General features: G+C 69.6%; 32 protein-coding genes (1 of these 32 cut by a window edge). 6 read left to right on the forward strand and 26 right to left on the reverse strand.

Translation table 11 applies throughout. From position 1 onward, the window contains the following. The 10 genes from sbnA to ACFU8W_RS33175 form a co-directional block, all read right to left on the reverse strand. A protein-coding gene (gene sbnA, locus ACFU8W_RS33130; RefSeq protein WP_376663099.1) for a 2,3-diaminopropionate biosynthesis protein SbnA crosses the window boundary here: on the reverse strand, positions 1-607 show its 5' portion. Its footprint begins 410 nt before the window's first position; only the first 607 of its 1017 coding nucleotides appear in the window; it begins with the start codon at positions 605-607; its stop codon lies beyond the left edge, outside the window. 65 nt (positions 608-672) lie between these two features. Then, positions 673-2103 carry a condensation domain-containing protein gene (locus ACFU8W_RS33135; protein ID WP_384045108.1) on the reverse strand — a complete coding sequence of 477 codons (1431 nt, stop codon included), beginning with the start codon at positions 2101-2103 and terminating at the stop codon, positions 673-675. A 140-nt stretch (positions 2104-2243) separates the two neighbouring features. Further along, positions 2244-4388 carry an MMPL family transporter gene (locus ACFU8W_RS33140; RefSeq protein ID WP_384045111.1) on the reverse strand — a complete coding sequence of 715 codons (2145 nt, stop codon included), beginning with the start codon at positions 4386-4388 and terminating at the stop codon, positions 2244-2246. A 71-nt stretch (positions 4389-4459) separates the two neighbouring features. Continuing rightward, positions 4460-5683 carry an FAD-dependent monooxygenase gene (locus ACFU8W_RS33145; protein ID WP_384045114.1) on the reverse strand — a complete coding sequence of 408 codons (1224 nt, stop codon included), beginning with the start codon at positions 5681-5683 and terminating at the stop codon, positions 4460-4462. Positions 5684-5700: 17 nt separating this feature from the next. After that, on the reverse strand, positions 5701-6018 hold the full coding sequence (locus tag ACFU8W_RS33150; RefSeq protein WP_384045117.1) for an acyl carrier protein: 318 nt from the start codon (positions 6016-6018) through the stop codon (positions 5701-5703). Further along, entirely contained in the window at positions 6015-7757 is a 1743-nt protein-coding gene (locus tag ACFU8W_RS33155) for a fatty acyl-AMP ligase (protein WP_384045120.1), read from the reverse strand. Before ACFU8W_RS33155 ends, ACFU8W_RS33150 begins: the two co-directional genes overlap by 4 nt. Before the next feature lie 138 nt (positions 7758-7895). Continuing rightward, positions 7896-8540, reverse strand: coding sequence for a response regulator transcription factor (locus ACFU8W_RS33160; protein WP_327243882.1), 645 nt, complete (start codon positions 8538-8540; stop codon positions 7896-7898). Beyond that, positions 8504-9793 (reverse strand): sensor histidine kinase, encoded by a 1290-nt coding sequence (locus ACFU8W_RS33165; RefSeq protein ID WP_384045123.1) that lies wholly within the window; start codon positions 9791-9793, stop codon positions 8504-8506. The genes ACFU8W_RS33160 and ACFU8W_RS33165 overlap by 37 nt, the downstream gene beginning before the upstream one ends. A gap of 172 nt (positions 9794-9965) precedes the next feature. Continuing rightward, positions 9966-10970 (reverse strand): methyltransferase, encoded by a 1005-nt coding sequence (locus ACFU8W_RS33170; RefSeq protein ID WP_384045126.1) that lies wholly within the window; start codon positions 10968-10970, stop codon positions 9966-9968. After that, the gene (locus ACFU8W_RS33175) at positions 10970-12343 is read right to left on the reverse strand and encodes a hypothetical protein (RefSeq protein ID WP_384045128.1); all 1374 of its coding nucleotides are present in this window, start codon (positions 12341-12343) and stop codon (positions 10970-10972) included. The genes ACFU8W_RS33170 and ACFU8W_RS33175 overlap by 1 nt, the downstream gene beginning before the upstream one ends. Before the next feature lie 164 nt (positions 12344-12507). Between ACFU8W_RS33175 and ACFU8W_RS33180 the strand changes: the two genes are divergently transcribed. Both ACFU8W_RS33180 and ACFU8W_RS33185 read left to right on the forward strand, forming a co-directional pair. After that, a complete protein-coding gene (locus ACFU8W_RS33180) occupies positions 12508-13272 on the forward strand; it encodes a thioesterase II family protein (protein ID WP_384045131.1) in 765 nt (254 codons plus the stop codon). A gap of 75 nt (positions 13273-13347) precedes the next feature. After that, complete coding sequence (locus tag ACFU8W_RS33185) at positions 13348-13542, forward strand: hypothetical protein (protein ID WP_345514213.1); 195 nt, start codon at positions 13348-13350, stop codon at positions 13540-13542. A gap of 155 nt (positions 13543-13697) precedes the next feature. Here ACFU8W_RS33185 and ACFU8W_RS33190 read toward each other — a convergent pair whose 3' ends face one another. The 6 genes from ACFU8W_RS33190 to ACFU8W_RS33215 all read right to left on the reverse strand — a co-directional run bounded on the left by ACFU8W_RS33190 (position 13698) and on the right by ACFU8W_RS33215 (position 25665). Next, positions 13698-16667, reverse strand: a complete 2970-nt coding sequence (locus ACFU8W_RS33190) for a BTAD domain-containing putative transcriptional regulator (protein WP_384045190.1) — start codon at positions 16665-16667, stop codon at positions 13698-13700. A 375-nt stretch (positions 16668-17042) separates the two neighbouring features. Continuing rightward, positions 17043-18227 carry a cytochrome P450 gene (locus ACFU8W_RS33195; RefSeq protein WP_384045134.1) on the reverse strand — a complete coding sequence of 395 codons (1185 nt, stop codon included), beginning with the start codon at positions 18225-18227 and terminating at the stop codon, positions 17043-17045. 31 nt (positions 18228-18258) lie between these two features. Beyond that, on the reverse strand, positions 18259-19632 hold the full coding sequence (locus tag ACFU8W_RS33200; RefSeq protein WP_384045137.1) for an NAD(P)/FAD-dependent oxidoreductase: 1374 nt from the start codon (positions 19630-19632) through the stop codon (positions 18259-18261). Continuing rightward, on the reverse strand, positions 19622-19831 hold the full coding sequence (locus ACFU8W_RS33205) for a ferredoxin (protein ID WP_345514218.1): 210 nt from the start codon (positions 19829-19831) through the stop codon (positions 19622-19624). Before ACFU8W_RS33205 ends, ACFU8W_RS33200 begins: the two co-directional genes overlap by 11 nt. A gap of 541 nt (positions 19832-20372) precedes the next feature. Continuing rightward, the gene (locus ACFU8W_RS33210; RefSeq protein ID WP_384045141.1) at positions 20373-21554 is read right to left on the reverse strand and encodes a HupE/UreJ family protein; all 1182 of its coding nucleotides are present in this window, start codon (positions 21552-21554) and stop codon (positions 20373-20375) included. Between the two features lie 133 nt (positions 21555-21687). Further along, positions 21688-25665, reverse strand: coding sequence for a metallophosphoesterase (locus ACFU8W_RS33215; RefSeq protein WP_384045144.1), 3978 nt, complete (start codon positions 25663-25665; stop codon positions 21688-21690). Between the two features lie 389 nt (positions 25666-26054). Between ACFU8W_RS33215 and mptB the strand changes: the two genes are divergently transcribed. Together mptB and ACFU8W_RS33225 are read left to right on the forward strand one after the other, a co-directional pair. After that, positions 26055-27521 carry a polyprenol phosphomannose-dependent alpha 1,6 mannosyltransferase MptB gene (gene mptB / locus ACFU8W_RS33220; RefSeq protein ID WP_384045147.1) on the forward strand — a complete coding sequence of 489 codons (1467 nt, stop codon included), beginning with the start codon at positions 26055-26057 and terminating at the stop codon, positions 27519-27521. Positions 27522-27617: 96 nt separating this feature from the next. Then, positions 27618-28883 (forward strand): glycosyltransferase 87 family protein, encoded by a 1266-nt coding sequence (locus ACFU8W_RS33225; RefSeq protein WP_384045150.1) that lies wholly within the window; start codon positions 27618-27620, stop codon positions 28881-28883. A 224-nt stretch (positions 28884-29107) separates the two neighbouring features. On the opposite strand, the gene ACFU8W_RS33230 is transcribed toward ACFU8W_RS33225, so the two are convergent. The 4 genes from ACFU8W_RS33230 to ACFU8W_RS33245 all read right to left on the reverse strand — a co-directional run bounded on the left by ACFU8W_RS33230 (position 29108) and on the right by ACFU8W_RS33245 (position 32585). Next, on the reverse strand, positions 29108-29503 hold the full coding sequence (locus ACFU8W_RS33230) for a hypothetical protein (protein ID WP_384045154.1): 396 nt from the start codon (positions 29501-29503) through the stop codon (positions 29108-29110). An 84-nt stretch (positions 29504-29587) separates the two neighbouring features. Continuing rightward, positions 29588-30916, reverse strand: coding sequence for an enolase C-terminal domain-like protein (locus ACFU8W_RS33235; RefSeq protein ID WP_384045157.1), 1329 nt, complete (start codon positions 30914-30916; stop codon positions 29588-29590). Positions 30917-30967: 51 nt separating this feature from the next. After that, on the reverse strand, positions 30968-32305 hold the full coding sequence (locus tag ACFU8W_RS33240) for a gluconate:H+ symporter (protein ID WP_384045160.1): 1338 nt from the start codon (positions 32303-32305) through the stop codon (positions 30968-30970). Positions 32306-32420: 115 nt separating this feature from the next. Then, positions 32421-32585, reverse strand: coding sequence for a hypothetical protein (locus ACFU8W_RS33245; RefSeq protein ID WP_384045164.1), 165 nt, complete (start codon positions 32583-32585; stop codon positions 32421-32423). 106 nt (positions 32586-32691) lie between these two features. On the opposite strand from ACFU8W_RS33245, the gene ACFU8W_RS33250 reads away from it, so the two are divergent. Further along, the gene (locus tag ACFU8W_RS33250; protein WP_384045167.1) at positions 32692-33480 is read left to right on the forward strand and encodes an IclR family transcriptional regulator; all 789 of its coding nucleotides are present in this window, start codon (positions 32692-32694) and stop codon (positions 33478-33480) included. Between the two features lie 294 nt (positions 33481-33774). Here ACFU8W_RS33250 and ACFU8W_RS33255 read toward each other — a convergent pair whose 3' ends face one another. From ACFU8W_RS33255 to ACFU8W_RS33280, 6 genes are all read right to left on the reverse strand, one after another. Next, entirely contained in the window at positions 33775-35040 is a 1266-nt protein-coding gene (locus ACFU8W_RS33255; RefSeq protein WP_384045170.1) for an IS701 family transposase, read from the reverse strand. A gap of 390 nt (positions 35041-35430) precedes the next feature. Beyond that, the gene (locus ACFU8W_RS33260; protein ID WP_384045194.1) at positions 35431-36489 is read right to left on the reverse strand and encodes a VWA domain-containing protein; all 1059 of its coding nucleotides are present in this window, start codon (positions 36487-36489) and stop codon (positions 35431-35433) included. Between the two features lie 119 nt (positions 36490-36608). After that, positions 36609-38345 (reverse strand): CocE/NonD family hydrolase, encoded by a 1737-nt coding sequence (locus tag ACFU8W_RS33265; protein ID WP_384045173.1) that lies wholly within the window; start codon positions 38343-38345, stop codon positions 36609-36611. Continuing rightward, positions 38342-39337, reverse strand: coding sequence for an MBL fold metallo-hydrolase (locus ACFU8W_RS33270; RefSeq protein WP_384045176.1), 996 nt, complete (start codon positions 39335-39337; stop codon positions 38342-38344). Before ACFU8W_RS33270 ends, ACFU8W_RS33265 begins: the two co-directional genes overlap by 4 nt. 36 nt (positions 39338-39373) lie before the next feature. Then, positions 39374-40297: an alpha/beta hydrolase gene (locus ACFU8W_RS33275; RefSeq protein ID WP_384045179.1), complete on the reverse strand. Its 924-nt coding sequence runs from the start codon at positions 40295-40297 to the stop codon at positions 39374-39376. A gap of 4 nt (positions 40298-40301) precedes the next feature. Next, positions 40302-41426: an FAD-dependent monooxygenase gene (locus tag ACFU8W_RS33280; protein ID WP_384045182.1), complete on the reverse strand. Its 1125-nt coding sequence runs from the start codon at positions 41424-41426 to the stop codon at positions 40302-40304. Between the two features lie 235 nt (positions 41427-41661). Here ACFU8W_RS33280 and ACFU8W_RS33285 point away from each other — a divergent pair. Beyond that, on the forward strand, positions 41662-42456 hold a 795-nt coding region (locus tag ACFU8W_RS33285), incomplete at its 3' end, for an IS110 family transposase (protein ID WP_384045184.1).

Here is a 42456-nt window from a genome sequence, read left to right on the forward strand (position 1 = left end):
CGAGGCCGTGCTCACGGATGTACTCCCCGCAGCCTCGCAGCGTCCCGGTGGTGCTCGCCGCGCAGAACAGGTAGTCGACCCGGCCGTCGAGCGCCTGCGCGATCTCGCGCATCGTCGAGCGGTGGGCACGGGGGTTGAGCGGGTTGGCGTACTGGTTGGGCCAGAAGGAGTGCGGCAGCGCGGCCACCAGTTCCCGTACCCGGCGCAGCCGCATCGGCAGGAACTCGCCGGTGACCGGGTCGGCCTCGGTGACCACCTCGACCTCGGCGTGCAGCGCCTTCAGCACGGCGAGGTTCTGGTCGGTGGTCTTGGCGTCCACGACACAGACGAAGCGGAGGCCGAAGTAGCCGCAGACCTGGGCCAGCCCGATGGCCAGATTCCCGGAGCTGGACTCGACCACGACCGAACGGCCGGGCTGGAGCCCGCCGTTGCGGATCTCCTCCAGGAGCATGCTGATCGCCGAGCGGTCCTTGATGCTGCCGCCCGGGTTGAACCGCTCCATTTTGGCGAATACCCTGCCGCCGAATCCGGGGACGAGCCTTTCCAGTTCCACCAGCGGCGTATTACCTATCGTCGAGAGTATTCCCTTGAGACGTTCTTCTGCCACGATTTACCCTTCGCCACCGCGGATCGTCCGGCATACAAATGATGAAGGCGTGCTCTATAGCCGCTCTATACAGTCCCTGACCCCATGGCCAGCAGCTCCGCGAGATCGGAACGGTCCACCAGCGCGATGGCTTCTATTTCCGCTCCGGGATCGTCCGTGGCCCGGTCGAGCAGCCGCGCGTAACGCTGGGCGAACCGCTCGACGGTGCCGGCGTCGAAGAGGTCGGTGTCATAGCTGAAGACCGCGTCGAGCGTGTCTCCGCTCTGCTCGATCCGCAGCATGAGGTCGAACTGCCCCTCCTGCTGCGGGACTCCGATCCGGGCGACGGTCAGCCCTTCGTACGGCCGGGCGTCCCCTTCGCCGTCGGCGCGTACGGGGCCGAGCCGCGGCTCCGTACGGTCCGTGGCGATCAGGGTGACGGCGGTACGGAACGGCGGGGTGCGCCGGCCCGGCGCGGCGGCCAGCAGGGCGCCCGGATGTCCGGCGTGTGCAAGGCCCTGGACGAGCTGCCGCTGGGCGGCCAGGACCGCGTCGCTCATGCGGTCGCCGGGCCGGAAACTCCCGCGTACCGGCACGGTGTTGACGAAGTAGCCCACCGCGGCCTCGGTCCTTCGGCCCGCTCCGAGGGCGCCGCGGGTGGACATCGGGCAGCCGACCAGGGCGTCCGGCTGTCCCGAGTGGCGGTACAGCGTGGCCTGGAAGACGCCGAGGAGAAAGGCGAACGGTGTGACGTCGAGTGAGCGTGCGGCCTTCGTCAGCCGCTCGACCGTGCTCGTGGGCAACGGGAGTTCATGGGTGGCCCCGCGGAACCCCTGGGTGGCGGGGCGCGGCCGGTCGGTCGGCAGCTCGGCGGGGAGCGCGCCGACGCGCACCTGGCGCCAGTACGTCGCTCCCCGGGCGCCCCGGGCCGAGGAGAGGAGCCGTCGTTCGGCCGCCACCTGCTCGGCATGGATGTCCGGGCCGGCGCCCGCCGATACGGGGTCCGGAGCGGAGCCGTCGGCGAACTCCCGGTGCAGGGTGAGGAGCTCGCGCAGGATCAGGTGGTGCGAGGCGTAGTCGCTGACGATGTGGTGGGTGGCGATGACCAGCACCGCGTCCTGCGCGTCCCGCCGCAGCAGCGTGACGCGGAACGGCGGCTCCGCGTCGATCCGGAAGGCCTCCTGGGCGCACTCCCGGACCAGCGCGTGCAGGTGCGCGTCCGTGGCGTCCGGCAGCTCCCGGACGGTGAGGGCGTCCTGGTCCGGGCTGTCGAGCACGGTGCGGTACGGCTCCCCGTCCGCACCCTCACCGTCCCCTTCCGCGAATACCGAACGCAGCAGGGGATGCCTGGCCGCGACGGTGCGAACGGCCGCGGAGAGCGCGTCGCTGTCCAGCGGCCCCCGCAGCCGTACCGGCAGCACGATGGTGTAGGCGGCGCTCTCGGGCGCCAGCCGGTGGGCCAGCCACAGCGCCTGCTGGCTCGCCGAGAGGGGCAGGGTCCGATCGGTCGGTGGCATGCTGCGGCTCCCGGTGGGTAGGGCGGCCGCCGCGCCGGTCGGACCGGAGAACGCGAAGGGCCGGAAGGCTGAGCGGAACTGTCCGCCGGAGTCGTCCGGCTGAACAGGCCCCCACCTTCCGGCCCTTGGCTATATCCGGGCTATACGCCACCGCCTCGGCTGCCCGCGGGTACCGCGGCCGGCGTGGGCTGTTCGCCCGCCGCGGGCGGTGCGGTGTCCGTCCCGACGGGGCGGCCCGGCCACCAGAAGGTACGGCCGACGTCCAGGGCCAGGGCCGGGACGAGGACCGACCGCACGAGGAAGGTGTCGATCAGGACACCGATGGCCACGACGATGCCGATCTCGATGAACGCCACCTGCGGGGCCGTGGTGAGAGCGGCGAACGTCGCCGCCAGCACCGCGCCGGCGCTGGTGATGACGCCGCCGGTGGAGGTGAGTCCGCTCAGTACGCCGGCGCGGTGGCCCCGGTGACCGACCTCCTCGCGGATCCGGTGGATGAGGAAGATGTTGTAGTCGACGCCGAGTGCCACCAGGAACAGGAAGCCGATCAGCATGACCTGGATGTCCACCGCCGGGAATCCCAGGACGTGCTGGAACAGCTGCCAGCTGATACCGAGCGCGGCGAAGTAGGACAGCACCACGGTCGCCATCAGCAGCAGGGGCGCGACCAGGGCCCGGAGCAGGACGACCAGGATGAGGAAGACCACGGCGAGCACCAGCGGGATCACCACCTTGCGGTCGTGGGCCTGCGCCTCGGTCTTCTCCTGTGCCATCGCGGTGGGGCCGCCGACCTGGGCGTCGGCGCCGGGGACGGCGTGCACGGCGGTGCGGATGCGGTCGACCGTACGGGCCGCCGCCGCACTGTCCGGGCTGTCCTTCAGTACGGCCCGGGTGCTGGCGAGAGTGCCGTCCGTGGACTTCTCCGGTGGGGCGACCTCGGCAATCCCGTCGATGCCCTTCAGCACGGCGGCGACCGCTGGTGCGGCCCCGGCCTTGCTGATCACCTCGGCGGGCCTGCTCTGGCCGGCCGGGTAGTGGTCGGCGAGGAGTTCCTGGCCGGCGATCGAGCCGGGCTTGCCGACGATGAGGTGCTCGTCGTCGAGACCGGTCTTCAGGCCGAGCGAGCCGAGGGCCAGCACGGTGAGGACCAGGGCGGAGCCGATCCACACCAGGCGCGGACGGCGGGAGATCCTGCCGCCGACACGGTCCCACAGGCGGTGGTTGGCGTTCTTCACGGCCACTCCGGCGCGCGGCACATTGGGCCAGAAGACCCAACGTCCGAGGATCACCAGAACGGCCGGGAAGAGCGTGGTCATCGCGGCGAGACCGCAGATGATGGCGATGGCCCCGGCCGGGCCGAGCGTGTAGTTGAAGCCGACGTCCGCCTGCGTCAGGCAGAGCAGCCCGATGCTGACGGTCGCCGCGGACGCGGCGATCGCGGGGACGGCCCTGCGGACCGCCGTCTGCATGGCCTCGTGCCGGTCCTCGTGGACCCGCAGTTCCTCGCGGTAGCGGGCCAGCAGCAACATCGCGTAGTCGGTGCCGACACCGAACAGCAGGGCTGTCACGACGATCTCGTTGCCGCCGCCGACCGTGAGCCCGAAGCCCTTGGCGAGGAGGTAGGAGACGGCCTGCGTGGTGAGGAACGCGACGCCGACGGTGAGCAGGGGCAGCAACCACAGGATGGCGCTGCGGTACGTGATCAGGAGCAGGGCGGCGACGACGAGGACCGTGATGAGGGTCAGCGCGCGGCCGGTCGACTCCCGGGCGTCGGCGGCGTCCAGCGAGTTGCCCGCCGGACCGGTGAGTTTGGCTTCGAGGCCGTCGGGCCGGTCGGCGGTGGCCCGGTCCCGCACCTTCTCCGCGTTGTCCGCGAGTGCGGTGCTGTCCTCCTTGTCGAGGGGCACGAACGCGGTCAGCGCCTTGCCGTCGTCGGACGGCCTGGCCGGCCCGACCTCGCCGGCCGCGAAGCTCGCGAACTCCTTGATGTCGGAGGCGACCTTGGCCTTGTCCTCGGCGGTCAGCCCGCTGTCCCGTACGTAGACGACGATGCCGAGGGAGATCTTGCCGTCGGCGAACCGGTCGGCGAGCCCGGCGACATCGGTGGACTCGGCCCCTCGGGGCAGCTCGATGGTCAGCTCGTCCTTCTCGATCTCCGAGAGCTGTCCGGCGAGGGGCACGGACGCGACGACGATGATCAGCCAGGTGATCAGCGTCAGCCACTTGCCCTTCCTTCCTCCCGGTAATTTCAGGAGCCGGTCGGCCCAGCGGTGCGGTCGTGACATGGGGACTCCTCGTCCAGGGTGTGGGATGTGCGGGGCACGGGCGCGTGGTGCGTAGTGCGTAGGGGAGCGGTTCAGGCGGCGGGCTGTTCGGCGAGCGCCGCCTCCGCGTCGTGGCGTTGGATCCAGGAGGTGTCGGCGACGAGCGCCTTCATCTCCTGGCCGGACTGTTTGCGGGCCTGCAGACCGGCCGGGCCGCCGCCCAGGCGCTGCGAGCCGCTGTCGCGGCTGCCCAGCTGGACCTGCGCGGTGTGGGCCAGGCGGACCGTCTCGTACCGCCGCAGTGCCGCGGCGATGTCCTGCGGACTCGGGGTCTCCCCCGCATCGGCGACGCAGGCCGCCAGGACGACGGCGTCCTCGATGGCCTGGCTGGCGCCCTGGCCGTGATGCGGAAGCATCGGGTGGGCCGCGTCGCCGAGGAGCGTGGTGCGCGCGGTGCTCCAGCGGGTCAGCGGCTCGCGGTCGCACAGCGTCCAGTGGCCGGCCTCGTCCGCGGCGTCGACCAGCTCCTGCACGGTCGGGTCCCAGCCCTGGAACGCCTTGGCGACCAGGTCCAGCTCGGCCGGCCGGCTCCAGGACTCGCGCCGCTGCACCTCGTCGCTCTCGGGGATCACAGCGACGAAGGACAGCTGCTGCCCCGCGCTCACCGGGGCGGTGAGCATGCGACCGCCGGGACCGGCCCACACGTACATGTCCTGGGCGTCGAGCCGGGGCATCCGGTCCATGGGGACGAGCCCGCGCACCGCGCAGGTCCCGGTCGGCACCAGAAGGTCCTGTCCGCCCGAAACCGCTGCACGCATGAGGGAGTTGACGCCGTCGGCGCCGATCGCGAGATCCGCCCGTGCGGTGGATCCGTCGGCGAAGTGGAGTTCCACGCCGTCGAGGTCCTCGGCGTAGCCGGTGCACCGGCTGTCCAGGCGCAGGGTGTCCGCCGGGAGCCGGGCGGCGAGCAGGGCGTGCAGATCGGCGCGGTGCACGGTGTAGTGCGGGCCGCCGAACTCGGTCTCCCAGGCGTCCCCCATCGTGCGTCGGGTGAGGACCTCTCCGTCGCTCCATCGCCGGACCTCGAGCGCCTCGGGGCGTACGGCCACCTGGTGAAGGGCGTCCGCGAGGCCGAAGCGGTGGAGGATCCGGCTGCCGTTGGGGGCCAGGTGGAGTCCGACACCCACCTCACGGAGTTCGGGGGCCTGTTCGTGGACAGTCACCCGGAATCCCCGGCGGGTCAGGGCCAGCGCGGCGGTCAGTCCGCCGATACCGGCGCCGACGATCGCGATCCTGGGGGCGATGTACCGTGTCATCGAATCTCTCTGCTCTCTCAGGTACGACCGTTGGTGTCCGCGGTGGCCAGCTGGGCCCGGACGTGGCTGACAAGGGCGTCGACCGTGGGGTGCTCCCACACCAGGGCCGCGTCGAGCTCCAGACCGAAGCGGTCCTCCAGATCGCCGCAGAGGGCGACGGCGTAGACGGAGTCGAGGCCCATCGAGATCAGTGAGGCGTCGGGCGGGATGACCGCCGATGGCCTTTCGAGGTAGTCGGCGACGAGTTCGATGAGCCAGTCACGCGTCGCTTCGGCGTCGAAGTCCGCAGCGTTCACGTCGACTTCGAAGTCCACCGGGTTCGGGTCGATCGTCATGCCTGCCTCTCGGTGGCGTACAGCGGGGTGAGTTGGTCGGACAGGTACAGCTCCCGCATCAGTGAGCGCTGGATCTTTCCGCTGGTGGTGCGGCGGACCTGGCCGGGCCTGACCAGCACGACGTGCGGGGCCTTCACGCCGAGGCTGCGGCCCATGGTGTCCTTGACGTGCGCCGCGAGGCCGCTGAGCCGGCCGGGGTCGGTCTGCCCGGCCCGTATCTCCTGGACGACGACGATCTCCTCGCCCTGACCCGCCGGGCCCGGGATGGAGAAGGCGCTGCCGGTCCTGCCCTCGAAGGCCGGGTCGAGTGCGCCGACCTCGCGTTCGATGTCGTGCGGGTAGAGGTTGCGGCCCCGGATGATGAGCATTTCCTTGATCCGGCCGGTGATGAAGAGTTCCCCGTCGAGGAGCGCGCCGAGGTCCCCGGTGCGCAGGAATCCGCCGTCGTCGTCGGTGGTGGTGGCGCGGAAGAGGCGTTCGGTGGCCTCGGGGCGCTGCCAGTAGCCCTGGGTGATGGAGGGGCCCCGCACCCACACCTCGCCGATGTAACCGTCGGTGAGCTCGTCCAGCGAGCCGGGGTCCACGATCCGTACGTCCATGCCGGCGACCTGCCCGGACCCGGCCAGGGTCACGGAGTCCTCCTCCTCCCCGACCGGCACCATGCGGTGCTTCTCCAGGGCGGCCGGGTCGACCTGGCGCAGCACGGGTGCGCGGCCGGTCGGGGTTCCTGAGACCAGGAGGGTGGTCTCCGCCAGTCCGTAGGCGGGAGCGAAGGACTCGTAGCGGAATCCGGCGGGGGCGAAGCGTCGGGCGAAGCGCTCCATGGTGGCGGCGTCGACGGGCTCGGCGCCGTTGGCCGCGCACACCCAGCGGGAGAGGTCGAGTCCGGCGATCTGCTCGTCGGTCAGCCGCCGGACGCACAGGTCGTAGGCGAAGTTGGGGGCACAGCTGATCTGGACGTCGTACCGGTCGATCAACTGGAGCCACATGGAGGGCCGCTTGAGGAAGGAGGTGGCGGTCATCAGGACCGTGGTGGTGCCGAGGTAGAGCGGGGAGAGCACGGTCAGGATCAGACCCATGTCGTGGAACATCGGGACCCAGCCGCAGAAGCGCATGTCCGCGTCCCAGCCGAGCGCCTCGGTGAGTTCCCCGATGTTGTGCGCGATGTTGGCGTGGCTGACGATCACTCCGCGCGGATCACTTGTCGATCCGGAGGTGTATTGCAGGAATGCCACGTCGTCGGGACCGACGCCCGGATCGGTCCAGTTCTCGGCCGGCGCGAGGTCGCCCTCGTCCGTCACGGCGTATTCCAGTGCGGGAGTTCCGGGCAGGTCCAGCCAGGCCTGGACGTCGGGCAGGCTGACGCTGTCGGTCAGCACGACGGATGCCGCGCAGTCGACGGCGATCCGGGCGGTCCGCTCGGCCTGGTGGGCGTGGCCGCCCGGCACGGGGACGACGACCGGGGCGAGCCCCGCGTACAGACAGGCGACGAAGGACTTCACCAGGTCGAGGCCCTGCGGGTGCAGCAGCAGGACGCGGTCGCCGGGGCGGCAACGGGACTGGAGCCAGGCCGCGGTGGAGCGGGCGGCACGGTCCAGGCCGGCGTAGTCCAGCCGCTCGGGCGCGTGGTCCTGGGCAGCCCCGCGGAAGAACAGCACGGCGTCCCGGTCGGGAAGCTCGTCGGCGTGGCGCCGCAGCCTGCCGACCATTCCTTCGAATTCTGGCGATCCGGCTCGCATGATTCTGACACTCCCTGTCGGACCGACCGGCCCATTCATTTGGTTTCTCTGATTTCTCTGATTTCCCCGAATGAGGTCATGACTCATCGGGCGCAGCATGCCCGCGGGGGCTATACGGCGCCTATACAGCGAGAGTTGTCAGGAATTCAGATACGCGAGGACGGCGAGAACGCGGCGATTGTCGTCGTCGGACGGTACGAGGTCGAGTTTCGTGAAGACATTCGATGTATGCTTGGTGACGACCTTCTCGCTGACACCGAGCCGCCCGGCGATGGCGGCGTTGGAGCGGCCCTCCGCCACCAGTCCGAGAACTTCCCGTTCCCGTGCGGTGAGCCGGCCCAGGGGGGCGTCGGAGGCGTTGCCCGCCAGGAGCTTCGCCACCACATCGGGGTCCATCGCGCTGCCGCCCGCGGCCACCCGGCGTACGCAGTCGATGAACTGGCGGCTGTCGAAGACGCGGTCCTTGAGCAGATAGCCGACCCCGCCCGAACCGTCCGCCAGCAGCTCACGGGCGTAGAGCTGTTCCACGTACTGCGAGAGCACGAGCACCGGGAGGCCCGGGATCCGGCTGCGCGCCTCGATGGCGGCGCGCAGCCCCTCGTCGGTGAAGGTGGGCGGGAGCCGTACGTCGACGAGCGCGATGTCCGGCCGGTGTTCGATCAGGGCGTCCAGGAGGGCGGGTCCGGTGTCCACGGCGGCGGCGATCTCGAATCCATGGGCGGTCAGGAGGCGCACGAGCCCTTCCCTCAGGAGGAAGAGGTCTTCGGCGAGAACAATGCGCACGGGATCTCCATCGTCGCCATCGTCGGTCCGCCCTGAGGGCTGTTCACGGCAAGTATGCCGTCGAATGCGGCAATGCGGCTCTCAATTCCGCGCAGCCCCGTTCCCGTGGATGCCGCGGCGCCACCCACCCCGTCGTCGGTCATGCTGATGCGCAGGGCGTCCCGGTCGTGCCTGATGTCGATCCATACCCTTCCGGCCTTCGCGTGTTTCGCCACATTCGTGAGCAGTTCACTGACGGCGAAGTACGCGGCGGACTCGACGGGGGCGTCCAGCCGGCCGGGCAGGTCGACCACCACATCGACGGGGAGCGGACTGTCCAGAGCGAGGGCCCGCACGGCGTCTCCCAGACCCCGGTCGGAGAGGACCGGTGGGTGGATTCCCCGTACGAGGTCGCGGAGTTCGCTCAGCGCCTTGGAGGACGAGTCCCTGGTCTCCATCAACAGGGCGCGCGCCGCCTCGGGGTTGGAGTCCAGGAGCTGTTCGACGGCGTCGAGGTTCATGCCCATCGCGACGAGCCTGGCCTGCGCCCCGTCGTGGAGGTCGCGCTCGATCCTGCGGAGCTCCGCCGCCTGGCTGTCGACGACGGCGCCCCGGGTGCGGGTCAAATGACCGACCCGTGCGGCGAGTTCGGCGCTCGGGCGAGGGCCGAGGAGGGTGCGGGTGAAGCGGCCGTGGGCCGTGACCAGCTTGGGTCCTGCCCACAGTCCCAGCCCGATGAACACCATGCCGACGAGGGGCATCAGCCAGGTGCGCAGACCGGTCTCGCCGTGCACATGGATCAGTCCTGCGTAGTGGTCGTCGTATCCGGCGGACACGAGGTCGTCCCAGACGAACGGGAAGACCAGGCCCTCCAGTCCGTAGACGAGCAGCGCCGCCGGCATGAGGGCGAGGACGGTGCCGACGACGGGGTCGGCGATCGTCCACAGCATGTCCCGCCAGGTGGCGGGGTCGGAGAGGAGTTGCCTGCAGCGGCGCCACCGACCGAAGAAGCCGGGCTCCCGCGGCGGCAGTTCACGGTACGGCTCCGTGATCCGGACCCCCGACCAGGCGTGTGCCAGCCTCCGGGACCGGTTCGCCAGCTTCCTCACGGCGGCCACGACCAGCGGCAGGAGCAGGACGCCCACGCCGAGGCCGAGATAGACCAGGGAGATCACCATCAGGACGAACAGGGCGAGCTGAGGCACCTTCTGTGCCGCCAGGGCCAGTCCCCGCAGTGGCGGCTGCCAGAGCTTGGGCGGTGGGGGTGTCGTCATCCGGGCCTCCTCGGTTCGGAACCTCTTGGTCCCTGCAGGCATCAGTCTGTCCTGCGACCGCTCCGGGAACATTGGGCCTGTCCCCCCTTTTCCAGGGGGGACCTAGGTCCCCCCTGGACGAATGCCTGGTCAAAGGCCCTGCGCGAGGACCGGGCCGGGGGTGAGCCAGGTGTCAGCGAGGCACGGCTTCGATGAGCGCGGCCCTGGCTCCCCGGTGGATGTCGGCGGTGTCGAAACCGCCCCGGTCCAGCAGGGCACGCCACTCCGACTCGGTACGCTCCCGACCGCCGAGCAGCACCAGCATGTGCAGGTCGAGCAGCGCGGCCGGATGCCGGGAGCCGTCGTCGGGCACGACCTGTTCCAGGATGAGGAGCCGGCCCTGTCCGCCCATGGCCCGGCGGCAGGACTCCAGGATCCGTATCGCGCTCTCGTCGTCCCAGTCGTGCAGGATCTGGGCCAGGACATAGACGTCGCCGCCTGCGGGTACCTCGTCGAAGAAGCTGCCGCCGACGCAGTCCGCGCGGCCGTCGAGTCCGGCGTCGGCCAGGGCCTGCCGTGCCTCGTCGAGGACGTGCGGGAGGTCGAAGACGACGCCCTTCAGTCGGTCGTTGCCGCGCAGCAGGTCGGTGAGCAGGGTGCCGTTGCCGCCGCCGACGTCGACGACGCTGCCGACCGCGCTCCAGTCCCATTCCAGGAGCGGCAGGAGGCGCAGGGTCACCAGGCCCGCCTGTCCCTCGTTGAAGGTGCGGGCGGCCTCGGGATGGGCGGCGAGCCACTCGAAGTACGGACTGCCGTAGACCTCGTCGAAGCCGGGCCGTCCGGTGCGCAGCGCGTGGGTCGCGGCTCCCCAGGCCTCGTACGCCTCGCCGGCCATCAGGCTGGAGAGATGGGAGAGGGAGCCGGGGGTGTCGGTACGGAGGAGGGCGCCCATGGGTGTCAGCCCGAAGGTGCCGGGCTGCTCCTCGTTCAGGATGCCTTCGGCCGCGAGGACGCGGAGGAACCGGTGCAGGGCGTCGGGGTCGGCGCCGGTCCCGGCGGCGAGTTCGGCGATGCTCTGCGGGCGGTCACCGAGCAGGTCCGGTATGCCGAGTTCGCAGACGGCGTGGATGGCCCGGGAGACGATGTACCCCATGATCTTCTGGCGCAGCTCATGGTTGTGGCGCTGTGCGTCGTCCATCAGTTGACTCCTTCTTCGGACGTGGTGTCCTCGGGGGCATCGGTTCCGGCCTCGTCGCGCAGGCGCGGGAAGAGCGGTACCTGCGCGGCGGTCTTCAGATAGGAGGCACCGCTCGTGCCACCCGTGCCGGGCACGTCGCCGATGATTTTCAGCGTGAGCCCCCAGTGGTTGCGCTTCATCGCCCCCCACGCCTTGTCCAGCCGCTCCATGGCCTCGGCCACCTGTGCCGCGCGGTCGGCCGGCAGGCTCGCGGCGCGCGAGGCGAACGTGGCGTCCAGGCCGGGTCCTTCGACGACCACGGCCGGGATCTTCTTGCCCGTCGGCATCGGCTGCCCGGGCACGCAGAAGGCCTCCACCTGCCGGTACCAGCGTGACTGGATGGCGCTCCTGCCGTCCGTGTAGGCGCGGATGACGGCGAACGAGTCGATCGGCATACCGGTCAGGACGCGGTACAGGATGGGTGTGGCCTCGATCCGGGCGGCCCCGTCGGCGAGCAGTTCGAGGACGGCCGGCACGTTCCCGAGCTCCAGAGCCGCTGCCGCCGCCTCCACGTCGCGGGCGACCTGCTGGTAGACGCCCTCGAAGATCTGGATGCTGCGGATGAACATCAGCTCGTCGTGCAGCCGGGTGGTGGGGATCAGCGTGAGCTCCACCGCTTTCCGGTAGAGCACGGGGAAGCTTTCGGCCGTCGACTGGGCGGCCTTGCTCGCGACGGCGGCCAGGGTGTCGGCGGCGCTCTGTCCGGTCAGCGCCGTACGCAGCTGCGCCAGGTCCTCCGACTCGGCCGCCGCGCGCGGAAGATAGTCCGCGATCCGGGTGAGCGTGCGGGCGGCGGCCCGGGTACGGGCATAGGCGCGCACGTCGTCGGGCGCGGTCGCCAGCACCTCCGCCTCGATGGCCACGAGGTCGGCGACGGCCACCGCGGTGAAGCCGTCGATGGCCTCGACCCGGCGTCCGGGACCGGCCTGTTCGACGAGCGAGTCGAAGACAGCGGTCCCGATGTACGAGTCGTAGTCGCCGTCCGTCCGGTCGTACGTCATCGGCAGCCAGTCCGCGAGCAGCCGCTCCTCCCCGTACGCGGGGGCGCTCGCGGTGAGCTTCTCACCGACGGTACGCAGCTCGGCGAGCAGGTCGTCGTCGGCGTGATTGCGCCCTACGGCCCGGTAGTGGGCGAGCACTTCGGCATACGGAAACGCCTGCGTCGGAACCTTCGACCACTGTGCGAGTGCATGGCGAGCGGCCTCCGCCGAGCGTTCGGCCGGCCTGGCCCGCTCGACGGCCAGGCTCACCCCGCCGACGCCGCTGTGTCCCGGCCAGACGGTCTCCCCGGGGGCTGCCTGACCACCGCTGCGATCTTCTGTTGTGGATCCCACGGATTACCCCATATTCCCTGGATGCGGACGGGCCGCCCGCAGCTGCTCATCAGTCGGGTCTCGGGGCGAAGCATTCCGGGCGTGGCTATATTTCTTCGATATGCAGGGGTGACGGCCTGTGGCTCGAGGATTTCACTATGATTCGGCGCCGGAGGGGATTTCTTATGGGCATTACCGCGGAAAGAAGTGATGGGCTCTGGTTCCGGCGGCTGCGGGGCACGGCCGAACCGGCCCTGCGGCTGGCGTGTTTCCCGCACGCCGGGGGCACCGCGAGCATGTTCCGGGGCTGGCGGCGGCTGCTGCCACCGGACGTCGAGCTGCTCGCCGCCCGCTACCCGGGCCGGCAGGACCGGATCGCCGAACCGGTCGTCGAGTCGATGGACGAACTCGCGGAGCGGATCACCGGGGCGCTGCTCGGCCTCCTCGACCGCCCGCTCGCACTCTTCGGGCACAGCATGGGATCCGCGGTGGCGTACGCCGTCGCGGCCAAGCTGTCGGAGGAGCACGGGGTCAATCCCGCGCTCCTCATCGTCTCGGGCCGGCCGGCACCGCACCGCGTGGAACCGACGACCGTGCACCACGAGGGGGACGAGGCGATCATCGAGTCGCTCCGGCGGCTGGGCAGTACGCAACTGGACGTCTTCGACGACCCGGACCTCAGGGAGCTGCTGATGCCGGCCCTGAGAGCGGACTACCGGGTCCTGGAGACGGGCAGGCCGCACCACCCGGTGGCACTCGGCACCCCGATCGTGGCCTGCGCGGGCATCAGCGATCCGCGATGCGGCCTCGACGGACTGAGATCCTGGGAGGAACTCACCACCTCGTCGTTCACCCATCGCGTTTTCCCCGGCGATCATTTCTATCTGGAACCGTACGAGGCGGACCTCGTCGACTATTTTTCCAAGCATTTGAGGGCGGTTCGAAATTGAACCGATATCGCTTCAAAAATAGGAGCCCCTAGCGTTACTCCTGTCGCACCCGCAAAGCCTGACGAGGAGTTGGAAATGCTCGCCACCAAGACGGTTCCCGCCACCATCGGAGCCCTGTGCACCGCCGCGCTCCTGCTGGCCGGCATGGCAGCCGCCGTGACCACGGGCCCGGCCACATCGGACGGCTTCCGGGTCGCCGCCGAGCAGCCGTGGAGCGCCCCCGGCGAGGGAGGCGGCGCCACGACGCAGGACGAGCAGCCCTGGTCGTAACCGCTCGCACAAGCCCGCCGGCCCGGCCCGCGCCCCCGTCGCGGACCGGGCCGGCGTTCGTCCGCGCGCGGGGCAGGCGAGTCCACACCCGCCCACACCGGCAGCACGGGCACACAGGGCTCACATGCCGGGTTCCCCGTCCCGCGCCCTCCCCGTCAGTTGTCGAGCAGCCGGGCGAGTTCGGCGACCGGTACGGGGCTGCCGGGGCCCGCGGTCCGTGCCGCGTCGCCGAGGCGGCCGACGCGGCGCTGCCAGGCGTCGGCGCCGAGGTCCGTGAAGACCGCCCGCGCCCGGTCGAACATCCCCGCGCCCTCCCCGTCCCCCCGCGCGACGAGGATGACACCGAGATCCACCCTGATCCTGGCCTCAAGGAATCGGTCGGCCAGCTCCTCGGCCACGCGCAGCGCGTCCTGGAGGCAGCTCTGCGCGTCGTCGAGCAACTCCTGCCGCCACAGCGCCTCCCCGAGCCCCCGCAGCGCGAACACTTCACCGACGGTGTCGCCTTCGACGCGGGACAGCCCCAGGGCGGTCCGGCAGTGCTCCGCCGCTCTGGCGGGTTCGCCGTTACGCATCTGGGCCTCGGCCAGCCGGTAGGTGTTCTGCGCCTCCCCCCTGAGGAATCCGGCCGCACGACTCATCGAGACGGCCTCGGCGCTCAGGATGATCCCCTCACTCACCCGCCCACACTCCAGTTCGATCTGCGCCATCAGGCCGAGGACGTAGCTCTCGGACATCAGATCACCGACCTTCCTGAAGCCGCGCAGGGCCTCCTCGGCATGGCGCAGGGCCGGCCCCAACTCGCCCCGGAACCGCCCGCACAGAGCCAGATTCCGTCGTACGAGCGCGAGCCCGTGCTCCTCGCCCTGTTCGTCGAAGAGCTGCTGGGCGGGGTTCAGCCAGGCCTCCGCCGCCGCGTACCTGCTCTGGTAGATCTCCAGGGAGCCGAGGGACTGGAGCATCGCCGCCTCACCGGTGCGGTCGCCGGTGCGGCGGGCTGCCTCCAGGGCGTGCCTGGCGCAGGTGCGCCAGTCCTCCAGGTAGTTGTGGGTGGAGAACAGGGTGCTGCTGCTCATCGTCAGGTCCCAGGCCTGCGCGGAGCGGTCGGTGCGCGACGCCTGCTCGACGACCGCGACGATCGCGGCGCGCTCGGACTCGAACCAGGCCATCGGGTCGGCAAGCAGGTCGTCCACCATCTCCTCGGGCAGGGGCAGGCGCGGCGCGGGCCCGTGGATGATGGTGTAGTCGCCGCCGTGGGCCCGCCGGTGTGCGGCATCGGCAAGAGACAGCCAGGCGCCGAAGGCCCGGTCGAGGGCGGCGTCGCGTTCCTCCTCGGTCTCCTCGGCCTGCGCGCACTCCCAGCCGAACAGCCGCAGCAGATCCTGGAAGCGGTAGCGGATGGCCCCGTCCGTTTCCCCGGTGACGACCTCCAGCAGCTGGGCGTCGACGAGTTGCTCGATGAGCGTCTCGGCGGTCGCCGGATCGGTGTCGAGGACGGCGGCGCCCACCCAGGAGGTGAAGTCGGGTACGGCGAGCAGGCCGAGGCGCCGGTACATCCGGGCGGCGGCCGGCGGCAGCGCCCGGTAGCTGAGCCGGAATCCGGCGCGTACCCCCTGGTCGCCCTGGCTGAGTTCGTCCAGCCGCAACCGCTGGTCGGAGAGCCGGTTGACGAGGGTCCGCACCGACCAGTGCGGCTTGGCGGCCAGCCGGGCGCCCGCGATGCGCAGGGCGAGCGGCAGCCGGTCGCAGAGCTGGCTGAGAAGTTCGGCGCCTGCCGGGTCGGCGGCGATCCGCTCCTCGCCCGCGACCTTCCGGAGCAGCCGGATGGCCTCGTCCTGGTTCATGACGTTGAGCCCGATGCGGCGTACGGCGTAGTCGCCGGTCAGCCCGTCGAGCGCGTCCCGCCCGGTGATCAGCACACAGCATCGGCCGTTTCCCGGCATCAGCAGGCGGACCTGCTGATACGAGGCGGCGTTGTCGAGCAGGATCAGGACCCGTCTGCTGCCCAGGACGCTGCGGTACAGGGCGGCGCGCTCGTTCGGGTCGGTCGGGACCTGCGGGCCGGGCACCCCGAGCGCCCGCAGAAAGCGGTCGAGGACGGCGCTGGCCGCCGTGGGGTCGTCATGCTCGTCGTACCCCCGCAGATCCGCGAACAGCTGCCCGTCGGGGAACTGCTCGGCGACCTGGTGGGCCCAGTGCACGGCGAGTGCCGTCTTGCCCACCCCGCTCACCCCGGAGATGGCACCCACGGCGAGGGGCGCGTGGCCCCGCCGTTCGTCGAGCAGCCCGTCGAGCAGGGCGAGCTGCGCCACCCGCCCGGTGAAGGCCGCTCCTCCGGCGGGAAGCTGCGCAGGTAAGGAGACGGTCGGCGCAGCGATATGACGCACGGTCAGCTCGGGTGCGTCCCGCAGTACTTGGTCGTGCAGCTCCTGGAGTGCGGGGCCCGGCTCGATCCCCAGCTCCTCGACGAGCAGCTGGCGTGCCTCGCGGAACACTTCGAGCGCCTCGGCCCGGCGCCCCGACCGGTAGTGGGCGAGGATCAGATGGGCGCGCGCCTGTTCGCGCAGCGGGTGCTCCTTGACCAGCCCGGCGAGCTCCCCGATGAGCGAGCGGTGCTGGCCCAGTTGCAGACGTAGCCCGGCCAGCTCCTCGTACGCGTCGAGGCGGAGCTCATCGAGCGTCGCCGCACCCTCCTCGGCACCGTTGATGCCGTCGAGCGCGGGCCCGCGCCACAGGTTCAACGCACTCTCCAGCACGGCCCCGGCCTCCGCGGCCTGCCCACGCCGGATCAACTCCCTCCCCCGCCGCACCTCTTCCTCGAACTCCAGCGAGTCGACGACATGGTCGCCGGTCGCCAGGATGTAGCCGGGATGTGCCGTGACGATGAGATCGTCCACATTCGCCTCGGACTCGAACGTCTTGCGCAGCCCCGAGACGCAGATCGCGATCTGGTTCCTCGACGTCGACGGTGGACTCCCCTGCCAGACCGCCTTGATGAGACTGTCCACCGAGACGACGCGGTCCGGTGACAGCAAGAGCATGGCCAGTACGGTCCGCTGCCGTGCTCCCCCCACCGAGATTGCGCGTTCGCCTGCGTTGACGACCAGTTGCCCCAGGATTCTGAACACCAACTGCTGCGACAAAAAACTCCCCCGTCCCCCGTCCCCACGGATCAGTCTGACTGCATGCAATCAGACTGGCCACAAAAGAAGACCAAAAAGATCACAGAATCGTCGCGACCATGGAGGTTGCGTGGGCAATCATGTCAACCGGGGAGGGGTCTGGCGATGCGAGAAGGGATCGGATCCGGACAGTTTCATCGACCCGGGAGTAACTTCATCCGGCGGGCAACACCACGGCAAAGAGACCGAAGTCTGGAGCCGAAGATTCCGTTACGGCCGTGCGCAGTTCCGGCCTCCTGACGTTTCCCGGGCGCCGGTCACCTCCCGCACCGAGCCCGCCGCACCCGCGGCAAGCACCTCATATGCCGCCACGCAGCCGAGTCATAGCTGGACGGGAAGGTGGCGGGGTCCGCGGAGCATGGCGTTCTGCCGGTAGGGGGGCGGGTCCTGGACCAGGCGGGCCGTGCCGAGGTGGGGGATCAGCGCGCCGAGCGCGGCCTGGGCTTCGAGGCGGGCGAGGGGTGCGCCGTAGCACAGGTGGATGCCGCTGCCGAAGCCGAGGTGCTCGGTGTCCGGGCGGGTGGGGTCGAACCGGTCGGGCTCGTGGAACCGCCTGGGGTCGCGGTTGCCCGATGCCAGCACCAGTACGACGGTCGCGCCCTCGGGGATCGTGGTGCCGGCGACGTCGATGTCGGCGAGAGGGATCCTCTCGCGCATGTGGACCGGGGGTTCGTAGCGCAGCAGTTCCTCCACCGCTCGCGGCAGCAGGTCGGGGTCGCGACGCAGGTGGTCGAGATGCTCGGGTTGGCGCAGCAGGGTGAGCACCCCGTTGGTGATCAGGTTGACCGTGGTCTCGTGCCCTGCGATGAACAACAGGATGGTGGTTTCCGCGAGTTCCTCCTGGGTGAGCCGCAGGGCCGGTTCCGGCTCGTTGACGAAGGCGGAGAGCATGTCGTCGCTCGGGTGGCCACGGCGCTGCTCGGCGAGGTCGACCAGGTACCGGCCCATCTCGATCCGTGCCTGGTCGCCCGCCCGGTCCCGTTCGGTGGTGTCTTCCTCGGGCCCGATGTCGGCCATTGCGACCAGAGCTTCGGTCCACGCCTGGAACAGCGACTCGTCCTCGCGCGGCACACCGAGCAGGCGGCAGATCACGGTGACGGGCAGCGGGTAGGCGAAATCGTCGACGATGTCGATCTGCCGGCCCGCCTGGAAGGGTTCCATCAGTTCCTTGGTGAGCCGGGCGATCTCGCCACGCATGGCGTCGACCCGGCCCGGGCTGTGCGGCGGGCCGAACGGCCGCATGGCCAGGGTGCGCAGCCTGTGGTGCTCGGGGTCGTCGAGCCGCAGGAACGGCGGCGTGCGTGTCTTCTCGCCACGGGTGCGGGGATCGGCACTCATCCGAGGGTCGTGGAGCAGAGCGGCGATCTCGTGGTAGGTGCCGATCAGATAGCTGCCGTCCGCCTGCCGCACCACGGGACCGGCCTCGCGGAGTTCCGCGTACAGCGGGTAGGGGTCGGGGCGGTTCTCGTAGTCGGTGATCCGTGCCAGCAAGGTGGCGGAGTCCATGGTGGATCCTCGTGGTTGGCGGGACGTCGGGTCAGCGCGTGGGCTGCACCACGGTCAGTCGGCGATCGGGCAGGTGACCGGTGAGCGCCACGGTGGGGCCGTGGGACAGCCCCTTCGGATCCGGCACGTCGGACGGAATCGGGACGTCGGCCGCGATCGCACGGTCCGCCGCACCGAGCGGGGGCGGGAACGGAGCAGCCGTCTCGATCAAGTGCCGGTAGTAGTCGAGCGACTTGGCCATGTCGACGGTGACCGCGGCGGTGACCCGCCCCTGGTAGCCGTAGACCATCGCCAGACGGCGCGCCTCCAGAGATCCTTGGGCGATGACCACGTGGTCGGAGTAGGTCGGTACGCCCACGGACTTGATGTTGAGCCCGAACTGGGTCGACCAGAACACCGGGATGGCCAGATGCGGGCGCCGCAGGGGCCCCGGATTGACCATGTTGTGGGCCGCCACCTCGGCCTGTTCGACCGCGTTGCCCCAGTGCTCCAGGGAGAGCATCTGGTACCCGAACAGCGGGTGCGGGAAGCGGGAGACATCGCCGGCCACGAAGATGTCGTCGGTGACGATGCCGTACATGTTGAAGGCACGGCACCCGGCGTCACAGGCGATACCGCGAGGGCCCGCCGCCAGCCCGGACTCCGCCAGCCACTCGACGTTGCGGACCGCCCCCAACGCCACGACGCACACATCCGCGTCGACACGGCTGCCGTCGGACAGGTCCGCACCGATGAACCGGCCGTTCCCGTCCCCGCGCAGCGCGGTGACCGTCACCCCGCAGCGCAGATCGACGCCGTGGTTGCGCTGCATGACGGCCGCAAGCTTGGACAGCGTCCCGCCGAGCGCGCCCACCAGGGGTGCGGGACCGCGTTCGGCGACCGTGACGTCCAATCCTCGTTCCCGGCAGGCCGAGGCGATCTCCGAGCCGGTGAAGCCGCCGCCGATCACCATCACCCGCCCCGGCCCGGCGGCCAGTCGCTCGGCCAGGCCCCCGGCCTCGTCACGGGTGCGCAAGGTGAACACCCCGTCCAGGGACGCCTCCTCCGGGTTGGGCCAGGGTCGTGCCCGGGTCCCGGTGGCGATCAGCAGCCGGTCGTACGGCAGCGACTCGCCGTCGGCCAGCATCACCCGTTTCTCGAGGGGGTCCAGGCCGGTGGCACGTACTCCCAGCCGCCAGTCGGCGTCCGGATCCCGGCGCATCGGCAGCCCCGTGGTCTCCGCCGGCACCTTGCCAAGCAGCACCTGCTTGGACAGCGGTGGCCGGTCGTAGGGCGGACAGGGCTCGTCCCCCACCACGGTCAGTGAGCCGCTGAAGCCTTCCTCGCGCAGCGTTTCCGCGGCCCTCAACCCGGCCAGCGACGCGCCGACGATGACGATGCGGCCGTCCCGCAGATCACCGGGCACCGGCGCTCACCTCCTCGCCGACGAGGATGGCCTGGACCGGGCACGCCGCCGCGGCCTGACGCACACGCTCGGCCTGGTCGTCCGGCGCGGCCGAGGCGTACAGCAATCCCTCTTCACCGTGCAGCTCGAACACCTCCGGCGCGAGGAAGACGCATTGCGCATAGCCCTGGCAGCGCGTGAGGTCCACAACGATCTGCATGGCTGGTCACTCCCTGAGTCGTACCGGCGTCCCCTTCCCTTTCTACGCCGGTATCGCACCGGACGCCCTTCACGACCGGACCGCCTACGCGGAAGCGGTCCGCACCACCGCCCCCGGGGGCGCCGCCAGATGGATGACGGTGCTGTCCGACCTCGATCGAGTCGATCAACGCCCGGCTGTTCGTGGATGGGGAGACCTGCGAGCGCGTGGACGTGCTGCCCGGCCGCGTCGCGGACACGCTCATGGCCTGGCTGCGCGATCGTCCCGTACGGAGATCGTCTGCCGGCAGGTCGAAGAACTGCTCGACCCGTTGGACCAGTGGCGTGACGTGGGCGCCCCTCATCGATGAGAGCGCGTCGCCGAGGAGCCGTTCGGGTGGTCCGCCGAGGACGCCGTCGGCCAGTCCGTGCCCACGCTCATGCGTGAGGTCGCCGCTGACGACGAATGGCGCCGAGAAGGGTTCGAAGACAGCCGGGGCGCCGCATCCACTCCGTCTCGTACTTCCGCTTGGAGGCGCGTCCCACGCCTCCCGTCCACTCGGTCACACCGCGTCTGCCACCCGGCCCCAGAACCAGTACAGACTGACGATCACGATGGGCGCGGCCATCGCGGGCAGGGCCCAGCGGTGTGCGGGAGTCCGGCGAAGGAGGAGCAGCAGCGGGAACACCACGGCGATGATTCCCAATTGCACCGCTTCGATACCGGCGTTGAAGCTCAGCAGCGACAACAGCAGTTCCCAGGAGAGGTTCTCGTCGATGCCGAGCGCGCCGGCGAAGCCCAGACCGTGGACGAGGCCGAACAGGAACACGGCCGGCAGCCGCCAGCGCCCGGCCCCCTCACGGTCGCGCAGGGCGACGTTGGCCAGCGCCACGACGGCGATGGAGGCGGCGATGACGGGCTCCACGACCGATCCCGGCACGTTCACGACGCCTGTGGCCGCCAGGAGGAACGTGACGCTGTGCGCGGCCGTGAAAGCGGTCGCCGCGAGAACGATGTCGCGCAGGCCGCGGGCGCCGATGAGCAGCGACAGCAGGAAGAGGATGTGGTCCAGGCCGAACAGCAGGTGCTCGGTGCCGAGCAGGAAGAACTCCGCGATCTGGTGCGACTCGTGGTGCCCGCCGGTCTCCAGGGTCGGCTCGGCGGCGGACAGGACCTGGGAGCCCCTTTGCCCGTCGATGTCGTAGTGGACGATCGTCTCGGCGCTGTGGACGAAGCTCTCGGTGTCGGGGAACAGGGCGCTGGAGATCGTGTAGGTGCCGTCTGCGCCGCCCGCGCAGGCGTAGGCCAGGGTGAGGACGGCGAACGGCCGGTTGCCGCGGGTGCGGATGTCCGCGTCGCCGGCGCGGCGGGGTGTGCAGACCTTGCCGTCGTGGGTGACGGCGAAGCGTCCCGTGACGTATTCGGTCACCGCGTCGGCATGGGTGTGGAGCTGGTGCAGCTGCTCTGCGCGGTCCTTCGCCTCGTATGCCTCGGCGTAGAGCCAGGCCGACTTCATGAGCAGGTCGTATTCGAGGTCCAGGGTCGCCTCGACACGGGCTCCGGTGCCCTCCACCTCGACGTACGCGGTTGAGGTCATGTCGTGCGCGGCGGCGGGGGGCGGATGGGCGAGGCCGGCGGCGAGCACGGCCACCAGGGCCGCGACGGTGGTGAGGAGCGCGGCGGACAGTCGGCGCGGCGGGAGCCGGGGCAGCCAGGAGGAGGGCAGGGGGGTTGGCGTGGGCAAGGGGGCGGGACGCATGGAGGTCTCGGTTCTCGTCGTCGAGGGGGCGAACGGCGGCGAGCCCGTCGTCCCGGACCGGTCGGGTCCGGGACGACGGGCATGGGTGCCGGACAGGCGCTACCGGCGGGTCAACCGGTCACCGCCGGTCGGTGGGCGACGTGAACCAGGGGTACGCGGGGGTGTCCGCGCCCCAGACGCCGGGCCGGCCGTGGGCGTCCTCGGTCACGAACGCACTCGGCTCGGAGGCGGTCACGCCGCCGCCGGTGGAGCGCGCCGTGACGAACCACGCGTGGGTCGTGCCGGGCCCCAGTCCCTTCCAGGTCACCGAGGCCGTCTCACCGGAGTCGACCGTGGTCTTCCCGATGACGCTCACGGGGTCGTAGAGCGCCAGCGAGTCGGTCTTGAAGGTCGTCTTGCGGCTGCTGAGGTCGATCGGCAGCACCATGTTGTCCTCGGTGCCGTCGTAGCGGTGGTTCGTGTCGTACTCGGTGGCGCCGAACTCGTCGAGCAGCGGCGAGTAGGTGTCCACGGTCAGCTCGGAGCGGTCGACGTCGAACTGGAGCATCCGGAAGAAGCTCGCGCCGAACTGGAGCCTGTCGTCGGGCTTGTAGCCGCCGATCTCGGTGAGCCCGAGCCGGTCCGCGGACACCGTGTAGAACTGGTAGTCCGCGAGCAGTTCGACGACGTCGTGTGCGACCTCGCCGACCTTGGGCTTCACGTTGGTGCCGACGCCGTGCTCGTGACCGGCGAGGATCAGGAACACGTTCGGGTTGTCCTGGACCACCTTCTTGTACAGCATCGAGCCGTCGGGCGCCGAGAACGGGGCGCCGCGTCCGTTCGGGCTGCTGCTCGGCGCGAGGTAGTCGTGCGAGAGCAGGATGCCGTTGCGGTCGGGGAAGCGCTTGAAGACCGAGTCGGCCCATTCGGCCTCCTCGCGCGTCACGCCGTAGGAGAGGCCGACCACGACGAAGTCGAGGCCGCCGGCGGAGAACAGGTCGTAGTGGTTCTGGTTGTCGCCCTCACGCCACGGGCCGCCGTACTCGGCGTGCTTCCAGCCCTTGGAGAGCGCCTGGTAGCGCTCGGGCCCGTAGTACTGGTTGTAGATCGCGTCCGGCCCGTTCTCGGTGCCCGACTGGTTGTCGTGGTTGCCCGCGATCACACCGTTGGGCACACCCGCGTCGTCCAGGATCTTCTGCTGCTTCGAGGACAGCTCCAGCTCGCCGGTGACCTGGCGCTGCATGGCCTCGTCGGCGGGCTTGCGAATGTTGTTCTCGATGATGTCGCCGGTGTGGGCGACGTACGCGATCTTGCGCTTGTCCTTGTTGTCGGCGATCCAGCGCGACACGTCGCCGTACGCCTTCTCCCAGACCGCGCGCTCCTCGGGCGTCTCCTGCTCCACCGCCCCCTCGGAGAGGTACTGCGTGTCGGTGTAGTGGACGATCGAGAAGTCGTACGAGTCGGGGTCGGCGAACCCGTTCGGGTCACCGGCGTCGATGTCGTCGGCGAACGGATCCTCGCCGGTCACCATGGTGTGGACCTGCTGCCTGTCGACGTACTTCCGGTCGACGACGGCGGTCAGGACGGTGTTGCCCTCGGCGACACCGCGGGCGCTGGTCAGGACGTCCCACTTCGACGTCGCGGTGTTCCACACACGCAGCGCGGCGAGCCGCTCGGGGTCGATGACACCCTCCCAGCGCAGCACCGGCGCGTCGACGTGGCCCTTCACCTGGACGTCGAACCGCTGGAACGTGACGTCCTCGGCGGCCGGCGCCTCGAGCGTCCTGCCGTCGGCGGGGGCGAGGCCTTCGGCCTTCACCTTCTTCTCGCCCTTGACCTCGAGCGTGGTGGGAACGGACGCGGCCGTGCCCTGGAACACCTGGTTCGGGGTGAGGATCTCGGCCTCGGAGAACGTGGCGCTCACCTCGCCGCCGTCGGGCTCGGCCACCTTCGCCGACAGCTTGACGCTGCTGCCCGCGTCGTTCGTCCCGGACTTCGGGGTGAGGTCGGCGGGGACGTCCGGGATGCCGGCGGAGGTGAACTTCACCTTGCGCGTGCCGCTGTTGCCGATGCCATCGGTGCCGGACACCGTCAGGGTGTGCTCGCCGGCGGACAGGCCCGGCCCCACCGGGGCACCGAGCTGGACCGGCTTGCCGTCCAGCTTGACGTCCGGGCCGTTCACCACACCGGAGAGGTCCTCGAGCCGGACATCGAGGACGACCGAGGCGGTGATCTTCTGACCCGCGGCGGGGACGCTGGCGGCCACCCGCGGGGCGGAGTTGTCGGTGACGAGGACCCGGGTCGCGGTGCTGCCGGTCTTCGACGTCGCGGCCAGGGTGTGCTTGCCGTCGTCGAGCTTCGTGGTGTCGAGGTCTGCGCGCAGGCCCTGGGCCGGGCCCTCGACGAAGAACTCGAGGTCGATCTCGGTCAGCGGGTTGACGTTGTCGCCGCAGTTGCCGTCACCGAGGCTGTACGAGCCTTTGAGCATCCGGCCGGCTGCGGTGCCGTTCGCCGGGGTGAGGGTGATGCCGGAGACGGCGAAGTCGTCGTGGTTGTCGCCGCACGACGTCGGATAGGTGCCGGCGACGAAGTCGATCGTGTTCCAGCCGGGGACGAGCCACTCGTTGGGGAAGGCAAGGTCGACGTGCCGGCTGACGAAGTCGCTGTCGAGCACGTGCTTCTGACCGTTCACCAGAATGTGGTTCTGGTAGCGGGCCTCGATCGAGTTGCTGCCCACGGTGAAGCCGAGGGTCGCGTTGCCGGAGCCGAGGGTGTCAAAGACGTGCACGGCCGGGGCGTCGATCGTGTAGTGCAGTTCCACCTCGCGCAGGCGGGTGTCGCTGTTGCCGCACGTGCCGTCGCCCATGGCGTAGGAGTCCGCGATGTCGCGGCCGGTGACGGTGGCGCCGTCGAAAGCGAATGCGAGACGCGAGATGTCGAAGTCGTCGCGGTTGTTGCCGCAGCTCTCCTTGTACGGGCTGGTGACCACCGTGACGGTGTTGTCACCGGGCACCAGGAATCGCGCCGGGATCGCGATGCCGACCCGCTGGCTCACCCAGGTGCCACCCATGTCGATGCGCTTGCCGTTGACGAGCAGGTAGTTGTCGTACCGGTCGTCGATCGAGTCCGACCCGACGTCGAAGGAGAAGGTCGCCGCGCCGTTGCCGAGGTGTGCATCGGTGACGGGCGCGTCGCCGTCCACGGTCAGCGACTCGGCGGCGCCCTCGGCGCCCGCCGGGAGGTTCGTGAACACCGACTGCCGGCCGGCCACCAGCGTGCCGTCCTTGGGCAGCAACCCGGGGGCGCCCGCCGGGGCGTTGTTCACCGTCACGGTGTTCTTGACGGTCCTGTCCGCGGCGGTCGTCGCGGTGAGCGTGTGCACGCCGTTGGCGAGCTTCGTGGTGTCCAGGTCGGCTGTGAGGCCGGTGGTGCCCTGCGGGTCGCCCAGGACGAAGAAGCTGAGTGCTGCCTTCGTCAGCAGCGAGGTGTTGGAACCGCAACTGCCGTCGCCGAAGGAGTACGTGTACTCGTTCTCCTCACCGTCCGCGACCTCGCCGAGCAGGTCCAGGCTGATGTCGGAGAGCACGAAGTCGTCGTAGTTGGTGCCGCACGAGCTGTCGACCGTGCCGGCGAAGAACTCGATCGTGTTCTCGCCCTTGACGAGGTGCTGGTTCGGGATCTCGATCGTGCCCCGCTCGTTGACGAGGTCGCCGATGTCTGCCCGGTACTCGCCGTTGACCAGCACGTAGTTGTGGTAGCGGGCCTCGGTGGAGTTCGACCCGACATCGAAGCTGAGCCGGGACACCCCGACCGTCCGCTCGCCCTCGATGGCCTTCCCGTCGACCGCGAGCCGCGTCACGGAGTCACCTGCCAGCGTCGGCGTGCCCGCGACCTTCTGCGTGCCTTCCAGATATGCACCGTCGCCGGGGGTGAGGGTCGGCAGGCTCGTGCCCTCCGCCGTCCCGCTCCGCCCTGGTATTCGCTGCTCCGAACCGGTTTCGGCGTACGCCGCCGTCAGGTTGCCGCCCACGAGGAGCAGCGCGGTGAGAGCCGCCCCCGCGAGCCGTCGTCCACCTGATCTGCCGGCCGGCCGTTCTCGCCGCTCTGTGGGCCGCATCAGCAGCCGTCCTTCCTGTTCGCCACAAGGTGAAGGGCACGCCGTGACGATGTACGACATGCCCGTGGCGAATCCTGGGCTGCGCAGGTGAATGGAGTTACATCACCCGTAAACAACCAGTGGAAGGATTGTCGGTGGCCTGGGTTCTGAGTCGCTTTCAGTGTCAGTGCCAGAGCCACGTCGGGTCACCGCAGCCGAAATCACGAAGAGCTGCCGCGACGGACGCGAGCGACTCAGCCCTTTCTGTGACGGTCCATCCGAGCTCACGCGTGGGATCGGACTGCCCCCGTCACGGACCCGACCCCGGACATCAGGCCGACATCCCGAGTTCGCCTTCTCTTTCGCGGGTGCTGGTTCGGCGATCCGGGGAGGGACCTAGGTTCGGCCGAATGAGAGCGGTGAGGAGCACGGTCCGGGAATGGACGCTGCGGGGCATGTGGGGTTCCGTGCTGCTCTCGGCGGGCGCGTGGGGCGCCGGCGCGTTGCCACAAGGCATGCGGGACGGGGTGTGGGGAGCACCGGGCCCGCTCGTCACAGCGGTGGGGGCGACGGCAGCGTATGCCGGACTCGGGCTGCTGGTGTGGGCCTGGTGGCAGTTGGGCACGCTCCTGCGGGCCGGTGCGGTGATGAGCCGGAGGCAGCAGTGGAGCACGCTGGGATGCTGGGCGTTGCCTCTGCTGCCCGCGCCGTTGCTGTTCAGCGCCGACGTCTACAGCTATATGGCGCAGGGTGCGCTGGCCCTGCGCGGCTGGAACGTCTACGAGGTCGGCCCGACGGCACTGGGAGGCCCGCTCGCCGCCAATGTCCCGGAGCTGTGGCGGGACGCACCGGCCCCGTACGGGCCGGTGTCCGTGCTGACGAGCCAAGCCGTGGTATCGGTGACCGGGGAGCATCATGTGGTCGCCGCGGTCGTGGGGCTCCGGCTGGTAGCGCTCGCCGGGTTGGCCCTGCTGGCGTGGTCGGTGCAGCGGCTGGCGGTACGGACGGGTGCCGGCGGTGGAGGGGTCTGGTGGGCGGCGCCGCTCAATCCGTTGATGTTGGCGCATGTGGTGGGCGGGGCGCACAACGAGGCACTGATGGTCGGCCTGATGATGGCCGGTTTCGTGGCCTTCCGCTCCGGGCGATGGGGTCTGGGCGCGGCGGTGCTGATGGCGGCCGTGCTGGTGAAGGCCCCGGCTGCGGTGGCATTGGGGTGTGCCGCGATGGTGGCGGTGGCCGCGCAGTCGGGGTGGCGGCGGCGCTGCGGTCGTGCTCTGGGGATCGCCGTGGTGGCCGGCGGGACGCTGTGGCTGGGTGTGCTCCTGTGCGGGCAGGGGTGGGGGTGGCTGCGGACCATGCGTACGCCGACCGAGGTGTACACGCTGCTGTCGGTGAGCACGGACGTGGGCAGAGTGCTGGAGTGGACCGCGGCCGCGGTGGGATGGAACGCCGCGCCGGGGGCGGTGACCGCGGCACGTACGGTCGGGACGCTGGTGGGGCTGGGCGCGGTGGTGTTCTGCCTATGGCGTGCTCCCCGCTACGGGGCGGAACGCGCTGCGGCAATGGGGCTGCTGGCCCTGGTGATGTGCGCTCCCGCGGTGCAGGTGTGGTACCTGCTGTGGGGCGGGGTGCCGCTCGCTGTGGTGGGTTGGCGCACTCTGGCGGATGCCCGGGCGAAGGGGGCGGTGGTCGCTCTGCTCCTGCTGGTGCTGCCCGCGGGCCGGGGGCCCACCTGGACCTATGCGGTCGCCGCCGTCATCGGGGGGTCGTTGACCATTTTGGTTCTGGCATGGACGGCTCAGCGGAGTCGGGAGCAGGCAGCCCTCGCCATGACCGGAGCCGCCGAGACGGGCCGGTTCCCGGCGCATTCACCCTGATGGTGACGTGAACGCGGCACCCCTGTCGGCAGAGGCGCTCCGGCCGGGACTTCCCGGGCATTCGCCCGCGATCGAGCGACGTTGGAGGGCACAACCATGACAACCGCCGTGGACGACAACGCCGTTCCGCCACGGGGCCGGGAACCTCAGGACCCACAGCTTCGGTTGCCACCACTGCTGGCGGTGCGGACCGCGCTGGCCCGCCGAGCGACCTGGGTGCTGGCCGTGAGTTCCCTGGTGATGCTGCTGCTGGTCTGGATCCCCGCCTGCACCCGTTCCGGCATGGTGGATCTGCGGGTCTACCGCACCGGTTCCACCCATCTGCTCTCCGGCGACCTGTACGCCTTCCGGCTTCACCTGCCCGGCCCCGACATCTTCCCTCTGCCCTTCACCTACCCCCCGTTCGCCGCTGCCCTCTTCCTTCCCCTCTCCGCACTCCCGTTCCCGCCGGCGGCGGCCGTCTGGACGGCGGCCTCGCTCCTGGCTCTGGTCGCCTTCGTTCACGGCAGCCTGCGCCTGGCCGCCCCGGACACACCACCCGAGCAGCACCGGCAGCGGGTACTGCTGTGGAGCTCCGCCCTGATGTGGACCGAACCGGTCACCACCACACTCGCCTTCGGACAGATCAATCTGCTGCTCGCGGCCCTGATCGTCCTCGCTGTCCGGCAGCGCGCGGCAGCCGCGGCGGGATTCGGTGTCGGAATCGCCGCCGCGATCAAGCTGACCCCGGCGGTCACCGGTCTCTACTTCCTCATCCGCAGGCGCTGGACAGCTGCCGCGTGGTCGGCCGTGGCGTTCTTCGCCGCGGCGGCGACCGGATGGTGGCTGGCGCCAGGGCCCTCCCGCGACTTCTGGCTCCATGCGGTGGGCGATGCCGCACGCGTCGGCCCCGTCGGATCCGGGCTCAACCAGTCGTTGCGCGGGGCGCTTTCGCGCTCACTCGGCCACGATGTGGGCATGTCCGCCCCATGGTGGACGGCGACCGCTCTGGTGGGCGTGCTGGCACTCCTCGCCGGAGTACGCAGCGCACAGCGGTCCGACCGGCTCGGCTGCCTCCTCGCGGTGCAGGTCTTCGGCCTCCTGGCCAGCCCCATCTCGTGGTCCCATCACTGGGTCTGGGCCATCCCGGCCCTGTTCTGGCTCCTCCACACCCCGCACCGCACCCGCTGGCGCGCAGCCGCTCAGGCCGCCTGGGTGACGACGCTGACCTGCCATCTCGCTTTCTGGCTGGTACAACTCCATCCCCGGATCTTCTCGTTCGACTACTCCTGGCCCCTCGCTGTGCTCGGCTGGGCCTACCCCGTGTGCGCGCTGCTCACCCTCGTGGCTCTGACCGCTGCAACGGATTCGAACGCTGCGTGAGTTTCGACTCGAGAGGCGGCCGCCGAGATCCGGCAGGCGGTGCGCGGCCGCCAGGGATTACGGGACAGTCCTCAGCAGCCGACACCCATCCGAATGTCGCCGCAACGTTCCCGCCGCTCACCGCCAAGCTGCGACGATGCCCCTGCTTCCCGAGCGGGGACAATGGTTCGTTTTCGAGTGTGCGGGGCCGGCCACGTCGGAGTCGCACAGGCGGCCTGACGTGCTCACTGGTCGCCCGTGTGCGGGCGCACGGGGCGTGGCAGTGGCTGACGCCAGTCGCCCAGCGTCGTGAGGAGAAACTGGCGGGCGAGAGGACGTATTTCGTCCCACGCCGGGTCTGTGGCCAGGGCGTTGCCCCAGAGTCCGACGCGGCAGGCGGCATCGATCTCGCCGAGGCGGCGGCCGATGGCCTGAAGATCGCGCAGATTCTTGGGTTCGAAGGCTTCGCGCTCCGTAAGTCCTTCGGAGATGCGGCAGAAAAACTTCAGCTCTTCAACGACGGACTCCGTCTCCAGCTCACGCCCGCCCAGCCAGGCAAGCTGATCCCGGGTGTCGGCCGCGAGGAGGGCCATGAATCGCAGCGTCAAGGTGCGCCAGCGCGCGTCGCCGAGATCGTTCATACACGCAGGATCGCACCTAAGGGCTGTCGAGGCCCGTCCATGCCGGACGCCACGAGCTTCCGGCGAACCTGTCCGGTCAGGGCACTAGCGCACCAGACAGGGGCGCTTGGCGTCGAACGTCCAGCCAGGCACGAGGTACTTCATGCCGGCAGCGTCGTCCCGCGCCCCCAGCGCCTCTTTCCGGTAGAGCTCGTGGGCCGCGAGGAGGCGGTCCATGTCGAGTTCGATGCCCAGGCCGGGGGCGTCGGGGACGGCGATCTCGCCGTCGACGATCCGTGGCGGGGTGACGGTGAGCCGCTCCAGGCCCTCCTGCCAGATCCAGTGCGTGTCCAGGGCGTTGTACTCGCCCGGAGCCGCGGCGCCACAGTGCGTGATCATGGCGAGCGAGATGTCGAAGTGGTTGTTGGAGTGACAGCCCCAGGTCAAGCCCATCGCGTTGCACAGCTGCGCCACGCGCACCGAGCCCTGCATTGTCCAGAAGTGCGGGTCGGCCAGCGGGATGGAGACCGATTGCAGGGCCAGGGCGTGGGCCAGCTGTCGCCAGTCGGTGGCGATCATGTTGGTCGCTGTCGGAAGGCCCGTGGCGCGGCGGAACTCGGCGAGGATCTCGCGTCCGGAGTAGCCACCCTCCGCCCCGCAGGGATCCTCGGCGTAGGCGAGCGTGCCCACCAGCGGCGAGCACAGCTCGACCGCCTCGCGCAGCGACCACGCGCCGTTCGGGTCCAGGGTGATCCGCGCTCCGGGGAAGCGGTCCTTGAGCGCGCGTACGGCCTTGACCTCCTCGGCGCCCGCCAGAACTCCGCCCTTGAGCTTGAAGTCCCGGAAGCCGTACAGATCGTAGGCCGCCTCGGCCTGACGGACGATCGACTCGGGCGTGAGGGCCTCCTCGTGCCGGAGGCGGTACCAGTCGACGTCCGATTCGGGCTCGCGGACGTAACCCAGGTCGGTGCGGTCGGGGTCGCCGACGTAGAAGAGATAGCCCAGCACCCGTACGGAGTCCCGCTGCCGGCCGTCGCCGAGCAGGGCCGCGACCGGCACGTCGAGGTGCTGGCCGAGCAGGTCGAGCAGCGCCGATTCGACGGCCGTGACGGCGTGCACAGTGGTCCGCAGGTCGAAGGTCTGGGCGCCTCGTCCGCCCGAGTCGCGGTCCGCGAAGCGGTTCCCGATCTCGCGCAGGACGCGCTTGTAGTCGCCCACCTTCGCGCCGACGACCAGGGACTCGGCGTCCCGCAGCGTCTGAGTGATCTTCTCGCCGCCGGGCACCTCCCCCAGTCCCGTACGGCCGTCGGAATCCCTGAGGACGACGACGTTGCGGGTGAAGTAGGGGCCATGGGCGCCGGAGAGGTTCAGCTCCATGCAGTCGCGGCCGGCGACGGGGTAGACGGCACAGTGGGTGATGGTCGGCTGGCTCATGCTTGTCGGTTCCTTGGGTAGGGGGCGAGGCGGGGACTGTGATCAGGGGCTTCAGAGGCTGAGGAAGTCGAGGACCCACTCTCCTGCCAGGACGCCGCCCAGGCCGAGGACCGCGAGCACCGTCGTATAGCTGGTACGGACCTTGATCGCCTCGATGACCGAGAGGTTGAAGTACTCCTTGAACAACCAGAATCCCGGGTCGTTGACGTGGGAGAAGGCGATCGACCCGCACGAGACGGCGAGCACCATCATCTCGGGGTGGGCCCCGCTGCCCGCCAGGAGCGGCAGCACCACGCCGGAGGCCGTGACGACGGCGACCGTCGCCGAACCGAGCGCGACGCGGAGGATGACCGCGATGAGCCACGCCAGGATGATCGGCGAGATCGACCAGCTCTCCGTGGCGTCCTTGATGTAGTCGGAGATCCCGCCTTCGACGAGGACGTTCTTGAAGGCGCCGCCCGCGCCGATCACCAGGAGGATCATCGCCATCGCCTGGGCCGCCGAGGAGCAGGAGGCGCTGACGTCCGCCAGGCTGCGGCCGATCCGCGGTCCGAACGCCCAGACCGCCAGGAGAAAGGTCAGAAGGAGCGCGATCGGCGCCGAGCCGATGAAGACAACCACGTGCAGGAACGAGTTCTCGCCGGACGTGACCATGTCGGTCACGGCGGCGCCGGCGATCAGCACCACCGGGAAGAGGGCCACGAACAGCGACCAGCCCATGCCGGGCATCTCCTCGTCGGTGAACTCGCGCTCACTGACCAGGCCCTTGGGTATGGAGGGGTTCATCGCCTTGACGAACGGCAGACGCGGCCACACGAGCGCGACGAGCGCACCGGCCGGTACGGCGATGAAGAGGCCGTAGAAGAGGGTGTGGCCGACGGAGGCGTGGAAGGTCGCGGCCACGGCGGTGGGGCCGGGGTGCGGCGGCAGGAAGCTGTGCATCGTGGACAGAGCGATCGACATCGGCAGGCCCACCCACAGCAGGTTCGCCCCGGTGACCCTGACCAGTGTGAACGCGATGGGCACGATGATGATGAAGGCGACCTCGTAGAACATGGTCACGCCGATGAGCATGGACGTCACCACCATGGCCACCTGGACCCAGCGGGGGCCGAAGGCGTCGAGGAGTTTGCCGGCTATGCGCTGTGCGGCGCCGGAGTCCCCCATGATGCGGCCGACCATGGCGCCGAGCCCGATGGTGAGCATGGTGTCGCCGACCTGCCCCCCGATGCCCTCCGAGAGGACGTCCGGGATGTCGACCACCGGAATCCCCCGGACCAGCGCGACGCCGACCGCGACGAGCAGGAGCGCGGCAAAGCCGTTGAGTTTCAGTCGGGTCATGAGGAGCAGCAGAACCAGAACGCTGATCCCGACTACGAGGAGTGGCATGTCAGTTCCCCTTTGAACTGTCGAACTGTCGAACCGCTGACCTGCTGGTGACTCCTCGTCGGAGCCGGTGGCAAGGGCGGTGGGTGAAGGGGGTGCGGCAGGTGGCGGGGCGGCGTCAGGCGGCGCGTCGGCGCACGGCTCCGACCAGGTTCGGCCCGCCGTCGAGGAGCTTCTCCAGGTCGGCGAGGTCAGCCGGGCCGGCGTCGGTGAGCGGGGCGGGTACGGGGCCGACCGGCAGACCGCGCGGCCGGGCCGCGGCCTTGAAGCTCGTCCGTCCCATGAATCCCATCCCCATATGCAGATGACGTACACGTATGGGAACGGAGGTTAGGTGGGTGACCAGGACGCGGTCAATGGGTGCGCCGACGCGGATTTAAGATGAGGCCATGCCGGAAAGCAGCGGGGTCCGTGGGGTGAAGTCGGCGGCCCGGACCGTCGCACTGCTCGAACTGCTCGCCGCACGGGGCGACCGGCCCGCACGCCTGGACGAACTCGCCATGGAACTGGGCGTCCCGCGCAGCAGCATGTACCAGCTGCTTCAGACCCTCGTCGACTGCGGCTGGGTGCGCTCCGACACGACCGGCTCTCTCTACGGCATCGGCATCCGCGCCCTGCACACGGGCACGAGCTACCTGGACAGCGACCCACACGTGCGCACGGCCCGCCCCTATCTCGACGAGGCTTCGGACGCGCTGGGCGAGACGATTCATCTGGCACGGCTCGACGGACCGAACGTCATCTACCTCGCCACGCGCGAGTCCCACGAGTACCTGCGCACCATCAGCCGGGTCGGCCGCCGGATCCCGGCCCACGCCGGAGCCCTCGGCAAGGCTCTGCTCGCCGAGCGCCCCGACGACCAACTCCCGCTCAGCGAAGGCCCTTTGGCAGCCCTCACGGAGAACACCCACACCGAACGCGCCGCGCTGCTCGCCGACCTCGCCGAAGTGCGGAAGCGTGGCTACTCCGTCGAGCACGAGGAGACAGTGCCCGGCATCGCGGGTTTCGGCTTCGCCCTGAGATACGACACGCCGGCCACCGACGCCATCAGCTGCTCGGTGCCGGTGGCGCGACTCAGCGAGGAGCACGGGGCCCGGATCGTCGCGGTCATGCGGGAGATACGGACGAAGATCGAGAGTGTCCTCACGCCCGCTTCAGGCGCTCCTGACTGGCGCTGACGCCCGCGGCGCTCCTTAGAGGAGCTCACAAAATGGGCGCCCGGTTCGCGACGCCTGGCACGCACGCTCGCTGCGTTGCCGAAATGCCCAAGTAGCTCCGCTACGAGGGTCTTCCAGCGCCTTGCGATCGCACGCACCAGACGCCGTGAGCTGATCGGACTCCCATTTTGTGAGCTCCTCTAATAGGGCTTGGTCAGGTGCGTCTTGGTGCTGGTATGTCGCGGTGGCAGGTGGGGCAGGCGCCGGTCCAGACCGCGAGCAGGGTCTGCAGTTCGCGGACGACTTGGTAGAGGCTCAGGCCGGCGCCGCGTCTTTTGGGGTTTGGGCCAGTCGTTGCAGGGTGCAGAAGGCGTGCGCGGCGGAGACGAGGGTGACGTGGTGGTGCCAGCCGCCCCAGGTGCGGCCCTCGAAGTGGGCCAGGCCCAGGGCCTGTTTCATCTCCCGGTAGTCGTGTTCGATGCGCCAGCGGAGCTTGGCGAGCCGGACCAGCGAGGCCAGGGGCATGCCGGAGGGCAGGTCGGACAGCCAGAACCGGATTGGCTCGGGCTCGCCGGCGGGCCATTCGGCCAGCAGCCAGCACTCCGGCAGCTCCGGGCCGTCGGTGGCCTGCCGGACCTCGCGTCCGGCGGGCCGGATGCGCAAGGCCACGAAGCGGGAGTAGATGCGCTTGAAGCCGGAGCGGCCGGTGCCGGGCCGGGAGCCTTCCCGCCACTGCACCCCGCGGGCGGCCTTCCGCCCCGCCGCGATGACCAGCTCCTTCACCGACTGCGGCTTGTCGGGATACTTGGCCACCGGTGGGCGTCCGGTCCCGGAGTACGGCTCGGCCACCGGCACCGCGCCGGCGGGCTGGGCCGACAGCGTGCTGGAGATCCCCACCACGTAGTTCAGGCCGCGGGCCTGCAGTCCGTGCCGGAACGCGGCAGCATCGCCGTATCCGGCGTCCGCGACGGCCAGCGGCACCTCGATGCCCCACGAGCGGGTCTCGTCGAGCATGTCCAGAGCGAGCTGCCACTTCTCCACATGCCCGACATCCTCGGGGATCTGGCAGGCGGTGCGTCGGGCGGCCTTGTCCGGATCGGCCTTCGGCGAGTGGGGGTCCCATGTCTCGGGCAGGAACAGCCGCCAGTTGACCGCCGCCGAAGCGTGGTCGGACGCGAGGTGGAGCGAGACGCCGACCTGGCAATTGGTGACCTTGCCCGCCGTGCCGGTGTACTGCCGCGACACACACGCCGAAGCGGTCCCGTCCTTCAGGAACCCCGTGTCGTCGACAATGAGCGCGGACGGCCGGATCGCCGCTTCCATTCTCCAGGCCACCCTGGCCCGCACATGCGCCGGATCCCACGGGCTGGTGGTCACGAAATTGGCCAGCGCCTGCCGATTCCCGTCCTCACCCAGCCGGGCCGCCATCGGCTCGACCGACTTGCGCCGCCCGTCGGTCAACAACCCCCGCAGGTAGACCTGCCCCCACCGACGCTGATCCTTCCGCGCGAACGGCTCGAACACCTCCGCCGCGAACGCCTCCAACTCACCACGCACCGCCGCAATCTCGTCCGGAGTCACACACTCCCAACGCCACACCGGGCCAGAAGGAAACGCACCACCACAGCCAACCTGACCAAGCACTACTAAGGGCTGCCCCGTAATCCCTGGCGGGACAGCCCTTGGCGGACCCCTTCTTCCAAGGGGCCGGAACGCAGCGGTAGTTCGCCGGCCACTTGAATCCGTCTTCGGGGCGTGACACTTCGGCCTCTTCGGCGGCCATTGACTGCGGGACAGCCCTCGGGCACGTGACACCCTTCGGGCAGGAATGGGCAAGTTCGCAATATCGCCGTGCGCCTCACCGCAGGACGCGGCACGGGCGGCGCTGATCATTTTCTACCGGAAGATCAGTACCTGCGGCCACCCGTACCGCGGCTTCCGGTATACCCGACTGAACTCTTTTCTTGATTTTCAGAGCATGATGAGCAGACGCGTCTTCGGCTTGAGCTTTCTGTTCACCGAACGACTCTGCACGTACACCTCCAACTTGGGATTGTTCCCCGCCTTCACGGAGACGGTCCCCTGGATACCCGTACCGAACAGAAGGCTGCGCGCCGCGGCGCCCGTATAGGCTCGATCGGTGTCCTTCTCGACCACGACGACTTCCTTGTTCGGCTGAACCTGGGCCCTGGCGCCCAGCTGGTAGTAGCACGAACCGCGTTCGTACGTCACGCCCGGATGCGAATCGACGAAGGGGCGAATCTCGACCTCCTTGTCAACTTTCAGGAGCCGATACTTGTCGGCCGGAATCGGTTCGAGGTTCGCCCGCACCTCGTCGACCGATATGTCCTGGCCGACGGCGAACAGGTTCTTCGTGCCGCGCACGCCCTGCTCGCGGCCCCGGAGGAAGCTGGTGGCGGCAGCGCGCACGGTGCCGATCGCCTCCTCGACGCCCTCCTGGGAATCCGCATCCCAGATGGCGATGTTTCCGGCCGGGAAACCGTAGTTCTGGGCGGTGCGCTTCGCCAGGGAGTTCGGAACGAGGATCGCGGACGTCCAGTGGCCCGGAAGCCCGCCCATCTTCGCCGCGATCCTGTCGAGCCAGGGGCCGAGAATGGCCATATCGCCGTCGTGCCGCCTGTCGCCGCCGGAGGCGTTCTCCTCGCCGTCCGTCACCACGATCTGGAGGAAGCTGTGCTCGCCGTATTCCTCCCAGATATGACCCAGGTCGTCCAGGGACTTCAGAGAAGCCTCGATGAGGGCCGTAGCGCCGTTGTTGACTTTGTACAGACCCCGCATGGACGGCAGATGCTTCACGTCCATGTCCCAGACCAGGTTCTCCACCTTGTGGTCGAAGGAGTAGAGGCTGATCCGGGTCTCATGGCCGAGACTGTCCGACTCGGCCTTCAGACCCGCTACGAACTCATCCACGACGCGGATGAGCTGCCCCTGGTGCTGACGCATGGAACCCGAACAGTCCACTACCAGCGCGACGTGATTCACCTTGTGCTGGATCTTGTTGGCGGACACGTTTCTGCTCCTTCTCCGCGGCTCCCCGAGTGATGCTTGAACTCTATGGGGAGGCACTGACAACGGCGTTTGACGCACAATCACCTGGCGACCGTGCGAGATCCGTTGCGCGCAGAGCCCTACCGTGTCGCGTCTGTTGCCGTGGATGTCGTGAACGGCAGCACGAGCCGGGAGGGGTGTGCGGCATCGCGGTAGATCTTGTGGGTGACGGGCCGGCCCACCGGCAGGTGGAAGGCGTCCGGCGGCAGCAGCGCGTTGTGCGCGTCGACCAGCGGCTCGTCGTTCGACAGCTCCACCACCAGGCGGTGCCCTGGCTTGAATGTGGCTGCGAACGGGTAGAGCCGCAGCACGTATTCCTCAATCTTCCCGGGCTCCACCGGCACCGCGCGGGTGTGCGGGTGGTAAGGGTTGCCCTCGGTGGTGCGCTTCTCGTCGAGCTCTCGGTGGGAGGCTTTGAGGTAACCGGTGGTGATCAGCTGCCGACCGCCGCCGGGAGCCTCGTCCCACAGGCGCAGGATGAAGTTGGTGTCGTCCTGGTCGATCTCCGCGAACAGGTGCGCCGCACCGGTGCCGATCAGTTCGGTGGGCTCCTCGAACGGCTCGGTGCTCCAGCTCAGCACCTCCACCTTGTCGGTGACGGTGAGCGGTGCCTGGTAGAAGCCGTCGGGGGCGGCGTGCTCGGTACCCATGGGCTCGGGCTCGAAGGAGAGCTTGCGCCGCGGGCGCAGGTGGAGCGACTTGTACTCGGCCTCCTTCGGCGGCCACTGCGCTGCGGTGACCACCTCGCGCGAGCCCTCCACGAAGACGCTCACGGCCGGCTCGTCCATGATGCCGTTGTCGATGCCCTTGAGCCAGTAGTCGTACCAGCGGAACATCTTGTCGTGCTCCTCGATCCAGGGGCGCGACTGCATCGGCGGGTAGGAGCCGATGTCCAGCTTCTTGGGACCCTTCAGGACGTCGAACAACTCGATGTGGCCGTCCACGGTCCAGCCGCGCCCCTGGTCGATCTGCAGGTAGACCGGGATGTCGATGTTCTCGGCCAGCGTGATCGGGTTGCGCTCCTCGTACCAGTCGCCGTCGAGGTGGTTCATCACGATGTCGAACCAGAACTCGCGGTTCTTCGGGTATTTGAGCACATGGACGAGGTTCGGCCAGGCCGCCACGTCCGGGTCCTGCAGCCGCTCCTCGACGAGCTTGTTCAGCTCCTCTCGGGAGTGGACCTCCTGCATGCGGGACCTGACGTCGGTGTGCGCGATGCCGGAGTCACCGCCGCGGCCCTCGCGGGCGGCGCGCGGCATGAACCACATGATGCCGCCGTGATAAGTGGTCTCGTAGAAGTCGTAGTGGCCGCCGCTGACGAAGATCGCCTTGAGGTGCGGTGGCCGCTCAGCAGCGGCGAGCACCTGCATCGAGCCGAAGTAGGAGATGCCGATCATGCCGACGTTGCCGTCACACCACGGCTGCGCGGCGACCCACTCGATGAGGTCGTACAGGTCCTGCCCCTGGGGAACGCCGCCGAAGTTGTAGTTGCCGATCATGACACCGCCGGAGTCACCGGTTCCGCGCATGTCGCCGATGACGTGGACGTAACCCTCCTTGACGACGCGCGCGATGTCACCGGCCTCGATGCAGCCGTCCCACATCGGACTGGGCCGGCGCTGCGGCGGCGTGGTGAGGGCGAGGGCCTGCAGTTCCTTGCCGTAGGCGCTCATCGCGATCAGGGCCGGCCGCGGCGTGTCGTCCTGGCCGTGGTAGGCGTCCACGGCGAGTTCGACGCCGTCCCGCATCGGCACCCGGAGGTCCTTGCGGACGGCGATGGCCTGCTCACCGGCCCGGATCGTCTGGAAGTCAGTCATGAGTGCGAAGCTCCTCTGGGGGTCTGGGGGTCGTCCCCCGGGACAGTGCGGTACGAGTTCTGTTCGAGGTGCGTGCGGTAGCCGTGCATCGAGGTGAAGAACGGCGACGGCTCGAGCGCGGGGTCGCCGGTGTAGTCGAGCTCCTCGGCGACGCGGGCGAACGGCGAGTACGGTGAATCCGTCTGCTGCAGGCCGGCCTGCAGGCAGCCGCAGGCGGCCGCCGTGACCCGGCCCTCGACGGCGAGGCTCTGGGCAATGGCTTCCTGGGCCTGCGCGGCGTTCAGCTCGACGCCGTACGCCGTGCCGTCGGCGCGACGGTAGGGGTGTCCGAGGTACAGGTGCTGCGGACGGATCTCGTCACGCACGTACTCCAGGCTGGTGCGGTAGGCGACGGGGTCCAGGTAGCCGGGGAAGCCGTTGGCCGCCCCGTGGACCTGAACGGCGTCGCCGACGAACACCGAGCGCTCACCCTCGACGACGTACGCGACCGATCCGGGCGTGTGACCCGGAATCGAGTGCACCGAGACGGTGACGTCGCCGCCGAGGGAGATGGTCTCGCCGCCCTTGACGAGCATGGAGGGCTCCATCTCGCCTGAGATGACGGCATGTGCCGCGGCCGTCACCTTCGCCTCGCCCTCGGGGTCACCCAGGTACTGGCCCCGTCCCGCGAGGTACTCCTCCACGTGGGCCCGTCGCGAGCGGAGCATCGGTGCGTCGGCCTCGTGGATCACCACCTGTGCGCGCCGGCCGGTGAGCTCCCACAGTGCATGCGCCCCGCCGACGTGGTCGATGTGACCGTGGGTCAGCAGGATCCAGCGCACGTCCTGGATGCGGCGCCCGATCGCCTCGAGCGCGGGAAGCATCCCTTCGGCCGGCGAGGAGGCGATCCCGGTGTCGACGACGGCCGGCTCGGGCGCGTCGATGAAGAAGCTGTAGAGACCGAACCGGCCCCACGGCGAGACCAGGGGATGGACGTTGACTGCGTGCGTCATGGCTTTCTTTCCGAACTCGTACGTGGGTCGGGCAGGTCAGCGCCGACTGAGGAAGTCGCGCGTCTGAGCGAAGACCCTGTGGTACTCCGGGATCCAGGAGAAGTGCTGGACGAATCCGTGGCCCGCACCCTCGTACCGGCTCACCGTCGCCTCCACACCGGCCTCCCGCAGCCGCCGGCCGTAGAGCTCGCCCTCGTCGCGCAGCGGGTCGTGCTGCGCGGTGACGATGAGGGCCGGCGGCAGCCCGGTGAGGTCCGCCCGCTTGATCGGCGAGACGAGAGGGTCCGCCGGATCGGCGCCGCTGTCGATGTAGAACGCGTTGAAGGGTTTCAGCCCTGCCGTCTCCAGGCCGAAGCCCACGGCGTTCTCCCGTAGCGAGGCATAGCGGTCGACGTCGAAGTCGAGGTCGAGCGAGGGGTAGTAGAGGACCTGGTGCGTGATCCGGTCGAAGCCGTCGTCGTGCGCCCTGGCCGCGACCGCCGCGACGAAGGTGCCGCCGGAACTGTCGCCGGCGATGGCGAGGGTCGTGCCGTCCCAGGCGAGGCTCGCACCTTCCTCGGCAGCCCAGCGCACGACCGCGTAGCAGTCGTCGAGACCGGCCGGAAAGGCGGCCTCGGGCGCCAGGCGGTAGCCGACGGAGACGACCTTGAGACCGGTCTCCATGGCCAGCGAGCGCGCGACATGGTCGTGCGTCTCCAGGCTGCCGAGGAAGAACGCGCCACCGTGGAAGTAGACGAGCACGCCGTACTCATCGGCCTCGACCGGCGTGTGGATACGCACCGGCACCTCGCCCGACGCCGTCCGCGCGGTCACGTCCTCGACCGCGTGGAGCGGCAGGCGCTGCTCGAGGGGAGCGACGTGCGCCTCGTCCGAGGCGCGCATGGAGACCGGGTCGAGGGGACCCTCGGGCGGGTCAGGCAGGCCGGCGAGAACCTTGGCGATCTCAGGATGCAGCGGCATGAAGTCACTCCTGCGGGGCGGCGGTTGCGGGCTTCTGACCGGGGAAGACGTCATCGATCTCTTCCTCGGTCCACCCCTGACGCGAGATGCGCTGCAGCTCGTCGGTCACCGGCTTGCGGGTGGTCTGGTACAGAGCCAGCGCCTCCTTCAGGGAATCCGCCTGCCGCAGGGCGTCGGCGAGCGCTCCGGCGTCCTCGATGGCCGAGTTCGCGCCCTGGCCCTGGTGGTGCAGCATCGAGTGGGCCGCGTCGCCCACGAGGACGACGGAGTCCGAGTGCCACGTGTCGACCGGGTCGATGTCGTAGACCGCGCGGACGCTCACGGTGTTCATGTCGAGGTCGCGCGTGATGTTCACGAGACGCTCATCGAAGCCTTCCACCGTCGCCAGGAGGTCGTCCTTGGTGACCTGCGGTGCCCAGGTGCTGTCCGGGCACAGGGCGGTGATGTCGAACGACACCTGGTTGCGGTGGCGCAGCGGCAGCAGGTAGATCTTCGTGCCCCGGCCGATGTACATCCGGAGGTTGTCGTCGACGACCATCCCGTGGGCGTCGTCGGCGGGGATCACCGTGCGGTAGGCGTGCTCACCCGAGAACACCGGGCCCTTGTCGCTGAACAGCTGCCGGCGCACCACCGACTTGATGCCGTCGGCACCGACGACCAGGTCGGCCTCGACGGTTTCGCCGCCCGCGAAGGTGAGGACGGAGCGGTCGCCCCTGTCCTGGATGGTCTCCAGCTTGTGGCCGAGGTGCACCATGCCCTCGGGGAGCACACCCAGGAGAGCCTCGATGAAGTCCCCGCGGTGGATCAGGTGGGTCTTGGTCTCCTCGGCGAAGTCGTGGATCCCCGGCCACGTCTCCTTCATGATCGGGTCACCGGTGGCGGTGAGGATTTCGAAGTAGTCGCTCGGCGAGCTCACCTTCGCGATCGCGTCGAGGATTCCCCACTGGCGGAACCGGTTCATGGTAGAAGGACGCAGGCCGATGCCGGCGCCGACTTCGCGGATCTGGTTCGCCTGCTCGTAGACGTCGACGTCGGCGCCGAGCAGGCTCAGGGCCTTGGCCGCCGCCGCGCCGCCGTACCCCGCGCCGACGATGGCGACTTTCAGGTTGTTCAGGTCTGAGGGCTGCATGGTGGTCCTACCTTTCAAGCGTGGGTTTCCGCTGGTCATTCGTAAGATCGACGGGCCCGGGGGCTCCGGGTATGGCTGTCATGGAGGAGCCGATCGGATGGCTCAGAGAACATGGCCGCCCGGAGCCCCGCGACGACTCGACCGCCAATTGGGATACGCGACTTGATCGCTCTGTAGGACTACGTCGGCGAGGTCGTCTGCGGGATGGACTGACGACGAGCTGACGGAGGTGGCCGTGCCCCAGATCTGGGCCGGGATGGACATCGGCAAGGAGCATCACCACTGCGTGGTGATCAACGAGCGGGGCGAACGGCTGCTCTCCCGCCGAGTCCTGAACGACGAGGCGGCCCTGCTGGAGCTGATCCGCGACGTCCTGGACATCGACCAGGACGTGCTGTGGGCAGTGGACGTCAATCACGGCGGCGCTGCGCTGCTGATCGGTCTGCTGCTCAACCACGGTCAGCCCATGGCCTACCTCACCGGCCTGGCCGTCCACCGCGCGTCCGGCACCTACCGCGGGGAGGGCAAGACCGACGCCAAGGACGCCTTCGTCATCGCCGACCAGGCCCGCATGCGCCGCGACCTGGGCCTGCTGCGGCCCGGCGACGAGATAGCCATCGGCCTGCGGATCCTCACCACCCACCGCACCGACCTCGCAGGCGACCGCACCCGCCAGATCAACCGGCTCCGCGCCCAACTGCTGGAGTTCTTCCCAGCGTTGGAACGCACGCTGGACCTGACCAACAAGGGTCCCGTCATTCTCCTGACGGGATACCAGACACCGGCCGCCATCCGCCGCGCCGGCGCGAAGCGTATCGAGACCTGGCTGCGTAATCGCAAGGTCCGCGGCGCCGCGGCCCTGGCCAAGGCCGTCCTGGAGGCGGCGCAGGCCCAGCACACCGCGCTGCCCGGCGAGACACTGGCCGCCGGCATGGCGGTCCGTCTCGCGAAGGCGGTGATGGCCCTCGACGAGGAGATCGCCGAGCTCGACGCACTCATCGAGACCCGGTTTCGTGAGCACCCGCACGCC

The sequence above is a fragment of the Streptomyces sp. NPDC057565 genome (assembly GCF_042801455.1).
GTDB classification, from domain to species: domain Bacteria; phylum Actinomycetota; class Actinomycetes; order Streptomycetales; family Streptomycetaceae; genus Streptomyces; species Streptomyces yanii.

What these genes read in the sequence shown, in the direction of transcription:
- ACFU8W_RS33140 (WP_384045111.1), bottom strand. Translation starts at nt 4,388, where the DNA reads ATGTCACGACCGCACCGCTGGGCCGACCGGCTCCTGAAATTACCGGGA.
- ACFU8W_RS33270 (WP_384045176.1), bottom strand. Translation starts at nt 39,337, where the DNA reads ATGACGCACGCAGTCAACGTCCATCCCCTGGTCTCGCCGTGGGGCCGG.
- ACFU8W_RS33145 (WP_384045114.1), bottom strand. Translation starts at nt 5,683, where the DNA reads ATGACACGGTACATCGCCCCCAGGATCGCGATCGTCGGCGCCGGTATC.
- ACFU8W_RS33215 (WP_384045144.1), bottom strand. Translation starts at nt 25,665, where the DNA reads ATGCGGCCCACAGAGCGGCGAGAACGGCCGGCCGGCAGATCAGGTGGA.
- ACFU8W_RS33265 (WP_384045173.1), bottom strand. Translation starts at nt 38,345, where the DNA reads ATGACTGACTTCCAGACGATCCGGGCCGGTGAGCAGGCCATCGCCGTC.
- ACFU8W_RS33240 (WP_384045160.1), bottom strand. Translation starts at nt 32,305, where the DNA reads ATGCCACTCCTCGTAGTCGGGATCAGCGTTCTGGTTCTGCTGCTCCTC.
- ACFU8W_RS33135 (WP_384045108.1), bottom strand. Translation starts at nt 2,103, where the DNA reads ATGCCACCGACCGATCGGACCCTGCCCCTCTCGGCGAGCCAGCAGGCG.
- ACFU8W_RS33275 (WP_384045179.1), bottom strand. Translation starts at nt 40,297, where the DNA reads ATGCCGCTGCATCCTGAGATCGCCAAGGTTCTCGCCGGCCTGCCTGAC.
- ACFU8W_RS33165 (WP_384045123.1), bottom strand. Translation starts at nt 9,793, where the DNA reads ATGACGACACCCCCACCGCCCAAGCTCTGGCAGCCGCCACTGCGGGGA.
- mptB (WP_384045147.1), top strand. Translation starts at nt 26,055, where the DNA reads ATGAGAGCGGTGAGGAGCACGGTCCGGGAATGGACGCTGCGGGGCATG.
- ACFU8W_RS33155 (WP_384045120.1), bottom strand. Translation starts at nt 7,757, where the DNA reads ATGCGAGCCGGATCGCCAGAATTCGAAGGAATGGTCGGCAGGCTGCGG.
- ACFU8W_RS33205 (WP_345514218.1), bottom strand. Translation starts at nt 19,831, where the DNA reads ATGCAGATCGTTGTGGACCTCACGCGCTGCCAGGGCTATGCGCAATGC.
- ACFU8W_RS33195 (WP_384045134.1), bottom strand. Translation starts at nt 18,227, where the DNA reads ATGGACTCCGCCACCTTGCTGGCACGGATCACCGACTACGAGAACCGC.
- ACFU8W_RS33280 (WP_384045182.1), bottom strand. Translation starts at nt 41,426, where the DNA reads ATGCAGCCCTCAGACCTGAACAACCTGAAAGTCGCCATCGTCGGCGCG.
- ACFU8W_RS33230 (WP_384045154.1), bottom strand. Translation starts at nt 29,503, where the DNA reads ATGAACGATCTCGGCGACGCGCGCTGGCGCACCTTGACGCTGCGATTC.
- ACFU8W_RS33245 (WP_384045164.1), bottom strand. Translation starts at nt 32,585, where the DNA reads ATGGGACGGACGAGCTTCAAGGCCGCGGCCCGGCCGCGCGGTCTGCCG.
- ACFU8W_RS33150 (WP_384045117.1), bottom strand. Translation starts at nt 6,018, where the DNA reads ATGACGATCGACCCGAACCCGGTGGACTTCGAAGTCGACGTGAACGCT.
- ACFU8W_RS33250 (WP_384045167.1), top strand. Translation starts at nt 32,692, where the DNA reads ATGCCGGAAAGCAGCGGGGTCCGTGGGGTGAAGTCGGCGGCCCGGACC.
- ACFU8W_RS33180 (WP_384045131.1), top strand. Translation starts at nt 12,508, where the DNA reads ATGGGCATTACCGCGGAAAGAAGTGATGGGCTCTGGTTCCGGCGGCTG.
- ACFU8W_RS33235 (WP_384045157.1), bottom strand. Translation starts at nt 30,916, where the DNA reads ATGAGCCAGCCGACCATCACCCACTGTGCCGTCTACCCCGTCGCCGGC.
- ACFU8W_RS33185 (WP_345514213.1), top strand. Translation starts at nt 13,348, where the DNA reads ATGCTCGCCACCAAGACGGTTCCCGCCACCATCGGAGCCCTGTGCACC.
- ACFU8W_RS33225 (WP_384045150.1), top strand. Translation starts at nt 27,618, where the DNA reads ATGACAACCGCCGTGGACGACAACGCCGTTCCGCCACGGGGCCGGGAA.
- ACFU8W_RS33170 (WP_384045126.1), bottom strand. Translation starts at nt 10,970, where the DNA reads ATGGACGACGCACAGCGCCACAACCATGAGCTGCGCCAGAAGATCATG.